Raw genomic sequence first — 57,671 nt, 5'->3', positions numbered from 1 at the left:
TAACATGAACCTGGCCAATTTCGAAACCATGGATCCTGTCATGCTGATGAGCATTGTCAACATGAAACTGCGCGATGATTTCTCCGGCGATCTGGACCAACTGGTGGCGTATTTTGATATCGATCGCGCGGCGCTGGAAGCTCGTCTGGCAAGCGCCGGCTTTGATTACCTGCCTGAAGCGGGCCAGTTCCGTTAACAACAGCGCTTTATCAACCACCCGACACTCACAATCAGCGGCCGGCCACGGCCGCTTTTTTATGCTCGTTAACCAAATATGTCGCAAAAACCAACCGACCGTAAACGCAAAACCGTAGCAAACCGCCTGCTCATACGGCGGTTTGGGTTTCACAATGACAATAAAAAAGCGCAGACCGAAGTCTGCGCTTTTCATCAATCCGTCAGGCGTTTGCCTGCACAGACAGGGATTAACCCAGGTTCTTACGCGCGTTCTGGAACATACGCATCCAGGCGCCGTTTTCACCCCAGCTGTCCGGGTGCCATGAGTTCGCTACGGTACGGAATACACGTTCCGGGTGCGGCATCATGATGGTCACACGGCCGTCTGCTGTTGTCAGGCCGGTAATCGCGTTTGGCGAGCCGTTCGGGTTGTTCGGGTACTGCTGCGTCGGGTTACCGAAGTTGTCCACGAAGCGCACCGCTACCGTACCAGACTGTTCAAGCGCATTCAGGTGTGCTTCATCGCGCACTTCAACACGACCTTCACCGTGTGATACTGCGATAGGCATACGAGATCCCGCCATGCCATCGAAGAATACAGAATCCGACTTCTGTACTTCAACCAGGCTGAAGCGAGCTTCAAAACGCTCAGATTCGTTACGCACGAAACGTGGCCACAGGTCAGCGCCCGGGATCAGCTCTTTCAGGTTAGACAGCATCTGACAGCCGTTACACACACCCAGAGAGAAAGTGTCCTGACGGTTGAAGAACTGCTGGAACTGTTCACGTGCCTGAGCATTAAACAACACTGACTTGGCCCAACCTTCACCGGCACCCAGTACGTCACCGTATGAGAAGCCGCCACAAGCAACCAGACCCTGGTACTCGTCCAGTGCCGCCTGACCAGTCAGGATGTCGCTCATGTGAACATCGACCGCATCGAAACCGGCACGGTCAAACGCCGCGGCCATTTCAACGTGTGAGTTTACGCCCTGCTCGCGCAGAATTGCCATCTTAGGCTTAGCCCCTTTCGCAATGTAAGGCGCTGCCACATCCTGGTTGACATCGAAGCTCAGTGCCACGTTCAGACCCGGGTCAGTGTTGTCTTGCTTAGCAACAAATTCCTGATCAGCACATGCCGGGTTATCGCGCATCGCCTGCATCTTATGCGTGGTTTCTGCCCAGATAGTACGCAGTTCGGTACGCGAGCGATCCAGCAGTACGTCTGCACCAGAAGCCACCACAAAGCGGTCTGACGCTTGTACCGAACCGATAACGTGTGAACACTGTGCCAGACCATTGTCTGCCAGCGTTGCCAGTACAGCGTCCAGTTCAGCGTTCTTAACCTGAACCACAGCACCCAGTTCTTCGTTAAACAGCGCCGCCAGAGCGTCGTCGCCCAGTGCTGAGATATCGGCCTGCACACCACAATGGCCGGCAAACGCCATTTCCGCCAGAGTCACCAGCAGACCACCGTCACCTTTATCGTGGTAAGCCACCAGCTTGTCTGCGCGAACCAGAGTCTGCATCGCATCAAAGAAGCCTTTCAGCTGCTCTGCGTTGTCAACGTCAGCAGGCTTGTCGCCCAGCTGCTTGTAAACCTGAGTCAGTGCGGTTGCACCCAGACGGTTCTGACCGTTACCCAGGTCAACCAGTACCAGAGACGTATCGCCCTGGTCAGTGCGCAGTTGAGGTGTCACTGTCTTGCGTACATCTTCAACACGGCCAAATGCAGTGATAACCAGTGACAGTGGCGAAGTCACTTCTTTGCTTTCGCCGTTCTCTTCCCACTTGGTCTTCATCGACATTGAGTCTTTACCCACCGGAATGGTCAGGCCCAGCGCAGGACACAGCTCTTCGCCGACAGCTTTCACTGCTTCGTACAGACCCGCATCTTCACCCGGGTGACCGGCCGGAGACATCCAGTTTGCTGACAGTTTAATGTGTTTGATATCGCCGATATCGGTCGCCGCGATGTTAGTCAGAGACTCACCGACTGCCAGACGCGCTGACGCGCCGAAGTCAAGCAGAGCAACCGGAGTACGCTCACCCATCGACATCGCTTCGCCGTGGTAAGTATCGTAGCTCGCTGCTGTTACCGCACAGTTCGCCACTGGCACCTGCCAAGGACCAACCATCTGGTCACGCGCAACCAGACCCGTTACGGTACGGTCACCAATGGTGATCAGGAAGGTTTTTTCAGCGACAGCCGGCAGACGCAGTACGCGCTCTAGCGCATCATTCAGTTCGATGCCGTTGCGATCCAGCGCCGGGCTGTTGACTTTCAGTGTCGTCGCTTCGCGGTGCATCTTCGGCGCCTTACCAAGCAGGATATCCATTGGCATATCGATTGGCGTGTTATCGAAGTGGCTGTCTTCCAGCGTCAGGTGACGCTCTTCAGTCGCTTCGCCCACAACGGCGTAAGGCGCACGTTCACGCTTACAAATCGCGTCGAACTGGGCCATGTTTTCTGCCGCTACCGCCAGTACATAACGCTCTTGCGATTCGTTACACCAGATTTCCAGCGGGCTCATGCCCGGTTCATCGTTTGGTACGTCACGCAGCTGGAATTTACCGCCGCGGTTACCATCATCCACCAGCTCAGGCAATGCGTTCGAGATACCGCCCGCGCCCACATCGTGGATAAACGCGATTGGGTTGGCATCGCCCAACTGCCAGCAGCGGTCGATCACTTCCTGACAACGGCGTTCCATCTCCGGGTTTTCACGCTGTACCGAAGCGAAATCCAGATCTTCAGCCGACTGACCAGACGCCATAGAAGAAGCGGCACCGCCACCCAGGCCGATGTTCATCGCCGGGCCACCCAGTACAATCAGCTTAGCGCCGACCGGGATCTCTTTCTTCTGCACGTGCTCGTCACGGATGTTACCCATACCGCCGGCAATCATAATTGGCTTGTGGTAACCACGAATTTCTTCACCCGCGTGAGAAGTGACTTTTTCTTCGTAAGTACGGAAGTAACCCAGCAGGTTCGGACGACCGAATTCGTTGTTGAATGCCGCGCCACCCAGAGGGCCTTCCAGCATGATGTCCAGCGCGCTGACGATACGGCCAGGTTTGCCGAAATCGCTTTCCCATGGCTGAACAAATTCAGGAATACGCAGGTTAGAGACGGTAAAACCAACCAGACCCGCTTTTGGCTTACCACCGATACCGGTTGCGCCTTCGTCACGGATTTCGCCACCGCTGCCGGTTGACGCGCCTGGCCAAGGTGAAATCGCGGTTGGGTGGTTGTGAGTTTCCACCTTCATCAGGATGTGCGCATCTTCGTGATGGTAGCCATACTGACGAGAATCCGGGTTCGGGAAGAAACGACCGACTTTAGACCCTGTCATTACCGCCGCGTTGTCTTTATAAGCAGACAGCACGTGATCCGGCGTGGTTTCAAAGGTGTTTTTGATCATCTTGAACAGAGATTTATCCTGCGCAACACCATCGATGGTCCAGTCTGCGTTGAAAATCTTGTGACGACAGTGCTCTGAGTTCGCCTGAGCAAACATCATCAGTTCGATGTCGTTTGGATTGCGACCCAGTTTGGTGAAGTTTTCCACCAGGTAATCAATTTCATCTTCTGCCAGAGCCAGACCCAGAGCAACGTTCGCCTCTTCCAGAGCTTTACGGCCACCCGCCAGAATATCCACTTCAGTGTGAGGAGCGGGTTCTGCCACGGTAAACAGCGCCTGTGCCGCTTCCAGTTCGCTGAACGTCACTTCCATCATGCGGTCATGCAGCAGCGCTTTCAGCGCCGCAACCTGCTCTTCGCTCAGAGCCTGTTCGCTTTCGATGTAGTAAGCCGTGCCACGCTCAAGACGCTTCACCTGAGACAGACCACAGTTTTGCGCGATGTCGGTCGCCTTTGAAGACCAAGGCGAAATCGTACCCGGACGAGGGGTGACTAACAGCAGTAATCCCTGCGGTTCATGTTCTTGAATGGTTGGACCGTAAGTCAGCAGCTTCTCTAACTTTTCGAGTTCCGCACCATCGAGATCGGCTTTGAGATCAGCAAAGTGCATAAACTCAGCATAGATGCCGGTCACTGGCAGGTTTTGTTCACGACAAGTTTCCAGTAGTTTGTTAACTCGAAACTCGGAAAGCGCTGGGGAGCCACGCAAAATTCTCATGTGCTTAGGTCTCTTATATGCAAGTGATTAAGATGTAATTGGAATGAATTCATATAAATAACAGCAGATTAGGCCATTTTTCACTGAACTCATACCGATTTCATCTTTCGTTTGCGTGCGCATTATAGAGGATTTTTTTTTGTGACGTAACATCAAAAGCAACCGTTTGCGTCATTTTTTTTCTTAAATTTGAATTTCCACTCATTTGCTCAAATGTTAGACGCAAATTCCAGCCATCACCTGCAAAACTTTGCCAAGTGGATGGGGTTTGGTATAAAGGCAACACTAGACGTAAGAGATTTCGAATTCATGACCAAGCTTTCCTTCGCCTCACTGAGTCGCATCGTATTGCTGGCCGCCTTTACTTTACTGGCCTCCGGCTGCCAGATAGACTCCGAACCTAAAAGTGAACTCGACCATATTCTGGAACGCGGCGTATTGCGTGTCGGGACCCTCAACAATCAGCTCTCCTACTATATCGGTCCCGATGGTCCGGCTGGTCTGGATTACGAACTGGCGCGTGAGTTTGCCCGCGAACTGGGCGTGAAGCTGGAAATGAAACCGGCTTACCGCCTGGCGAGCCTGTTTCCGGCCCTGAAAAATGGTGAGATAGACATCATCGCCGCCGGTTTGAGTCAGTCCGAGCAACGGCTGAAAAATTACCGGGCCGGCCCTGCTTATTACTACGTTTCGCAACAGATCGTGTATAAGAAAGGCGAATGGCGGCCACGTAATATTGAGCAGTTGCTGGCAAAACAGAACGAACTGTACGAAAACAACGGCGAACAGCCCATTCTGAGTGTGGTGGATGATTCACACTTCGAAAGCACCCTCAACAGCCTCAGAGCGACCTATCCGGAATTTCACTATCACGTCGATAATAACGCCGACGTGAATGATCTGCTCAAGCAGGTTTCTGTGGGGGATCTGCCATTTACCATGGCCGATTCGGTCGAGATTTCACTGTCCCAACGTATCTATCCCGATATTGCGACGGCATTTGAGCTGACCGAAGATCAACCAATTTCCTGGTTTATGCGCCGCTCGGATGACGAAAGCCTGTACGCCATGATGATTGAGTTCTTCGGTAACCTGAAACAGTCCGGTAGTCTGGCCTCTCTGGAAGAGAAATACATCGGTCATATCGGCAGCTTTGACTATGTCGATACCCGTGCCTTTATCCGTGCTCTGGATAGCCGCTTGCCGAAATGGATGCCGCTGTTCCAGAAATATTCGGAAGAGTTCGACTGGCGTCTGATTGCCGCGCTGGCCTATCAGGAATCACACTGGAACCCGAATGCCAAATCACCGACCGGGGTACGCGGCATGATGATGCTGACCCTGCCGACCGCGCGTAGTGTCGACGTCACCAACCGCCTCAATCCGGAACAGTCGGTACGTGGCGGGGTGGAATACCTGCGCCGGATGATAGAGCGGGTGCCGGATTCAATTCCCGATCATGAGAAAATCTGGTTTGCCCTTGCCTCGTACAACGTTGGCTACGGCCACATGATGGACGCGCGTCGCCTGACCAAACTGCAGGGCGGTTCACCGGATTCCTGGGCGGATGTGAAAGATCGCCTGCCGCAACTGCGTCAGAAACGTTACTTTACCCAGACTCGTTATGGTTATGCGCGCGGGGACGAAGCACTGAGTTATGTGGAGAACATCCGCCGTTACTACCAGAGCATCATCGGCCACGTCGAGCAGAAACAGCTTGAGAACGATGACTCAGGTACCGACGACCTGGCAGTCATCAGCGTTGAAGAGCCTGACGATACCGAAGATGACATGCTGGAAGAGAGTGAGGACGAGCTGGCACCGATCCAGAGCGCAGCCACGCCTGCGCAGCCAACCAGCGCCGCGCCAACAGCCGGTTCGCAATAATTACTTGATTTTTGTCCTTAAAAACCATACATAGGAAGGGGTCAGCACACGCAATGCCGTTGGCTGACCCTTGGTGTGATCCCGGATGATAACGCCGCTGCAAACGCGGGGTAGCATGACATGGCGGTGTCACACCAACACATTAAGCTGTTATTTTTGGGTTTCCTGCTCACCTCTCCCCTTGTTCTCAGCCCCCAGCGGTGTTAAGCCGCGGACTTTGCTGCGCGGATGAGAGTGGCAGGGTTTCTTGTTTATAGTCAGTTGTAGGAGGGTGTTTTATGCTGCGACGTAAACGTCACACAAAACTCCTGAATAAAGCCAGTTCGGCCAGCCGCCGACGCCGTATGATGGCCAACAGCAAACGCAAAGTGCTGGCCCGTCATCGCGCGTATGTTCAGTTATCAGGATAGTGCTCAGTTTCCGGACAAGGTCACGTTCTGCAGATAAGATAACCTTGTCCGGATGAGCTCCGGAATGCAAACATCTGCTGCCAGTGGATGTTTGCCAATAGCCCGTCCTCTGCCATTGAACCCAAGCTTCCGGTCATTAAACCCATTCTGCCAGCTCGCAAACCAGTTCTTGGTGTGACACCACTTATTCATTACCCGCTTGCTGCTGCGCTTGTTTCTCCGCCTCTTTGCGAGCTTTAATTTCCTTACGACGACGTTGAAAAAATGCCTGCAACTGAGCCCGGCACTCCTGCTCCAGTAAGCCTTTTTCGACTGTGGCGTAATGATAGGCCGCCTGACTGCTGAACAGATCCAGTACGGTACCGGCGGCGCCCGCTTTGAGATCCGGCGCGCCAAACACAATCCGTTTTACCCGGCTGTGCAGCAAAGCGCCGGCGCACATCGGACAGGGCTCGAGCGTGACATACAAGGTGGTATCAAGCAGACGATAGTTGCCCAACACCGCTCCCGCTTTGCGCAGCACCTGAATTTCCGCATGCGCGGTCGCATCACAGGCAGTGATCGAACGGTTCCAGCCTTCAGCGATCACCGCGCCGTCTTTAACCAGTACCGCACCGACCGGCACTTCACCTTGCGCTTCCGCCGCCGCGGCCAGTTCCATCGCGCGGCGCATAAAGAGTTCATCCTGGGGAGTAAAAGAGAATGTGCTGTCTGTCATGAGGGCCTCAATAGTCAGTGAAGCGCGATTATAGCAAGCTCACAGGCCGGATATTCAAATTAAATTTGCTGTGCCGCTTGATTCACTGTACCGGCGACGTCGCTGCGTGGTGAAATTCCCGACGGCTTCAGCCCGGCAAATGCTGGGCGAGATAATCCACCAGCAAACGTACTTTAGGCGACAAATGACGGTTTTGTGGATACAGCGCCCATACCCCTTCGCGGTCATCCCGATAGCTTGGCAGTACTTCAACCAGACGCCCGGATTCCAGATGCTCGGAGACGTAATAATCTGGCAACTGCGCCAGACCCATACTTTTCAACACCGCATCGAGTAACACCACTCCGCTGCTGCAACTGATGCGTCCTTTGACCCGGATCGAGCGCGACTGATGATTTTCTTTAAAACGCCAGTGATCATACGTCCCAATCAGACAATAGTGCTGGTTGAGCTCCGACAAGGTATGTGGCGTGCCATACTGAGCGAGATATTCCGGCGTGGCACACACGTACAGATGGCGGTTACTCAGACGACGGGCAATAAAACTCGAATCATCAAGCTGGCCGAGCCGCACCGCAACGTCAACACCCTGTTCAATCAAGTCCAGCTTCTGGTTGCTGAGCACCAGATCCAACTCCAGCTGCGGGTAGAGCTGCAAAAAATCGTGCAGCAGCGGCGCGATTTTCTGCTCGCCGTAAGTGACCGGTGCGGTCACTTTGACCTTACCTTTCGGTGTCTGCTGCATCTGGGTCACGGCCAGCTCGGCCTGTTCCAGCCCCTCAAGCAATGCGCGGCACTGCAGGTAATACACCTGCCCGGCTTCGGTCAGTGACACTTTACGCGTGGTGCGCAGCAGCAGCTTGACGCCCAGACGCTCTTCCAGCACCGCCACCCGGCGGCTGACGTTGGCAACCGAGGTCGTCATACGCAGCGCGGCCTGAGTAAAACTGCCGGTTTCGGCCACCGCAACAAATTCATTGACCCCTTCCCAGCTTGCCATAGCCCCTCACTTAGCCTGATGATCTCGATAAGCTTATCGTAATTACAATTACTTACCGTTTGATTATTACAAATTCGTAAAAGTCATTCTCACTTTACCCCGATTATAACAAGCTGAGAAGCGTCTATACTGATTATCTTAGTTCGCGCTCCGGCGTCGCTTTCCCGAGCGATAACGCTCTGACCCGGATGCAGACAATTGAATCAGCTTGATGGTGTCACGCACTCCGTCTTTCACCTTTAATGTTATGAAAAGGAATCACTCCATGTCACAAGACAAATTTATCAAATCTCGTGCAGCGGTAGCCTGGGGACCAAAAGAGCCACTGAAAATCGAAGAAGTGGACGTAATGCTGCCGCGTAAAGGCGAAGTACTCGTGCGTATCGTGGCAACCGGTGTTTGTCACACTGACGCATTCACTCTGTCTGGTGACGATCCGGAAGGCGTGTTCCCGTCAATCCTGGGTCACGAAGGTGGCGGTATTGTGGAAATGGTCGGCGAAGGCGTAACCAGCGTAGAAGTCGGCGATCACGTTATCCCGCTTTACACTGCAGAGTGTGGCGAGTGTAAATTCTGTAAATCTGGCAAAACCAACCTGTGTAGCGCGGTGCGTGAAACCCAGGGTAAAGGTCTAATGCCAGACGGCACTACCCGTTTCTACAAAGACGGTCAGCCAATCTACCACTACATGGGTTGCTCCACTTTCTCTGAATACACTGTACTGCCAGAAATTTCACTGGCGAAAGTGAACAAAGAAGCACCACTGGAAGAAGTGTGTCTGCTGGGCTGTGGGGTAACCACAGGTATGGGCGCCGTAATGAACACTGCGAAAGTGAAAGAAGGCGACACTGTGGCTATCTTCGGCCTGGGCGGTATCGGTCTGTCTGCGATCATCGGCGCACGTATGGCTGGCGCCAGCCGCATCATCGGTATCGATATCAACGAGCGTAAATTCGACCTGGCCAAGCAACTAGGTGCGACCGACTGCATCAACCCGCAAAACTTCGACAAGCCTATCCAGGAAGTGATCGTTGAGATGACCGACGGCGGTGTAGACTTCTCGTTCGAATGTATCGGTAACGTGAACGTGATGCGTCAGGCACTGGAATGCTGTCACAAAGGTTGGGGTGAGTCTGTCATCATCGGTGTTGCCGGTGCAGGTCAGGAAATCTCAACGCGTCCGTTCCAGCTGGTAACCGGTCGTGTATGGCGTGGTAGCGCATTCGGTGGCGTAAAAGGCCGTTCACAACTGCCTGGCATCGTAGACCAGTACCTGGCGGGCGAATTCGGCCTGCAAGAGTTCATCACTCACACCATGTCACTGGACAAGATCAACGAAGCGTTTGACCTGATGCACTCAGGTGAAAGCATCCGCTCTGTGATTCACTACGACAAATAATCGCGTAATCACTTACGTCGATTGCAAATAATCCCGACTTAGGATTATCCCGCACATTAATCAGGTTGCAGCACTGCCAACGGCGCTGCAACCTTGTGCTATCGGAATACTCTGTCCAAGGAGCAAGAATGAGTCTCACCAATCTCAGTCAGGCTAAGGTGTTTGAAGGCTGGCATAAACAATATCAACACCGCTCAGACGTACTGAGCTGCGACATGCGTTTCGCGATTTACCTGCCACCGGAAGCGTCTTCGACCAATCCGGTTCCGGTTCTTTACTGGCTGTCAGGCCTGACCTGCACTGACGAAAACTTCATGCAAAAAGCCGCGGCGTTCCAGAAAGCCGCTGAGCTGGGTATCGCGATCGTTGCCCCGGACACCAGTCCGCGCGGCGAAGGCGTACCGGATGATGCTGAAGGCGCCTATGACTTTGGCCTCGGCGCGGGTTTTTACCTCAACGCGACGCAAGAACCTTGGAAGCAGCACTACCAGATGTACAGCTACATTGTCGATGAGCTGCCACAACTGATTGAAGCCCACTTCCCGGTCAACAAACAGAAAGCGATTTCCGGCCACAGTATGGGCGGTCACGGTGCCCTGACCATCGGGATGAAAAACCAGGATCAGTACACCTCTATTTCAGCCTTCAGCCCTATTTGCCATCCGATGACAGTGCCATGGGGCCAGAAAGCGTTCCGTCACTACCTGGGGGAAGATAAATCGACCTGGGAACAGTACGACGCGGTCGAGCTGATGAAAGCGCTGCCGGTCAAAACGCCGATTCTGGTCGACCAGGGTGAAGCCGACAACTTCCTCAACGACCAGCTGAAACCGGAAACCCTGCAAGCCGTAGCAGAGGCCAAGCAGCTAGACGTGCAGATTCGTCTGCATCCGGGTTACGACCACAGCTACTTCTTTATCCAGAGCTTTATTTCAGAACATCTGGCGTTCCACGCCCAGTTCCTGAAAGCGTAAGGCGAGTCAGCATTTCACCATCGCCCTGCGTTACCCCGGATACCCCCTAAGCCCGCAGCTGCGGGCTTTTTGTGACTCACAACAACATGATCCCCGCGGCAATCCATCGGTTTCGCCACAAGCGGTTTCGCCACTTATCATTCATCATCAGCCTGATATTGCGCATAGCGTGACAGCAGGGTACTTAGCTCTATGCTGCGTTCGACACCGAGTCGATCGCGCCAGATCACTTCGATCCGAATCGATTTCAGTACCGGGCTGAGTAGAGCCACACTCCAGACCAAGCGATAATCCGAACCCGCAACCTCTTCGCCGCTGACCACATCGCGCGCAAAATCCGCGACCGTCAGCTCAGACAACGAAGATTGCGCGCCCCGGGTATAAAACCAGGTCAGCTTTTGCTCTGCCAGAGCAAGCGCCTGCCCGCTGCGCTGTGCATAATCGCTGCGCTGCTCAATAAACAGTTGCCAGCTCATCAGCCCCAGCAATCCAACACTGACCAGGATAAAGGCGATCATGACTTCTATCAGGCTGAATCCGTTCGCCCCGGCAGCTATACGCCGCCTAACGCGGCTCGCTGCCATTATCTCTTTCTCCGTCTGATAGCTGCTCTTACCATCGTAATATCCATCTCAGCGTGCGCTCCAAGATCCCGGCTGCCAGACGATGCTCTGCTGTTGATCCGGCTCGCTTTCTGCCTCTTCACTGCTAGCAGTATCGGCCTCGACGACATAGGCCAGAGTCCGTTGTATACGCCGATAGCCGTAACTGGCCCCGACCGTCACTAATCCCGGCTGACCGGATTCGCTCGGTTGTACCATCTGGTAATCAAACCGCACTAAACCATGCTGATTACACAGCGCAATACTGGCCTTGTCCGGCAGTCGCCCCGATTGATGAGTGATACTGAACAGGCACTCCAGGCCGCCTTCCGCTATCCAGAACTGCTGGCGTGAAATCAGCTCATTGTGGGCCCGCTTGATTTGATAAAACAGAGCCTGATGCAGCCCTAGCGTCATCACTAACGCCAGTATCAACAGCAGTGACACCACCAGCAGGGTGACCATGCCCTTGGCGTTCGTGCTCATTTTCCGTTACGGGTTAAAAGCTGAAAGGAAAGGCTGTGACTGAACTGTGGCTGCCTGGTCAGCCGCGCGCTGAGCCTGACCTCGGTGAGCAGAGCGGTAGCCTGCCCGCCAGCCACACGCCAAGTCGTGACCCGAAACTCTGAAACCCGGATTTGGCGCGGTTCAAACAGCGAATAACAATTCCCGCCCCAGCCGGAGTCCGACGCCTGAAGAAAAGTGAGCGGTGCAGGCTGGGCTTTCTCGCAAAGACGCAGTACTCCCTCTTCACGGTCAAAGCGATACACTACGTTGCGATAAGCCTGCTCACCATTTTCGGCAACTCGGTACACATAGCCCAGTGATGCCGCATCCGGCCCCGACTGGATGACATGACCGCCATCCAGCAGAGTCACGGATCCGCCGCGGTCAAATCCGGCCTGATAGAGATCCTCTTTCAGCACCTGCATAACACTGCTCATAGTCTGCACCAGCAGCAGTTGCTGGCTGCGCTCTGCGACATAAGCCTGGCCTTTAATCATGACCTGGCTGGTCACGGACAATGCCATCAGCCCGAGTAAAGAGGCCACCATCATTTCGATCAGCGTTACACCACGTTGACGTTGCAGGCCGCGATGAAACGGATTAATCACATTTTGGATAGCCATAGCTCTCTCCCTCCGGCGCACAGACCATCACCCGGCTGGCACCAAATGACGTGGTAAGACGCAGCTCCGGAGCCCCTGCACCATCGGGATGAAAATAGAAACTGCCGTTACTGACTTTGCCGCGCACACCATCAAACTGAATCCGGTCGCGCGCGAAGGTCGCTCTCAGCTTGAGCGCGTGGAACTCGCGGCCATCGAGTACCATTAATCGTTCTCCGCTACCGGGTTCGCTGCTGTCACTCAAAATCAGACGCCAGTGACTGTCGTTGTCAGCCTCCCAGACAATATGCCCCCATAAATCGCGGTTACGCAGTACAGCCTCGGATTTGGCGTGCTGGATGAAGCCCTGTAACTGCCCCGCCAGAGAACGTATTGTTTCCCGGCCGGTCACCTGGCTGAAATCGGGTATCGCTGCCGCCAGTAAAATGCTCAGCATCACTACCGTTATCAGCAGTTCTAGCAAACTAAATCCGCGAACCATTTCCAAGAACCTCATGCAATCAGAGAGAGAACCTATAACCCGTCTTGCTATCAGGCTAACAAGTTTCACAATGGGCTGAATACAGACAGGAAAAGCGATGGAAATGATTCGAATAAATAACTGCAACAGAGGACAAAGCAACATTCAGGGTATGACGCTGATCGAATTGATCCTGGCGATGGCACTGCTGCTGATCCTCTCAGCCCTGACCTATCCGCTCTATGCTGACCATATGCAGCGCGCGCACCGCGGCCTGGCTCTGAGTGACATGACCCGGATTCAGTTGCAGCTTGAGACCAGTTACCGCAACGGCTATCACCGCCAGGAGATATTTAACGCCGGCCACTGCCTGCTGTGCGAATCAGACCCAAACCGGTATCAGATAGGACTGGAGCTGTCTGAAGGTGGTTATCTGATTTATGCCACACCGCAAACAAAAACTGAGCAGAACAGCGACAGGTGCGACGGACAGCTCTATACCCGGCTGACACTCAGCAGCCAGGGCGAACGTGAGCCCGTTGCCTGCTGGCGCTGATCACCAGGCACAAAAAAGGCCTGCAATGCAGGCCTTGTTAATTCTCGCTTTAAGCTAATCACTATCATTTTACTTAATCACGATCGGTTTAACAGGTTACCGGATTAACTTAACGAATAATGTGTTCAGCTTAGCTGGTCAGATCGTCGAAGAATTTCTTCACACCGTTGAAGAAGCCTTCCGATTTTGGCTTATGCTTATTAGCCGCTTCGCCACCGCAAGACTCTTCCAGCTCACGCAGCAGCTCTTTCTGACGCGCGCTCAGTTTCACCGGAGTTTCGACAACCAGCTTGACGATCAGGTCACCAACCGCACCACCGCGCACACTCTTCACGCCTTTACCGCGCATGCGGAACATACGACCGGTCTGAGTCTCTTCCGGCACTTTCAGGTTCACACGGCCATCCAGTGTTGGCACTTCGACTTCACCGCCCAAGGCTGCCATCGCAAAGCTGACCGGTACTTCACAGTACAGGTTATTGCCTTCACGTTCGAAAATATTGTGCTCTTTAACGTGCACCTGTACGTACAGATCGCCCGCCGGAGCACCCATTTCCCCGGCTTCACCTTCACCGGCCAGACGGATACGGTCACCGGTATCCACACCTGCCGGGATCTTCACATTCAGCGTCTTGGTCTGCTGCTTACGGCCCTGGCCATGGCAAGAATCACAAGGATCTTTGATGATTTTGCCTTTACCGTGACAGGTCGGACAGGTTTGCTGCACAGCAAAGAAGCCCTGACGCATCTGTACCTGGCCGTGGCCATGACAGGTGCCACAGGTCTGAGCCGAGGTGCCTTTCTTCGCACCAGAACCGTCACAGCTGTCACAGTGCACCAGAGTCGGAACCTGGATCTCTTTCGAAACGCCACGCACGGCCTCTTCCAGAGTCAGCTCCATGTTGTAACGCAGGTCAGCGCCACGCTGCGGACGCGGAGAACCGCCGCCGCGACGGCCACCGCCGAAAATATCACCGAAGACGTCACCGAAAATGTCGCCAAAGTCAGCAGAACCACCGCCGCCGAAACCGCCGCCGCCAAAGCCGCCACCGCCCTGTTCAAAGGCAGCATGACCATACTGGTCGTACGCCGCTTTCTTCTGTGGATCAGTCAGAATCTCATACGCTTCTTTTACTTCTTTAAACTTATCCGCAGAGCTGGCCTCACCCTGGTTACGGTCCGGGTGGTATTTCATCGCCAGGCGTTTGTACGCCTTCTTAATATCGCGCTCAGAGGCATCACGGCTAACGCCTAATACTTCGTAAAAATCACGTTTTGACATGTTCTAGGTCACCAATCTGTTACTGCAAACGACGTGGTTACGCCGCTTGGTGTTTGTATCGACATAGTTAAAGAATCTAGGCCCTAGGATCCTTAACTAAGTCGACAAATTTACGGGCGTAAGAGTTTCCCCCAACGCCCGCATCGAACTTCGTGTTTCCCGTGAGGGAAGAGTCGAAGATGAAGGGCCTGAATTGTACAAATTCAAGCCCCTTCAGACAAAGAATTATTTCTTGTCGTCTTTCACTTCTTCAAACTCGGCGTCAACCACGTCGTCATCTTGCGATGCTGACTGCTGACCAGCATCAGCGCCTTGCTGTGCCTGAGCTTTCTGCTGAGCAATTTCCATCAGTTTCTGAGAAGCCGTCATCAGCGCTTGAACTTTCGCGTCGATTTCTGCTTTATCTTCACCGCGCTTCGCTGTTTCCAGCTCGTTCAGTGCAGCTTCGATTTTCTCTTTCTCGTCTGCTGGCAGAGCGTCACCCGCTTCTTCGATTTGCTTACGAGTACCGTGGATCAGTTGGTCAGCCTGGTTGCGTGCAGTGGCCAGCTCTTCGAACTTTTTGTCCGCTTCTTTGTTAGCTTCTGCTTCCTGAACCATTTTCTCGATGTCTTCATCGCTCAGACCACCAGATGCCTGGATAGTGATGTTCTGCTCTTTACCCGTTTGCTTATCTTTCGCTGATACGTGCAGGATACCGTCCGCATCCAGGTCGAAGGTTACTTCGATCTGTGGCATACCACGTGGTGCAGCTTGGATGCCTTCCAGGTTGAACTGACCCAGAGACTTGTTGTAAGTCGCCTGTTTGCGCTCACCTTGCAGTACGTGGATAGTTACTGCGTTCTGGTTATCTTCTGCCGTTGAGAACACCTGGTTCGCTTTAGTAGGAATCGTGGTGTTTTTCTCAATCAGCTTAGTCATTACACCACCCATCGTCTCGATACCCAGAGACAGTGGCGTTACGTCCAGCAGCAGCACGTCTTTCACGTCACCCGCCAGTACGCCACCTTGAACTGCAGCACCAACCGCTACGGCTTCATCAGGGTTCACGTCACGACGTGCTTCTTTACCAAAGAAGTCAGCCACTTTCTTCTGAACCATAGGCATACGAGTCTGACCACCCACCAGGATAACGTCAGTGATGTCTTTCACAGACAGGTCAGCATCCGCCAGTGCCACTTTCAGTGGTTCCAGAGAACGTTGTACCAGGTCTTCAACCAGAGATTCCAGTTTCGCACGCGTCACTTTAACATTCATGTGCTTAGGACCCGTCGCGTCTGCAGTGATGTACGGCAGGTTCACGTCGGTTTGCTGCGCAGAAGACAGTTCGATCTTCGCTTTCTCTGCCGCTTCTTTCAGACGCTGCATCGCTAGCGGATCGTTTTTCAGGTTGATGCCTTGTTCTTTGTTGAACTCTTCAACCAGGTAGTTGATCATGCGGTTGTCGAAGTCTTCACCACCCAGGTGAGTGTCACCGTTGGTTGCCAGAACTTCGAACGTTTTCTCGCCTTCAACTTCATCGATCTCGATGATTGAAATATCAAATGTACCACCACCCAGGTCGTATACCGCTATAGTGCGGTCGCCGCCTTGTTTGTCCAGACCGTAAGCCAGAGCGGCTGCAGTCGGTTCGTTGATGATACGTTTTACTTCAAGACCTGCGATACGGCCAGCATCTTTGGTTGCCTGACGCTGTGCATCGTTGAAGTAAGCTGGGACTGTGATAACCGCGCCGGTTACTTTCTCGCCCAGGTAATCTTCAGCCGTTTTCTTCATTTTCTTCAGAACTTCAGCTGAAACCTGTGGCGCTGCCATTTTCTGGCCTTTCGCTTCGACCCAAGCGTCACCGTTGTCTGCCTTAACGATTTTGTAAGGCATGATAGAGATGTCACGTTGTACTTCTTCGTCTTCATAACGACGACCAATCAGACGTTTGATTGCGAACAGCGTGTTTTCTGGGTTGGTTACAGCTTGACGTTTCGCTGGTTGACCAACTAGCGTTTCACCATCTGTGTACGCAATAATAGAAGGTGTTGTACGCTCACCCTCAGCATTTTCAATTACGCGAGGTTTGTCGCCGTCAAGCACAGCAACACATGAGTTAGTAGTACCTAAGTCAATACCAATGATCTTACCCATCAGGCTATCTCCGAATAAATTCTATGTTCGTTTTGCTATACCCCTTATGTGGGGGTAGAGAATCGGGTTTCAACCCTGCTCACCAACAAAAACGTTGATGTTTGTTTCTCGTATGCCCCATAGATAAGGGCGGCAAGAGCCTTTTCAAGGGCCAAAATAAAAAAAGTTTTAATTTTTCTCGCTCTGACGTGGCAAATCGCCGTTCCTGGGCAATAAAAAAGCGAAGCCGCTAGGCTTCGCTCTGAAATATAAACAGATTATATCGCTCTGCAGCGCGCTGTTTTAGCGTGATTCTGTTGCCAGTTCGCCGTCCGCTGGTTGTGCAGCCAGCGCGCCTTCACTTTTGGCCACGATGGTGTTAACCGCCGTATCACCCACCACGTTAGATGAGGTACAGAACATATCGTTGATCCGGTCGACCGCAGCGATGATCGCCAGACCTTCTGGTGGCAGGCCCAGTTGGTGCAGCAATACACCGACCATCACCACACCGCCGCCCGGAACACCGCCGGCACCAATCGACAGCAGCAAAATCGTCAGACCCAGAGTAAAGATATCGGCCAAGTTGATCGGCTGGCCAAACGCGTTGGCAACAAAAATGGTCGCCAGCGCAATATAAATAGACACACCGGACATGTTCATGGTCGCGCCAAGCGGCACACCGAAACCGGCTACCGATTTTGACACTTGCAGCTTTTCAGTCAGGGTACGCATCGTCACCGGGATGGTGGCATTTGAGCTGGCGGTCGAAAGCGAGAACAGTACCTGCTCACGGGTCGCGCGCAAAAATTGCTTCGGTGAAACGCTGGTTGTCATGCCGACGACCACCGGATAGAAGACGAAAATCCAAAACACCAGCATCACTACCACCAGGGCCACATAACCGGCGACCGAGAACAAGGTATGCGCATCCAGCGTCGCACCCAGTTGAGTCATCAGGGCAAATACACCGTATGGTGCCAGGCTCATCACCAGACCGACCAGCTTCATCATGATTTCATTGGCCATTTTAAAAGTACGGATCGCAGGGCCACCACGAGAGTCCAGGGCCTGAATGGCCAGACCGGTCAGAATCGCCATAAAAATAATTTGCAGCATGTCACCGTTAGCAAACGCCTGTACCGGGTTACTCGGTACAATGTTTACCACCAGCGAGAAAATGTCCGGCGTTTCTGTTGTGGTCAGCTTAACAGCCTGCGCAACCGTCCCGGCCAGATTCGCATCCGCCCCCGGCTGGAAAATCATGCCAACGGTCAGTGCCGCCGTAATCGCAATAATGGTGTTAACCAGGTAAAGCGCGAAAGTTTTGGTTCCCAGACGTCCAAAAGCCGAGATGTCTTTCAGGTCAACAATACCGCATATGATCGATACGTAAACCAGTGGCACCACCAGCAATTTGATCAGAGAAACAAACATCCCGCCTGCGCCTTCTGCAGCGCCAAGCAGATATACATCAAACAGGGCAACGCCCGAAAAAAGATACTGAATACCGGTGCCAAGCACCAAACCAGCAAATAAACCTAAAAAGATTTTTGTTGAGAGCGATTTATCCATCGTTCCACTCCAGATTGTTGTGTTGAGTATTTCTAGTTATACAGCCGTTTATGTCACACATTGTGCAAAACGTGCGCGCATCATACACAGCAAACCAACAATCCAAAGCATTTGTTTACAAAAATGTTACATTGAGCAAGTTAGAATAATGACCATTTTTTAGCCATCAATCCCGTATTAAACTCTAATCGGTTGTTTTTAGTGTTATTTCTATTATTAATTAGCAATTAATAATAGAAAGCCATACGCAACAGTGAGTTACTGCACTGTTAGGCATAAAAAAAGAGAGACATTCGTCTCTCTTTTTTTACTTGATTGTCATAGCCGTTATGGCAGATGATGCTTATTTAGCAACCATTACCATCGCCGGACGTACAACACGACCATTCAGCTCATAACCTTTTTGCATTACAAACATCACTGTATTTGATGCATGGTCAGGGCTTTCCTGAATCGACATCGCCTGGTGCAGCTCCGGATTGAACACTTCACCTTCCGGGTTGATCTCTTTCAGACCAAATTTAGCAATCGTGTCGACGAACGTTTTATGAGTAAGCTGAACGCCTTCCAGAATCGGTTTAATCGCTTCTACTTCACTATCAGCCGACTGAATTGCGCGCTCCAGGTTATCAATCACCGGCAGCAGCTCTTCAGCAAAACGGCTCAGCGCGAATTTACGTGCTTTGTCGATTTCCTGCTCGCTGCGGCGGCGCATGTTTTCCACTTCAGCACGGGCACGCAGCACGGCATCCTGCTGCTCTTTAACACGCTCTTCGCTGGTCAGCAAAGCGGCTTCCAGTTGAGCGATCTTTGCTTCTTTCTCATCAAGTTCGTCTGCAGAGTCAGCGCCTTGATTCCAATCGATATCAGCATCAGTGCCTACGGCTTCCGCTTCAGTTTGTACCGCGTCTTGCTGCAGCTCTTCGTCTTTCATCTTGTTTTCTTCGTTGCTCATGATATCTCCAGAACTCTTATCACTTATGTGCTAAGGAGTTGAAATGCTTATGAGATTATTACTGTTTTCCTCAGTAAGTCGCTGATAATGACGACCTGGTCTAATATTTGACCGGAAAACCGCAATAAGCCCTCGTTTCCTGACACAAAAATTCGCATAAAAGCGTAACTTGCCTTTATTATGGGGATGAAGAATTCTGATTCAAGCCTAATTCGGTTGGAAAACTTATGAAAAACCCATTTGAAGTGATCGCCATCATTGGTAAACCCCGGGATCAACAAGCAATTCAGACACATAAAGATCTCTACCATTGGTTAACTTCTTTAGGTAAGTCCGTGTTTATCGATGATCGGTTGCGTGACATCCTGACCGATATCCCCGGAGACCACTTTGCCAGTCTGATTGAACTGGGCAAGCATGCTGACCTCGGCATCGTTGTCGGTGGTGACGGCAACATGCTCGGTGCCGCACGTGTCCTTTCGCGCTTCGATATTTCGGTTATCGGCGTCAACCGCGGTAACCTTGGCTTTTTAACCGACCTCAATCCGGAAGATTTTCAGGATCGTCTGATTGATGTCCTCGCCGGCAACTATCTGGAAGAAGAACGTTTTCTGCTAGAAGCAGAAATTCACCGCCACGGCCAGGTGAAAAGCCAGAATGCAGCCCTCAACGAAGCGGTGCTGCACCCGGGCAAAATCGCTCATATGATTGAATTTGAAGTCTACATCGACAACAATTTTGCGTTTTCCCAGCGCTCAGACGGCCTGATCATTTCGACTCCGACCGGATCTACCGCCTATTCACTCTCCGGCGGAGGCCCGATTTTGTCGCCGAGCCTGAATGCCATCACTCTGGTCCCTATGTTCCCGCATACCCTCTCATCCCGCCCATTGGTCGTTGACGGCAAGCGCCATATCAAGCTGATTGTCTCGCCAGATAATCGGGGCACGCAGGAAATCAGCTGTGACGGCCAGGTATCCCTACCAGTGTCACCTGGAGATGAAATCCATATTTATCAGAGCCCTAACGTGCTGAAACTGATTCATCCGCAAGACTACAGCTATTACCATGTATTGCGAAATAAGCTCGGCTGGTCGAGTAAATTGTTCTAAAACCAAGATACGCGACCCAGATCACACTTTCTCTCTGGTTAAGCAAAAGATTTCACCTGACCAACTTTACTGTATAAAGAAACAGTATATACTGTTTTCTTATACAGTATTGTTCAATTATACAGGTGCACAAAATGCTGGCTCATCTAAGTGTAAATAATTTTGCGATTGTTAAAGCTCTGCAACTGGAGCTGTCAAAGGGAATGACCACCATCACCGGTGAAACCGGTGCCGGTAAATCGATTGCCATTGATGCGCTTAGCCTCTGTTTAGGCGGCCGCGCGGAAGCCAGCATGGTGCGACAAGGTGAAGAAAAAACCGAAGTCAGCGCCGCTTTTGTCCTCGACAATAATATTCACGCCACCCGATGGCTGGAAGATAACGAACTGCTGGATGGCAAAGACTGCATTCTGCGTCGCACCATCAGCAAAGATGGCCGTTCACGCGCCTTTATTAACGGCAGTCCGGTACCACTTTCTCAGCTAAAATCCCTGGGTCAATTGCTGATCAACATCCATGGTCAGCATGCTCACCAGCAACTGATGAAGCCGGAACAACAGCTGGCGATGCTGGATCAATACGCCGGCCACGGTGAACTGATGAAAAAGACCCGTCTTGCCTACCAAAACTGGCGTCAGGCCAACAATCAGTTAAAACAGCTGCAAGAAAACAGCCAGCAGAATCTGGCTCAGCTGCAACTGCTCGAATACCAAATCAAAGAACTGAATGAACTGGCGATCGGCGAAGACGAATACGCTGAGCTGGAGCAGGAGCACAAACGTCTGTCCAACAGCGGTGAACTGGCGATGAACTGCCAGCAAGCAATTGAACTGCTCTACGAAGGTGAAGATGTCAACGCGCTTGGCATGCTGCAAAGCGTCAGCCATACCCTGATTGAACTGGCTGAAATGGACACAAAACTGGCCGCATTGCCAAATATGATCAGTGAAGCCATGATTCAGCTCGAAGAAGCCAACAATGAACTGCGTTCCTATCTGGATAATATCGATGTCGATCCGGAGCGCATGGCGTATGTCGAAGAGCGCTACTCACGCATTATGTCCTTGTCACGCAAGCACCATGTCCTGCCGGAAGACCTGTATCAGCATCATCAGGATCTGCTGCAGCAAATCGAACAACTCGACTGCTCGGAAGAAAAAATGTCGGAGCTGGAAGAAGAAGTCGGCAACAAATACCAGTTACTGGTCAACGTGGCAGAGAAACTGCACAAATCACGCAGCCGCTATGCCAAAGAGCTGGATAAGCTCATCAGCCAGAGCATGCATGAACTGAGCATGGAAAAAGCCGAATTCAAAATTGATGTGTGTAATCAGGGCGGCCACCCATCGCCGCTTGGTTTTGACTCAGTGACCTTTCTGGTTTCCACCAACCCGGGCCAACCGTTGCAGCCAATCGCCAAAGTTGCGTCCGGCGGTGAACTGTCGCGGATTTCGCTCGCCATCCAGGTGATTACCGCGCAGAAAGTCGATACTCCGAGCCTGATTTTCGATGAAGTGGATGTGGGTATCTCAGGCCCGACGGCAGCCGTAGTAGGCAAAATGCTGCGTACCCTGGGCGAGTCCACCCAGGTCATGTGTGTCACCCACTTACCTCAGGTTGCCGGCTGCGGTCATAACCAGCTGTTTGTCGCTAAACACACCAAAGGCGGCACTACGGAAACCCAGATGGTTAAGCTTGATAATGAACAACGAGTAGCAGAGCTGGCTCGCCTGCTGGGTGGTAGCCAGATCACAGAATCGACGCTGGCCAATGCCAAAGAGCTGCTCATCGCGGCTTAATCGACAAAATTTGCTAATTTTTGTTCACGCTTTGCAACCTAATTCAAAATTCGCAGTCATAAAAAGCTCAGGGAGAGTGTGAAGTTTTTACTTCTGCCCTGAGCTTGTTTATTATCACCCCAGTTTTGAGTTTGATCAGCAGTAGAATTGAATATGCAGTTAACCAAGTGGCTTGTTGCCCTACCCCTTGCCGTGACCATGTTGTCAGGCTGTTCTGTCGTTGAGCGTCTGGTTTATCGTATCGATATCAACCAAGGTAACTACGTTGAGCAACAGTCGGTTGATCAACTGAAGTTTGGTATGTCTAAAGATCAGGTACGCTACGTATTAGGCTCGCCAATGCTGGTAGAAAACGGCTATCCGGATACCTGGTATTACATCTACCATCACACACCAGGACACGGCGACACCGAGCAGAAAAATCTGGTCGTCAATTTTAATAATGACGGCAACCTGATGGATATCGCCGGTGATTTTAAAACCAGTGATGACTTCTTTGAAAGCCTGAACTAAATCGTGAGTCGGCGCTTTCAAGCTATCTTGGATAGGTAAAAATCACAGATAGTCAAAGCATCACAGAAGATGAAACAACACCAAATAGCGGATAGCAAAAGAGCTCGCCTAAGCGAGCTCTTTTTATTGCGCCGTGTTAACTCGGGTTGTTTAAAATTAACACATCATCAGGCTTCTTCTGCTTTGCGCTGCGCACTCGGCTTGCCACCGGTGGCCGGGGCTGCTTTAGCAGCCGCTTTAGCTTGTTCAGCGCGCTTGCGGCGGATTTCTTTCGGATCAGCCAGCAGCGGACGGTAGATCTCAATCCGGTCACGATCACGCACGGTCGCATTCAGCTTCACGTTACGGCTGAACACACCGACTTTGTTTTTGCTCAGATCAATCTCCGGATACATCTTCAGTACGCCCGAAGTCTGAATGATCTCTTCCACCGTCATGTCTTTATTGACGACCAGAGTCAGCACACGCTGCTCATGCGGCAAAGCATACACCACTTCAACATGGATCATGTCTGATTCAATACTCATTGCGCGTTAACTCTCTTCGCTTAAACCGTGTATACACAAGCCTGCTAATCACAAGCCGGTTATACATAAACCTGTTTGGCACGCGCGGTAAACGCATTCACCATATTACTGGTCAGCTCGTTAAACACCTTACCAAACGCCAGCTCAATCATTTTACTTGAGAACTCAAATTCTAGTTTCAGCTCAACTTTACACGCCGATTCATCCAGTGGAGTGAAAAACCAGCCGCCACGGAGAGTACGGAACGGGCCATCCACCAAGTTCATAATGATCGACTGCCCATGGCTCAGCTCATTAGAGGTCGTGAAGGTTTTGCTGATGCCGGCCTTGGACACATCCACAGACGCCACCATCTTATCTGAGGTTGTCTCCAGCACGCGGCTGCCCGAACATCCGGGTAAAAATTCCGGATAGCTCGCCACATCATTGACTAAATGAAACATCTGATCCGCACTGAACGAGACCAACGCGGAACGACTAACTTGCTTCATCTTTTCTCCTCACCTTCGCGTGAACTGCACCAAAAATTCGTGCCTACATAACTATTTATACCTATATTCCGCTCAGTTGAGTTCAGTTCGGAATATCGCACCCACTCTGATTGTACTTTTATCCCTTAGCGAGCTCAAGTTACTGCATAATGCCTCTTGAGCTATGATTCGGTTAACCTTATGCTACACAAAGAAAACCATTCCCTAACTTTCCACCAATCCGTATAATGCGCCCACTATGGTAAAGAAAAATTCAAAGACAAAAGCGGGTAGCAACACTATCGCGCTGAACAAAAAAGCCCGCCACGAGTATTTCATTGAAGATGAAATCGAAGCTGGTCTGGAGCTACAGGGCTGGGAAGTCAAATCACTTCGCCAGGGTAAAGCCAACATCGCAGAAAGTTATGTATACTTGCGTGACGGAGAAGCGTTTATCTCCGGCATGACCATCACGCCACTGCAGCAAGCCTCCACTCACGTGGTCGCGAACCCGATCCGCGTGCGCAAGCTGCTGTTATCGCGTCGTGAACTGGATAACCTGTTCGGTCGTATAAACCGTGAAGGGATGACGTTAACCGCGCTATCGCTGTACTGGTCACGTTCTTGGGTCAAGCTGAAAATCGGCGTCTCGAAAGGTAAAAAACTGCACGATAAACGTGATGACCTGAAAGACAAAGACTGGCAACGCCAGAAAGCACGCGTCATGAAGAGCAACAACCTGCGTTAATAGTAACCAGTTAATCGTATACCACTGGACACACAATACTTTTCTGGTAGTATGCGAGTTACAACCTTGGGGCTGATTCAGGATTCGACGGGAATTTTGCAGTCTGAGGTGCATGCCGAGGTGCGGTAGGCCTCGTTAACAAACCGCAAAAAAATAGTCGCAAACGACGAAAACTACGCACTAGCAGCTTAATACCCTGCTGAGAGCTCTCTCGCCCTAGCTTCCGCACGTAAGACGGGGACCAACGAGGGATCAAAACCAAACGCGCTAGCCCGGATTTTCCCACCTGAGAGATGAACGGCGAATTATAATTCAGGTTAGTCATTCATTAGCGTGTCGGTTCGCAGGTGGATGGCGAAATTAAAGATCGACTAAGCATGTAGTACCAAAGATGAATGATTTTCGGACGCGGGTTCAACTCCCGCCAGCTCCACCAATCACTAGTAACGGGACGTCTCAGGACGTCCCGTTTTCTTTTCTAAACCCTTGTCCTATCTAGCTTTAAGTGGTTCAGGGCGTCTCATCAAGATTCACTTAATCTCAGTCATTTAGTAACATTCTGCGTAACACTAGCCAATAACAACACAAATTGGTGTTACATCAGAAAGGAACCATTAAAATGGCTAAGCAAATCAAGCCTTTATCACCAACTCAAGTAACCAAAGCTAAGCCCTTAGAAAAAGAATATTCGCTTGCCGATGGCAACGGCCTGTACTTACGTATAAAACCAAATGGTGCAAAGCTTTGGATTTTCAACTACATCCACCCAGTAACTAAAAAACGCAAGAACATCAGCCTTGGTGCTTTTCCTGACATTACTCTCGCATCTGCGAGAGAGAAAACAAGAGAAATGCGCCAACATGTCGCTGAAGGTATTGATCCGAAAACTCACAGAGATAACCAACTCATTACCGCACAGATAGCTCAGTCATCAACTCTGAAATCAGTTGCCGAAGAATGGTTTGAAGTAAAAAAGCATGACGTTTCCGAAGACTATGCCAACGATATCTGGCGATCTCTAGAGCTACATATCTTTCCCAACCTCGGTAACATGCCGATAAGTGAGCTAACTGCCCCAATTGTGATTCAAGTCTTACGACCTGTAGAAGCAAAGGGCGCATTAGAGACAGTTAAGCGAGTATGTCAGCGAATAAATGAAGTGATGAACTACGCGGCGAATTGCGGAAAGATTCAGTCCAACCCATTGATCGGGATAAAGCAAATATTTAAGAAGCCAAAAACTGATCATATGAGCACTATCAGACCAAATGAACTTAGTGATCTAATGCAAGCGATGTCGTTAGCCAATATCAAGCTTGCTACCCGCTGCGCTTTTGAATTCCAACTCCACACTCTGACCCGTCCCGTTGAGTGTGCAGCCGCTGAATGGAGTGAAATTGATTTCGAAAACAAACTTTGGGTCATTAGCAAAGATAAAATGAAAATGAAACGCGATCACAAAATCCCTCTTTCAGACGCTTCGATTCAACTTTTAAACTTTATGAAGCCCATCTCATACGGACAACGCTATGTATTCCCCAGTTCAAAGTCAGTAGACCAGCACATGAACAGTCAGAGCGTCAACGCAGCTCTAAAACGTGCAGGAATGAAAGGAAAGCTAGTAAGTCACGGTATGCGTTCCATTGGCAGTACAGCGCTCAACGAACAGGGCTTCAACAAAGATGCTATTGAGCTGTGTCTAGCACACGTAGACAAGAACACGATTCGTGACATCTACAACAATGCTGAGTACCTTCAGGAGCGTCGTAAGATAATGGAATGGTGGAGCAACTTCATACTTGATGCTTCTACAAACGCCAATACCATTGCTAAGAAAAAGGGATAAAGCAATGAGTCAAGTATATGATGACCTCTCGTATAAAGATTCTGCACTCTACAAATTTGTACATAAACACAGGGAACGAATTCTTAAAGACAGGACAAAAACTCCTGAAAATACAGCTCTCTTTCTTCTCTATCTTGGATTTAGCCTAATCGAATCTGCGCCTAGTGAAAGAGTTTATACAGAATTGCAGTATTTAATCGATGACACATTTGCAGCTGCCCTAGATATTTTATGTTCAGAAAACGCCGAAGAAATTAACCAAATAATGCGAGACTACTCAGATCAGTTAGGCTTAACAAAGAGCAAAAAGCCTAAAAAGATTGATGATGAGGATATTTATCGGATGGTTTTGCTAGGTAAAGAAATTTTTCCTGAAAAATCTTTAGAAAAGATCTATGAAAAAATCGCAAATGTGACAAAGATCACTAAGCTTTCTAAAAGCCAAGTCAAGAAAAAATACTACTCTTTTATCCAACTGAACAAAGAACAAACAGAGCTAACTCTTTACAAAGCGCGAAACAAATCAAAAAGGGAGGTCCATCAAAACATGATAAGAATTTTCGAGTTTGACATTACATTTTTATCATCTTACAAGGAATTTTTCCTTGACATGGTTTCGTGCTTTGATGAAGTAGTTGAACATTCCCATCTTCATTACTCAGGTTTCCCATCAAAAGAAACACCAAGTTCGATACAATCTTTAATGAATTTTGATAACCATCTGAAATTATACAAAAAATCCGATTACCCATGGATAGATAGATTATCAGATATCGTTTCTTTTGAAAGAGATAATGAGTTTAAACGTTACAGAGATAACCTACGGAAGTACTACTCATCTCAGTCCATAAACAAACTGCCTAGTTTGTCATATTCTGATGATCTTGAAGCGGAAGCCGTATTTTCCAACTTCTTTTCATCAGCAAAACCTTTAAAATCAAATAGATAAGTAGAAACACTCTCTAAATCAACAACTGGTCAAAAACCCCCCTCTGTTTTTGACCAGCAACTTGTCATAACTTCAATTTCGTCGCTGGCCAGCGGTCTTTAACACAAACGAAAAATTAAAAAATAACAAAGGTGTTAGTTATGACTGAACAACAAATCAAAATCGTACGTAAATCTGACGTTCTACAACGCGTACCCTTCTCAAGAGCGACTCTCCACCGCAAAATTAACGATGGAACATTCCCACCTTCAATTCCCCTTGGTGCAAACTCTGTTGGTTTCTTGTCTCATGAGGTCGATGCAATTATCGCAGCCATGGCACTAGGCAAAGATCTACAGCAAACTGTTTCTCATCTTGTTGAGCAAAGACAGTCTCTTTTCGACAACAGTCTCTATGCATTAGCCGCATAACTAAAAACTCTCACTAAGCACAAATAAATCAATTGTTTACTGCATGCTTTAGCATGCTGGTAAAAGTGCAGAGTTCTTTAGTTATATATATTACTTAGAAACTTTGCACTTTTACGTTCTACTAGGAATAAGAATAAATGAACGTTATCGCGCAATCTCAAGCCTCAGAACATACACTGGTTCGTTCAACAGAGTCCTGCTCAGTCGCCATTCTTAACGGCGAGTCTCTAAGCTTCGATCATGACAAGTACAGGGTCGTTGCTGTTCGCAACGACAAAAACAACCTGGCTGAAGTTATCCGCTATTACCGTGATGCTGGCTTCAATAACATCAAGTTAATCATTGATTCAAAAAAGCTCCCTGCTCAAGCTGTAGATTTCATGATGATTAATTATCGCGACGCTAGGTGTGATCTTTATGATTTAGCATCAAAGCGACTCTACAGTCTGAAAGACTACAACGATACAATCCAGTATTTATCTCTTTGCTATCAGTTGACGAATTGCGGCATGCGGGGTGACGAAATCATTGACTGGCTAGCTAAAAAACTAGTCCGTACAATTCCTCTGATCTGTTCCGATGCTAAATCATGCTTGAGAACTTACCGTTTCTATCTTCACAAAGACAATAATTTCCTTAGTAAAGTTTTAGATTGCCTTGAACTACAGCTACACCACTATCATTCATCAGTTCAAGATTTTATGAAGCTTAGAACGCCGACGAAAACAATCCGTACTTCAACTCTCGACTGTCCAGAAGTGTGTGAAGCGCTAGCCAATGAGCGAACCCTTGCGATTAAATCTGCAACAGGGACTGGTAAAACGAAACACGTCTTTGGCCCTATTACTCAGCTAGCTGAGCAAAACAATAAATCCGTGGTATATCTTTCTCACCTGATGGCTTTAGTAGAACAATACTGCATTCAAAATCATGCGGTCAGCTATACCACTCAAAACTTAACTCAGCTTGAACAGTCGAAAGCGATGGGATTAGTCGTCAATAGTGTGTGGAAAGCACATATCCAAGCATATTGCCACAATGCTGATACCTTGATTATTGATGAGTTTGAGAAAGTAATTTCAACTGTCGTGTGTTCGGAGCATTCACTACAAATGCCTAAACAACGCGTCTTTCATTGCTTGTCTGAGATTATTCGCTCCATTCCACAAGTCATTGTGGGCGATGCTGATCTTTCCGATATTAGTTTAGGCTTCTTGAAGGATTTACGAGGTGACGTGACTTTAATCCAGTGCGACAAAAACCCATATCTGGGAATTGAAGCAGTTATCACAGATAAAAATCAGTATCTTTATAGTCAGGATGAACTCAAGTCTAAATTGTTGGAGGACAAGGTGTTTCTCTTTGACTCGCTAGTGACACTTCGAGGAGTAGTTAAACAACTTGGTTATGAGGACAAACAAGGTTTAGATAGTGAGACTGCGGCTCTAAACGACGGTGTGCTAGTCATTCACGGGGAGAATAAAGGAATGGACGCACAACGTGCTTTTCTGGCTAACCCGAATGAAGAAATCTCCAAATACAAAGCGATTATCGCTTCTCCCTGTCTAGGGTCAGGCTTCTCAATCGTCAAAAACTTTGCCAATAGAGTTGTCGTATTCTGTGACAAAACACTAAATCCATTTGAACTAGTTAACTTCGCACGTCGATTCCGTAAAGCAAAGGAGATTTGTTTCACCGTAGATGCCCATCAAGACTTCTTCTGCCGCCCGACAAGGGCAAGAGTCTACAATGCGAATATTCACTCAGCGCCAACAGACCACCTAGAGATTGCATTCGGTAACGTGAAATCACAGTTCACCGCACCTCTGGGGCTACATCTATGGCTAACATTGAAGGAACTCGGCTTTCATGTTGATCCGCTACCATCCTCAGTGTACTCACAGAGCTGTGGGTCTAAAACGAACAAGCAATATTTAAAAGCTTACAGAGAGGCGTTGGTCAACGCCATTATGCAATCTGTCGATTTAACCCAGCATGACGTGAAGCGGCTTATGATGGCTGATAAGCGCACAGCCAGTGACAACGCAGCCATCTCGAAGCATACAATTAAAAGCTACTATCATTTGACTGAAGTCACAAAAGAAGATGTCGAATTTCATTTCCTGTTTTCTAAGAACAGAAAGCTCTTCGACAAGCTATTTTCTGTTCCAGCGCCAAACGAAGATAACAGCAAGTACTCAACATATCGCCGCTTGGCGAATTTAATCAATGAGGGTCTGTTCAACGGACACCAGCTTAATTCTCAATCACCTTCTATCATGATCCATAGGGAGCAGATTTTGGGGTTTGTTAATCTGATGATCGAAAATCGGGAATTAGTCAATTGGACACTGCACAAAGATACTCACATCCCACTATCACTCAACGAAAACAGCACGACAAATAAAAAGATGCTGTATTTTGGGCAACTCATGAAGTCTCTGGGTTTTGAAATCGGTAGATTTAGCGGAACAACAAATAAAGCGAAAATCTCTCTGACTCAAAGGGCGCGTAGCTACACTAGATTAAGTACCGAGTCTCTAGATATCGTTGCTTAACTGACTTCCCGTTATGCTATTGCATAACGGGATAACTATTTCCACGAATAGCATCTGGTATTTCATGCATACCGTTACCCACTTCACTGATAAGTCAGTATCTTTTCTGCTTTTATGCATCCTTTGGTATAGTCATGAAATGCATTTGTACTGAGCTGGCTAATCGCATGGAATCGACAATCAATAAATCAAAGCTATCTGAAACCGACATCATCACGAAATTCATTCTTCCCGCTATCAAAGATGCAGGATGGGATGATATGTCTCAAATCCGTCAAGAGGTTAAACTGCGTGACGGTAAGGTCATTGTTCGTGGTCAGGCAGCTGCGAGGAAAAAGGTTAAGTCTGCGGATATCGTTCTTTACCATAAACCGAGCATGCCTCTAGCAGTTGTCGAAGCTAAAACGAATAAGCATGAAGTCGGCAAAGGTATGCAACAAGGACTAGACTACGCCAACTTACTTGAAGTCCCTTTTGTCTTTGCCTCAAATGGCGACGGTTTTATCTTCCACGACAAAACCAACCCAGCTCAACTCGAAACTGAAATTCGACTTGAAGACTTCCCAACACCTCAGCAACTATGGGACAAATACTGCGTTTGGAAAGGCTACAAAACCGAGCACCTTCCAGTCATTACTCAAGATTACCATGATGATGGTAGCGGTAAGTCCCCGCGCTACTATCAGCTACAAGCGATAAACAAAACCGTGGAAGCGGTCGCAACAGGACAAAACCGTGTACTCTTGGTTATGGCAACGGGTACGGGCAAAACTTACACTGCTTTCCAGATTATTTGGCGACTATGGAAGTCCCGAGCCAAAAAACGCATCCTGTTTTTGGCAGACAGAAACGTTCTGGTCGATCAAACTAAGAGGAACGATTTCCAGCCGTTTGGCCCCGCTATGACCAAAGTCACTGGTCGAACAGTCGATCCCGCTTACGAAATCCACCTAGCTCTGTATCAAGCTCTGACTGGCCCAGAAGATTATCAAAAAGCATACAAACAGGTCGATCCTGATTTCTTTGATCTTATTATCGTTGACGAGTGCCATCGTGGCAGTGCCGCTGAGGACAGCGCATGGCGCGAGATTCTTGAGTATTTCGGTTCAGCGACTCAAATAGGGCTAACCGCAACACCAAAAGAAACCGATATCGTGTCTAACACCGAGTACTTTGGCGACGCCATTTATACCTACTCTCTAAAGCAAGGTATTGAAGACGGTTTCTTAGCCCCTTATAAAGTTGTGCGTGTGGATATCGATGTAGATTTACAAGGTTGGCGACCAACCAAAGGACAAGTCGATAAACATGGTGAAGTTATCGAAGACAGGATCTATAACCAGAAAGACTTCGACAGAACCATGGTCATTGATGAGCGAACAGAACTGGTTGCACAGACCATCACCAGCTACCTCAAGCGCACCGATCCGATGGCGAAGACCATTGTGTTCTGTAATGACATTGACCACGCAGAACGTATGCGACGAGCACTAATCAACTGCAACCCTGAGCAAGTTGCTAAAAATGAAAAATATGTAATGAAAATTACTGGTGATGATGAAATCGGCAAAGCTCAGCTTGATAACTTCATCAGCCCCAAAAAGGCTTACCCTGTTATCGCAACCACCTCAGAACTCATGACAACAGGTGTCGATGCAAAAACTTGCAAACTGGTTGTTCTTGACCAGGGCATTCAGTCGATGACCAAGTTTAAGCAGATCATCGGTCGCGGTACTCGTATCGATGATCGTTACGGAAAGCTATGGTTTACCATTCTCGACTTCAAAAAGGCGACTGAACTTTTCGCTGATGAGCGCTTTGATGGTGTACCAGAACGAGTTAAAGAGACAAAACCAGAAGACTTCGATACCGATGAAGGACTCGATGAGATCATCGATGGTGAGGATGAGCTTGAACAAGACGATCCATTTGAAGGGGAAGATATCGACCCTGAAAGCATCCAAGAACCTGAAGCTCCATACGACTCTGGTTCATCGCCTTCAGATGGTAGCAATGCCGATGATGATTGGCAGGATGAAAACCGAGTTAGAAAGTTCCATGTCAACGGTGTAACGGTGAAAGCCATTGCCGAACGTGTTCAATACTACGATTCCGACGGCAAACTCGTAACCGAATCGTTCAAAGACTATACCCGCAAGACGATGGCAAAACAGTTCACCTCAATGGATGACTTTGTTAAGCGCTGGCAAGATGCCGATAAAAAGCAAGCAATCATTGATGAACTGGCAGAGAAAGGCATTATCTGGGAAGCGTTAGAGCTGGAAGTAGGCAAAGATCTCGATCCATTCGACATGATTTGTCATGTCGTATATGACCAACCAGCACTCACCAGAAAAGAACGCGCTGACAACGTCAAAAAGCGCAACTACTTCACTAAGTACGGTGAAACGGCTCAGCAGGTGTTGAACAACTTACTAGACAAGTACGCAGACGAAGGCGTTCAAGAGATTGAGAATATTCATGTACTCAAAGTTAAGCCTTTTGACGAGATGGGACGCCCTGCTGAAATCGTCAAAAAGTGCTTTGGCGGAAAAGAGCAATACTTAGAAGCGATTTCTGAATTGGAAGCTGAGATTTATCAATCAGCCTAATTCCCACAACCCCACATTGCTACTCGGCTACCTTCAGGTAGCCGTTAACTGTATTAGCCTTTTAAGTTCCAAAATCCATACGCTGGCGAATATACTCATGGGCAGACGGAGAAATATCGTTCCCTTTAAACCGACGATTCAAGTTTTTAGCTGCAACCAAAGTCGAGCCAGAGCCAAAAAACGGATCAACAACTAGCTCCCCTTCTCTGCTACTTTGAGCGACCAGAACTTCCAAGAGACTTACTGGCTTTTCAGTTGGATACCCTCTATAGACTCGTTTATGGGTCAGTATGTCAGGTATGCTCAAATCATTGAGCTTCCTCTTACCCTTTTCAAAAAACAGTATGTATTCGTGTCGAGCACGGTAGTGGTAGCCCATACCAATGCTCACTTTGTCCCATACAATAGGTTTCCAGAATTTGAAGCCGATTTTTTCTGCTATCGGCTTAATAACAAACATCGTTTCTTGGTCACAGAAAAGGTAAAAGTGCGAGTGGTTCTTAAGCACACGATAGACCTCACTGAGTAACGCTTCGAATCTATCGTTAGGAAAAATATCAAACCATTGATTACTTGACGCCTTGCTAACCTTAAGCCGAGTTGTTGTGCCAATTTTTCGGTGTTTTTCTAAAGACTCATAGGGAGGGTCGGTGATTAATAGATCAACGCTCGCAGCATCGAGCGTTGACAGCCATGTAACAGCATCATCTTGAAATAAGTTCATCAGAGTTCTATTCAACAAGACTACTGCATGCTTTCCCATTCATATAGGCTTGAGATTGCACTCCTTTATCCAGGCGACGACAATCTATACAGTAGCTTTGATATCCTTCAGGGTTTCGAGCGGTCACTCTAGCAGGTGTTTTACCAAAGGACGATGGATATGGATGAAAAACGTGCTCTCCTCCATTTGCATCAGAACAATGAGGACAAGACTTAAATTTTTGGCCTGTATGGGGATCTCTTTTGTGTATCATCCCTACGTTCAAACGTTTGTTACAACAACGGCATGCCATGCAAAGCTCCTCTTTAGCATCATAGACAACTTATGATACTCACTGCTTATAAATCAAACAGTGAGGAAAGCAACAAAGTTCATCTTAGCTTGTCACCTTCTAATCCTTACAAATGAGCATTCTTTTGGTTTCCTCGATAGAGATGAGACCCCAATCTAAATTCTCATTCATTACGATTAGTCGTGTATCAGGCAAAACGCTCATTGCTTCATCTATAGCCAACTTTAATGAGTCGAAGTCGAGACTCATTGCTCGGAGATCTGTCCTCTCTTTCCCGACAACATCATACCAATGCCCCTTGTACATCCTGCGCCCCTCTTAATAACGATAATTTATTAGTAAAAGTCAGAAAGAATAATTCTACGTCAAACGCATCCGTCTTTAACGGCTCTTATCTTCATCCAGCCAACTGGATATCTCTGCTAACCCTGCAAGCGAATCCTCATTCAAGCATCTATGGTTAACGTATTTTGGAACCACGACATCCAACCCCAATGCAACAAAATCTGGGTGCTCCGAAATGACTTTTACGTACTGTTCAAGCCGACTCTCTGGTGTAGACTCCCTTTGCAAATGCTTCTTAAGAGCTTCACTGAACTTACGAATTTCGTCAGGGGAAGCATCTTCTATGTCCTCATATTCAGAACACTGAAGTTCTTCGTAAAGAACATCGGCCAGTTGCTTATGGCTCCAGCCTAACGCATCCAACATAGTTCGAATTTGCTTTTGTTTTTGGGCTGTCCCCATTTGTCCCTACCCTACTAGTTACTATGCAATGGTCTCAGCGGAGACAATCATTCATAAACGAAAAGGAAAATATTATGTCTAAAAACAAAACACCAATGACCACTGAAGCCGCTGCTCGTATTCAATCGCATGAAGCGAAGAATAATGGCGGAAAAGTAGAAAAAGGCTCCTTTGTAGGCCGTGCTCAACGTGCAGCTGCTAATAACCAAAAACAAGGTAAGTAAGGAGATAAACATGAGCAAAGAAAATCCAAACTACCCAAGCAAAACTGGCGAGCCTTCTGGTAAAGGTCGTGGTAATACACCTAAACGCAAGTAACAACCTGAGGCAGCATTCGCTGCCTCATTTTCTATCTATGAACACCCTTTCGCGTTCAACTTAAACTGACTTAAAAACATCTGTTGATCCGATTTATAGTCTGAATACCGTACAGACTTTTCCGTTTCTGCAAGAGCACATAAACACGTTTCTCGCTTACTCTCATACCAACTCACCGACACCATATTTTTGGCCGAGTTTATGCAGGTATCAACGATGGCATACTCCACTTCGAGTGGGTAACGGTCTTCATCTAAAGCAGAGTTAACCTTGTATCCGCCGATAGCCCCGACTAGCAAAGCTGTACTCGCGGACACAAGTTTACGTTTGCTGAACTTGAAACCTTTAAAGTTCTTCTTACACTCTTTACACGCAATGTTTTCGGCAAATTCGATATCATTATCGGTCTGACAATGGGGGCATTCTATTTTCATGAAACCTAGACAACCTACAGATCAATTTATTAATTTAATATTCACTTGATTATTGTTTATTGAGCCATAAATGACCACCCTTTTGCATATGCACTAATTCACGTTTTTCATGTCAATTCTGCTATAATCTGCCCCAATTTTTTCAGTCAGTTAGTAGTAGAACTTTATGTCAATCAGTTCAGTGATCAAGTCTATTCAAGACATCATGCGTAAAGATGCAGGTGTGGATGGTGACGCGCAGCGTTTAGGCCAAATGTCGTGGCTTTTATTCCTAAAAGTGTTTGATGCTCAAGAAGAAGAGTTAGAGTTCGAGCAGGATGATTACCGCGAACCCATCACAGCGAAATACTTGTGGCGAAACTGGGCGGCAGATAACCAAGGTATTACAGGTGATGAACTGCTGGAATTCGTCAATGATGACCTATTCCCTGGTTTAAAAAACCTAACTGCACCGAAAGACACCAATCCTCGTGGTTTTGTGGTGAAAGAAGCCTTTAGTGATGCTTTCAACTACATGAAAAATGGCACACTGCTGCGCCAAGTGATTAACAAGCTCAACGAGATCGACTTTACTGACTCTAAAGAACGCCACCTGTTCGGTGACATCTACGAGCAAATCCTCCGTGACCTACAAAGCGCAGGTAATGCGGGTGAGTTCTACACCCCTCGCGCGGTGACTCGTTTTATCGTCAACAGACTGGATCCAAAGCTAGGCGAACAAATTATGGATCCCGCCTGCGGTACGGGCGGTTTCTTGGCTTGCGCGTTCGATCACGTCAAAGAGAACTACGTGACAAGCACGGCCGACCACCAAACGCTGCAAAAACAAATCCATGGTGTAGAGAAGAAACAACTGCCACATTTGCTGTGTATCACCAATATGATGCTTCACGGCATCGAAGTCCCTGTGCAGATTAAGCACGGCAACACGCTCAATAAACCGCTTTCAAGTTGGGATAGCAATATCAACGTGATTGCGACTAACCCACCGTTTGGCGGCACCGAAGAGGACGGGATTGAAAAGAACTTCCCTGCCGAAATGCAAACTCGTGAAACCGCCGATCTGTTCTTGCAGCTTATTGTCGAAGTATTGGATAAAGATGGTCGCGCTGGTGTGGTGTTGCCTGATGGCACCTTGTTTGGTGAAGGCGTAAAAACCAAAATCAAAAAGATGCTGACGGAAGAGTGTAACCTGCACACGATTGTTCGCTTACCTAATGGCGTGTTCAACCCATACACGGGTATTAAGACCAACATTCTGTTCTTTACCAAAGGCCAACCGACCAAAGAAGTGTGGTTCTATGAGCACCCTTACCCAGAAGGCGTGAAGAACTACAGCAAAACCAAGCCGATGAAGTTTGAGGAGTTCCAGCAAGAGATCGATTGGTGGGGGAACGAGGCTGACGGGTTTGCTAACCGCATCGAGACCAAGCAAGCTTGGAAAGTGTCGATAGAAGATATTATCGAGCGTAACTTTAATCTTGATATTAAAAACCCGTATCAGGACGAAGTAGTCAGCCATGATCCCGAAAAGTTACTGGCAAACTATCAGCAGCAACAGCAAGACATTAAAGCACTGCGTGACCAACTGAAAGACATTCTCGGTGATGCTCTTAGCTCTACCATTCAAGGTAAAAAGCAAGGTGGAGAACAATAATGGCTGTAGAAAACCTGATCACCGAGCATATTGATATTTGGACTTCGGCAGTGAAGACCAAATCAACCTCTGGTCGCGGCAGCAGCAAGAAATTAGAGCTTTACGGTGTTAAGAAACTGCGTGATCTGATCTTAGAGTTAGCGGTGCGAGGAAAGCTTGTTCCTCAAGATTCGAATGATGAGCCTGCTTCTGTTTTGCTAGAGCGAATTGCGCGAGACAAAGCGCAGCTTATTAAAGATAAAAAAATAAAGAAAAACCGTAAACAGCCTGAGATTACTCAAGATGAAATCTATTTCTCTGTACCTGAAAATTGGAGTTATGCTCGCTTAGAAGACATATATGATGTTCGTGATGGTACTCATGATAGCCCCAAGCCAACTAGTAAAGGATATCCATTAGTAACGAGTAAAAACTTATCATCAGGTAAGCTAGATCTTTCAACAGCAACATTAATTTCGAAAGAAGATCACTTGAAGGTCATAGAACGTTCTCGCGTTGATAGGGGTGATATCTTATTTGCTATGATTGGCAGTATTGGTAACCCTGTAATAGTGGATACAGATATTGAATTTAGCATTAAAAACGTGGGGCTTTTCAAGTATTACAATCCTAAAGATTCTTCTCCAAACTTCTTAAATTACTTCTTGAAATATGCTGCTGAGATAATGAAGAAGCAATCGACAGGCGGTGTTCAACCATTTGTATCGTTAGGTAAGCTTAGAGGTTTTGTAATGCCCATTCCTCCAATATCCGAACAACACCGCATCGTCGCCAAAGTCGATGAGTTAATGGCACTCTGCGATCAGCTTGAGCAGCGAACCGAAGCCAGTATCGAAGCGCATCAAGTGCTGGTAACAACTCTGTTGGACACACTCACCAACTCTGCCAATGCTGACGAGTTGATGCAAAACTGGGCGCGAATCAGCGAGCATTTCGATACCTTATTCACTACTGAAGAAAGCATCGACCAGCTTAAACAAACCATCCTACAACTGGCAGTGATGGGCAAGTTGGTTCCGCAAGATCCAAGCGATGAACCTGCTGCTAAGTTACTGAAAAGAATAGCGGAAGAAAAAGCGCAGTTAGTCAAAGAGAAGAAAATCAAAAAGCAAAAAGCACTACCGCCGATTGCTGAAGATGAAAAGCCGTTTGAACTGCCGAATGGATGGGAGTGGTGTCGATTAGGGGACTTGGAACTAAGCTCGGAAGCGGGATGGAGTCCGAAATGTTTGGACACACCCAGATCTGAAGATAACTGGGGGGTTCTTAAAGTTAGCGCAGTAACTTGGAACCAGTATAATCCTATGGAAAACAAAGAACTACCAAACTCTCTTGCACCACGAGAACACCTTGAGGTTCAAGATGGCGATTTCCTTATTTCACGAGCAAACACCGCTGATTTAGTAGCAAAAGCAGTTATTGTACCTAACGATTCGCCTACGCACCTAATGATGAGTGATAAAATAATTCGCTTTCGGTTTTCAGATAAAGTTAGCAGCCATTACATTAATTTATTCAACAACTCCCAATTTGCTCGAAATTACTATTCACAAGTAGCTGGCGGCACCAGTAGCTCAATGAAAAATGTATCAAGAGAGCAAATTAAGAACTTATTGATTTGCCTTCCTCCAGTTGCAACTCAAACAGCAATTATTGATATCGTGGGTTGTTTTTTCGATATATGCGAGCAATTAAAGCAAAAGGTTCAAGAAAACCAAATCACTCAATTTCAACTTACCGATGCAATTGTTGAACAAGCAGTATAACCATGAGCCTATACAATATCGCCAATAAAAACCTCACCGCACTGACACCGACCACCTTTGCAGCCGAAGGGCTGCAAGAAAGGCACGATTTACAAGAAGCGCTGAAAGGCTGTATTGATGCCATCGCACCTGATTGTTTGGTGATATCAGAAGAGTTTTCAGACTGGGAAGACAGTCGTCGCCGTATAGACCTGTTAGCCATCGACAAAAATGCCAACTTAGTCGTCATTGAGCTTAAACGGGATGAAATCGGTGCGCATATGGAACTTCAAGCGCTACGCTATGCCGCGATGATCTCTACTATGACGTTCGATAAAGCGTGTGACTACTATGCCCAGTACCTGAAGAAAGAAGGCCAAGAGATTGATGCCCGCGAAGCCATTCTGGAGTTTGTCGATCTCGATGAAAACAGCTTGGATGACTTTGGTAATGATGTTCGAATTGTTCTAGCCTCAGCAGACTTCGGTAAGGAACTCACCACTTCTGTCTTGTGGCTGCGTGATAAAGGCATCGATATCAGTTGTGTGCGCCTCACGCCCTATCGCTACAAAGAAGATGTACTGATTAATGCTGAACAGATCATCCCTGTTCCAGAAGTGGAAGAGTATCAGGTGAAGTTCCGCGAGAAGCGTGCCGAGCAGCGTACAAGCGTTCAAAAAGGCGAAAAAGATTACTCGGAGTACCGCTATAACGGTCATACCTATAAAAAGCGTCACCTCGCGCTAGCGTTAGTCACGGACTGGATCGAGAGGCATCAGCCACAAAGTTTAAATGAGGTACTCAACGCATTTAACGACCCCGTAAGACGACGCATCGCCATCTTAGCGGATGATATCCCTCAAGGTAGAATCCGCCGCTTCCACAGCGATGAGGACGCGTTGATTACGCTGCCTAACGACGAGGTGATAGCCATCACCAACCAGTGGAGCCTAAACAATATCACTCGATTGATTCACTTTGCAGAGCAAAGTGGCATGGTTGTAGAAAAAGCAGACTGATTCAGCTACCCAAAGTCGCAAGTAACAAGCTTTGAGTAGAACATCGTTCTCCTCGAAGCATTTTTTATTTGTTAATCAAATACGCAATCTTTAGGTTTTGATAATTTAAGCGAGAACAATGTTCTCGCAGTATCAATAGCCAGCTCACCAATCCCCTGTTACGCAACTCGTTACTCAGAGAACATTGTTCTAAGTTGATCATCTCACTGCTATAGGATCTATAAAATCAGGGGTTGAACAAAGCCTTGACTCAATACGACTTTGTGCTAAATAAGTTCATAGTATAATCATATTAATTACGAGCAATCCATTTAAAACCCCAAAAGTATAGTTTTTATTATACATAAAAAACTTTTTAGTCAAGTTGAAAAAACTCTTGATTAAGAAAAAACAATCTAATATATTAAATCCCGTAGCAAGAAGCAGAGCTTCTATCTAGAAAGTGGCTTAAATATATATTTAAACTAATATTACTTCATCTTTAACAGTAAAAGTAATTTCTTCCACCTCACTGATGGCTTAAAGAAAAATTAGTTTTAATACAAGTAAATGTATCACTATTTTATCCGCTAATAGATGGTTACTTCCGCGCCAACTGGCGGTTAAGCGTTGGATAAAAAGGTCGAGTCTATCTCGGCCTTTTTATTATTAATTGCAAAACTACTCTTCAGGACTTTTAATTAATCATATTTTTAGAAGGCTAGTTGTTGAGTATTAATTATTAACTCCACAAGCACTACTCTCTGAAAGCCTCTCTTATTAAAAGAAAGGTTCTCTGACTTATCATTCGGAACATTGTTCTTCCACAGTTTTTTATTGACTAATCAAATACCCAATCTTTACTATTTTAAGATTGGGATAAGAACATTGTTCCAAGTAAACATCATCTCACTGTCGAGATAGTTATTCACATAAAATCAAAACAGGTGTTACTTAAAAGCTAGCGTGAGATAAGGCAATACATACGCTTTGAGCTTAGACTCTATCTGTTCCACTGTTTTTAGTTGAGCTGGTAGAACATTGTTCATAGGAGTTTCAACATCTATAACAGTGACCATTCCACTCGCTCGTGGTACCGTTTTTTTCGTTACCACTAATAGTGCTTCGGCTTCACTTTCAACGGTATCGAGTGCACTTAATAAAGCGTCACATTGAGATATTTGCGGTGTGTAACGAATCAGAAATCGTGTAGGGTTTATTGGGCTTACGAATACTTCCCGAGCAAGCTCTGCTGTTTCGTGGTAAAAGTATCGTTCTACTACATCTCCAATTGATACCTTCCAACCTTGTTGAATTGCCGCAGTCGTTGTCGGCATCCAAAATTTAGAAAAATTCTCTCTTTGTGCTCTAGGCGCATTGCGTGTCAGATCGCCAATCACTGGGTGAGCAGGAACAAAGCCCATGTTCATAAAACCATCTCGTAATTCTTTGACAATTGGATTGGAGTCTTCGCATAACAAAGGGTAAATATCACGCCACAAATAATGAGGTTTTTCTATCGGAGATTGATACTTAGGATGGCTCATAACTTGGCATGAAGGCGGCAGTAACTCAGAGCGAATATAAATCACATGATCCACAGGCAATTGCAGATATCGCTCCAATTGTAAAAGGTTGCCACTCTCAACATTACCGATCGTTTCGGCAGCATCGAGTTTATTTTCACAAAGAACAATTGAACCATCACTTAATATCAGACGCATGTCTGGTCGGCATCCTGGATAGATAACTTGTGTTTCGACCTTGCAGATCAATCTGTTATCTTGGTCTCCAAAAATCAACCTAACAAACGCTCGACTGAAACTTTCTGAAGACCCTAACGCCGCAGCGAAGAACTCAGTTAAGTGATCCTCTTTTGCTACCGTTAGTTTTTGAGTATTGATGAATAAGCTCACAAGCATCCCTTTCTATCAGCGTCGTTTCCTAGCAGAAAGGTTATCCGATTTTCCAGTCAGAACAATGTTCTTGTATCAAATATCAGCGTGATATCTTAGTAGCCTTGCTCTAAGCAAGAACAAGGTTCTTGCAATATCGTTAAAACCTCTTAGCTAATAACTACTACTGGTAGATCTTCGCCTCTCGGTATCATAGAACATTGTTCTTCATTGAATACTTTCAGTTAACCGCTTGTTCCAATGCCGCTTGACCGTGGGGACGGAGATGCCTAGAGCATGAGCTGTTTTGGATTGGCTCAGCCCTCTTGCCCTACATTCTTGGACTTTTTGAGTTGTGGTTAGTGCTTCTGGTCTACCAATACGCTTACCTTCAGACTTAGCCCTAGCCTGCCCCTCTAGCGTTCGCTCTCGAATACGGTTTCGCTCAAATTCAGCAAATGCTGAGAACATTTGCAGCATCAATCGTCCCTCCGCCGAGCTTAGATCAGCGGTCGGCAGATCCAGAGAAATTGGCGTAACACCTTTTTCTAACAGCATACTGATCGTATGCTGAACATCGATGTTATCTCTTCCAAGTCGATCTAGCTTTAATACAACTAGTTTGTCCCCAGGCTCTAGTTTATGCTCAATCAACATTTTGAACTCACGTCGTTCAGTTGCAGGCACACTACCAGAAACTGTTTCATGTACAATTCGGTGTTCTTGAACATCGTAGCCAGCATTTCTGATAGCTAAGATCTGATTTGACACAGTTTGCTCACTAGTCGATACACGACAATAAGCGAATGTCCGTCCCATACTCCCCACAATAGCCCCCTTTTTGGCATCACAACTAGTATCATCAATCAGTTGGGTATCATAAAAATCAAAACGCCACTTTATGACACTGAAAACAGCTCACTCCATTCTAGTATCAGAAAACGGATGCTTGTTGATACTACAGATATGTTTACATCTCGCTAAAGTTGACTACTTAAGTCGATAATTTTGACAAAGTAACTTTGCCTTAAGAAAACCTAGAAAATAAATGAATATCCGTGAGTAACAAACATTACTCTAAATTTAATTCATCTATAATAAAAACAAAGTTACTATTAGTTTTCCTTGGCAATAAAATTAACACATAAAAAATAAATTTTATTTTATTAATTTTTCATGTTATAACTATTATAACTGTTATAACTATTATAAAGTTATGACTTACTATAACGCTTGAACTTTAAAAAACGAAGTTCATCGGATAAATTCATCAAAATTTGGGGAAAATTCTTCTGCCACTACTGGCACTTTCAACGCCAGCGTTGGCACATTGATTGCCAATCTTGGCAAATTCACTTGCCACCCGCTTTAATAACGGAATTTTCAAGGCTTTCACCACTTGCCTAACATAACTCAACACGCTTTAACGCTGTGCAAAAAAAGAACAACGTTAGAACACGTTGAATGTCTCATTTCTTCTTGACTTATAACGGTTACAACCATATAAACCAGGCACTCGGCATTCTTTCTCTTCCTTAATAGGTTGTCTTTTTAAACGAACTTGGGGAACATTGTTCTTTTCATCCAAATTAATAGAATTTGCTCTACGCAATGCTTCTTCATCGGAAATGTCGTTATAAACGACTTGAAATCTATTCGACTTAGTTTCACGTTCTTCTTTTGTAGATAGATAACTCATTTCACGATTACGTTTAGAATAAACCAAAACTTGAGACATATCGACAACCCTTTTGATATATATAAATAAATTCAATGACTATTATATTTATCAAGTAATATTATCTTTGTAAAGGACCTTTAATCACTATTTTAAAAATCACATTAACATTTAATTATTAAATAAAAACCGTTTGGTTTTTTAATTATTAAATTAGAAAAATAATAATTAGTTAAACTTCTACCTAAAAATGAAAAAGATCAGATTCTGGGCTATTAGTGATGCGATTTCTCTCCTCAAAGAACCACATATTCATCACCATGAATTCTCGGTTAGGATCCTAACCAAGAATGAACATCGGAGTCTAGCTGTGCGCTTAGTACTGCTATTTTCCTAGCCTAAAAGTAACCATATTCATCCCATAAATTCCGAGTTAGGATCCTAACCGAGAATAGAGAACAAATTCTGACTATTGGTGACGCTATTCCCCCTCCTCAAAGAACCATATTCATCATCATAGATTCCGAGTTAGGATCCTAACTGAGAATGGAGAACAGATTCTTACTACTATTGGTGATGCTATCCCCCTCCTCAAAGAACCATATTCATCATAAATTCCGAGTTAGGATCCTAACTCGGAAAAACCAATCAGGGATCAGGAAGGGTATTAGCGATCACCAGTTGCTATCTTCAACCATAAGTGTACAAAAATATATGTCATACTTACTTTTTATGGCTACTTATGAGCATTGACGTGAAGATTGAGGTTGCATTGGAGCGCCTGCATAAATTTGACGGGCGAGGTATACACGTTTATCGAAAGAGTGATCTCAGGAGATTATTTTTTGATGATTCACTTACAGCATTCCAGCAAAGTTTACCTCGTTTGGTGAAAGCTGGAGTACTAGAGCGGGTGTGCAACGGTGTTTATGTATTCTCATACAGTCGTCATAAGGACGGTTATACCATTGAATACATTGCTAAATGCTTGCGACGAGGCGAGTACAATTACATCTCTCTAGAATCGGCGCTTTCAGAATACAGTGTCATTTCTCAAGTGATGATTGATCGAATCACTATCATGACAACAGGGCGTAAAGGGGAGTTTAGAACTCCCTACGGAATCATCGAGTTCACACATACAAAACGTGATGATATTGACATTATCAGCAATACCATAACTTCAGGCCGTCCCTTGCGGATTGCGAAGAAAGAAGCTGCAATTCGAGATTTGAAAAGGGTTGGCAGAAACACGCACTTAATTGTGACAAATCACGATTAGGTACATGCTGGCACTGCCAAAAACCACACAACTCACTTTTGGACAGAAGTTTGCCAGCGACTTTCCTAAATTAGCGATTCATGAATAACTACAGGTATGGGAAGTCGCTTAATTTGATACCCAATTTTGATGGTCTAGAACACTCCCCAAATTACGTAGTCTCTAAAATTACTAGATTATTCAGACCATAGTTCTTGTAAATCAACATCTTCACTGTCTGGTTGCTTTTCTTTCTCTAATTCATCGACTTGCAACAACATTGGTAAGTCGAAAGCTGTACCCGTTATGACACAACTGCCTCTAGATAAATTAGGAATCATGCTTCTAGACATACTATCAAGAGTGCTAATCGTGTTATCTATCAAAAATAAATCTCTTTCATTCACTAGTCTATGAATAAAGAAATTATGTATTTGAGAAACAATAGTCGGTGAAATATCTGCTGGTCTTTGGCTTGATAAGGTCAAGAACATACCGAACTTTCGACCTTCTTTTATGATTTCTTCAAATGTCTCAAGTCGGTAATCTTTCCAGCTTTCATTCTCACGTGTAGATTGCTGTGATAGTACATTATGCGCTTCGTCAATTATCAGATGTATGGTCTTATCTGGTGGGTTGGCTACATTTGCTTTGTGTGGGTTGTAGTAGTGCTTGGCAATCAGAAGAGGTAAAACCTTTTTGATGTCTTGGTTGCATTTTCTGAGTGAAATGATTGTCACTGCTTTAGTTGCCAAAGGAGCATCTGATACTTTGATTACTTTTGTTAAGTTCGATAATGATGAGTCAATTCTTTTTAACAAAGGTTGAATAAAATCAAACTGTACGTATCCGCTGATAAGGTCTCGTATAAGCTGAATGTGGCACCTTATGCTGAACTGGTCTAAGTCGCTCAAATCGTTTGGGATGGTTAAGGCGTCAACATCGTCTTTGAGTCTGTTTCTATAACCCGCACCGTCAGCATTGAAGTAGGTGCCACCTGTAGTGTAAAAAACTTTATTGGTTCCGTGGAACGATACGGTCCTCAATGTGTTTTTGATTGCTCCATTGTCCAGCGTATTGGTGACGTCTCTTATGAGGTCTAAAAGCTCTGGGTGTGGCGAAGCCGTCGAAAACACCTTTTCATAGGTTGTCTTGATATAGTTGAGGAAATTATCTTCAGTATCAAAGCGTAGTTTCCCATTCACTATTCGATTAATAAATGGCTTCTGGGTGTTCTGCGTTGCCTGGAAGAGAAGACTTAAAGTGTCAGTGTCCCAGAACTCATCTTTGGCTAAAGGGAATTTATCTTCAGCCTGTCTCGTGTTTAGATTATAGATACGCTTGTGTTGGGGTGTAGTTAGCTGTCCGTTGGTGTACTCACCATTAAAATCGACAACAACAAACTGACTTTTTCCATTGATAGATTCAATCTTTTTATCAAACAATGTGGTGTAAAGATTGGTTAGTGTGTTTGATTTACCGCTGCCCGTATTCCCAAATATACCTATGTGCGAGTTAAATAACTTTTGCCACGGTAAAGATACTGGGAACTCTTCCTTCAAGAGTTTGCCAATAACAAAATCACCTCCAGCATTGCCATAAATGTCTGAAAGTCTTTTTTCTTCAAGTAGGAATACTGGGTCTTTAATCAAAGGTAGGTGTTTTATACCCTCATAAAATCTATCACCCTCGAAGTAACCAATAGGTTTTAAGTCTACTCTTCTTACGGGTTGGAGATCATCATCTGTTCGATTTTCATCAAGGTATTCACCCTCGACAATGCAAATAATTTTCTTAAAGCCACGTTCGATTTGTACGTACTCTCGGATTGATATCCCTTTATACTTTGTGCCGTCATAAAACAGTGTATCTTTGTTGGACTCTTCAAAGACTGTGATTGAAACCTTTACGCCTCGAACGGCGATAACCTCACCAACTAGGATTGACATTTAATTCTCCTAGCTTGGAAGTTTGAAAACTTCAGAGTTGAACAGGTAAAAATCAAGGTATGCACCTTCACGAGCTACTAATTTGACGTTGTTGAAGTCACCGAATAGCGTCTTCATTTTTTCAGCTGTAGCGTCATCAAAGCAGCATACGTACATAGTTAGTGATTTATTGCCTAGTGACCTTTTAATAAGGTTTGTGATGTGCTCATCGGCAAATGAGAAACCAAAAACAATGAGAGTAGAATCTTGCTTTTCTAGTTCATAACTCATTAGGCGCAGCATTTGGTAGTAGTGCTCGTCAAACACTGTCTCGTGAAACTTCCATTTAGTAGGGTTCACAATGGGTAGTTTGTTGTAGGTTTCCCAAAATTTCTTTTCAACACTATCAAAATTGCCGCTAAATGAAATTGCGTCAAAGTCATCTCTAGTTGAATCTTTATTGCTCAAGATAGCTTCAATCGAAGCTAGTTCTGCCTTTACATCATCAAAGAAGCCTTTTTCGAATTTTGATTTCTTATCTTGATAGTTTACTGCGATACGTTTGTCGTTAAGACTCCAGTATGCAGACCCATGCAAATGAACAAGATTGGTTTGGGGGAGTTTGTATTCATTTTTTCCAAACATGCTGCATTTGACTTCTGATGTGTCGAAGTTGCGAACTTCCAAAAACTTCCGTCTAAAACCTTTGGTGCCATCGTTGAGACGGAATTCGATGCTAGAGGACTGAAGCAGTAGTTCTTCATATGCGTCAGCAAAGCATGAATCATAGTTTGTGGTGAAAATGTTAGATTTTAACTGTGATTTGTTTTTAGATGCTATGACTCTAAGGGTATTGAGCAGTGTTTTATAGTTTTCGATTACATCTAGTTTGCCTTGGCTATCAACATTTCCAAAGAGTTCAGCCGAAAGTTTTTCAATATCTACATTGAAGGTAATAACTGGCTCGATGCACCCTACGTAGTAGTACATAAAAAGCAAAGATTTGAGCTTACATTTTCCTGAGTCTTCAAAAAACTTACCCAAGGTTTCAATCGATTCTCCATCGATTGCTGTCGCAAGGGTTGGGAAAAGCCCATATGATGCACCAGAGCCAATCAATAGGTTTACGTTGTTCTGCCAGATGTCATTAACATTTATTTCTTCTATAGATTCCATGCTCTTTTTCTTCAATGACTTATAATGCGAGCATTGTACCGTTTGAGTGATAGGAGATCAGTGATTGAAGCTAAAGAATCGGTTTACCTAAGAACATGTTGCGAGATTAGAGATGATTACTTCATATCGATGAGAAAATGTAGGTCAAATATCCGACATTAAAATGTGCTGAATAAATGCCATAGCTTGAAAAGGGGCAGAAACGAGTCTAACCGAAGCATGTCTATAAAATCGGTGGCTATTCAGATATCGTTGTTTCACTTGACTTCTCGATCATGAAAGCGGCGTCGTCTGGTATTGTTGTTTTCCTTGACCTCTAAGATAGATTTTTGAACCTTCCCCAACGATGTTTATGATCGGTCAAAGGTTACGTGATCGAAAAATGTCACATTTTCCATTACTATCAGTGATTTAATGACCATTTGCAGTACTTTGGCATCGTTGTTCTTCTATTCTATCTAACCACTCACGTATCTCGTTCTGCTCGCTCCTGCACCTCGGCTTTTATGGATACGATCGCTCGTAGACCACAGAAAATTGCTTCTTGATATCGCACGTAGACCAAGATCCTTTTTAAGAAATAATAATTTAAATACAATAGGTTATGGTCACATCCATCAGGAGAGGATCACTCCTAGACCATAGAAATTTGCTTTTAGAGATCGCTCGTAGACCTTAGGGGGCTGAATCGAAAGGGGGTCGATGAGAATAGGACATCGTTGTTTTCCTTGACCTCTAAGATAGATTATTGAATCTGACCCAACGATGTTTATGATCGGTCAAAGGTTACGTGATCGAAAAATATCACAATTTCCTTTAATATCAGTAATTTAATGACCATGTGCAGTACTTTGGCATCATTGTTCTTCTATTCTATCTAACCACTCACGTATCTCGTTCTGCTCGCTCCTGCACCTTGGCTTTTATGGTGAGGAACGCTCATAGACCACAGAAAATTGCTTCTTGAGATCGCACGTAGACCAAGAGCCTTTAAAGAAATAATAAATTAAATACAATAGCTTACAGACACACCCATCTAGAAGAGGATCACTCCTAGACCATAGAAATCTGCTTTTAGAGATCGCTCGTAGACCTTAGGTCGCTGAATCGAAAGGGGTTCGATGAGAATAGGACATCGTTGTTTCTCTTGACCTCTCGATCATGAAAGTGGCATTCACTGGTATCGTTGTTTTCCTTGACCTCTAAGATAGATTTTTGAATCTGACCCAACGATGTTTATGATCGGTCAAAGGTTACGTCATCGCAACATATCACAATTCCCATTACTATCAGTCAGTTAATGACCATGTGCAGTACTTTGGCATCGTTGTTCTTCTATTCTATCTAACCACTCACGTATCTCGTTCTGCTCGCTCCTGCACCTTGGCTTTTATGGATACGATCGCTCGTAGACCACAGAAAATTGTTTCTTGAGATCGCACGCACACCAAGAGCCTTTAAAGAAATAATAAATTAAATACAATAACTTACAGATACACCCATCTAGAAGAGGATCACTCCTAGACCATAGAAATCTGCTTTTAGAGATCGCTCGTAGACCTTAGGTCGCTGAATCGAAAGGGGTTCGATAAGAATAGGACATCGTTGTTTCTCTTGACCTCTCGATCATGAAAGTGGCGTCCTCTGGTATCGTTGCTTTCCTTGACCTCTAAGATAGATTTTTGAATCGTTACCCAACGATGTTTATGATCGATCAAAGGTTACGTGATCGCAAAATATTATAATTTCTATTACTATCAGTGAGTTAATTAGCGTTTATAGTACTTTGGTATCGTTGTTCTTCTATTCTATCTAACCACTCACGTATCTCGTTCTACTCGCTCCTGCACCTCGGCTTTTATGGAGAGGCTCACTCATAGACCACAGAAAATTGCTTCTTGAAATCGCACTAGACCAAGAGCCTTTAAAGAAATAATAAATCAAATACAATAACTTAAAGACATACCCATCTAGAAGAGGATCACTCCTAGACTATAGAAATTTGCTTTTAGAGAGCGCTCGTAGACCTTAGGTCGCTGAATCGAAAGGGGGTCGATGTGAATAGGACATCGTTGTTTCTCTTGACCTCTCGATCATGAAAGTGGCGTCCTCTGGTATCGTTGTTTTCCTTGACCTCTAAGATAGATTTTTGAATCGTTACCCAACGATGTTTATGATCGATCAAAGGTTACGTCATCGCAACATATCACAATTCCCATTACTATCAGTCAGTTAATGACAATTTGCAGTACTTTGGCATCGTTGTTCTTCTATTCCATCTAACCACTCACGTATCTCGTTCTGCTCGCTCCTGCACCTTGGCTTTTATGGTGAGGATCGCTCATAGACCACAGAAAATTGCTTCTTGAAATCGCACTAGACCAAGAGCCTTTAAAGAAATAATAAATCAAATACAATAACTTAAAGACATACCCATCTAGAAGAGGATCACTCCTAGACTATAGAAATTTGCTTTGAGATCGCTCGTAGACCTTAGGTCGCTGAATCGAAAGGGGGTCGATGAGAATAGGACATCGTTGTTTCTCTTGACCTCTCGATCATGAAAGTGGCATCCATTCGCATAACGAATATATCTATCCACTTTTTCTTTCAGAACAGCGTCGTATACACTAGGGTTCTATTACTTCGTTCTGAGAAGGATACTCATGAAAGCTCGCATTGGGGTTGCATCGGAAGATCTCATTCGTAGGCACATGATTAATTTGGCCGCAGGCAACATTAATCATAGCAAGCATCTCCCCACATTTTGGTTCACGTCACTCAAAGAAGCTTCAAAGCTACTATGTAATGAGAATATCGAACTAATGCTTCTGATCAGTAGAGAAAAGCCTGAAAGCCTAGCTGAGCTTGCGGAGATTAGCGGTCATCATATCCGCGAACTCTCACGAACACTCGACGACTTATCATCAAAAGGATTCATCCAGTTCGAGGAAAAAGGCAACGCTTGCCGCCCTATTGCTGTATTTACTGACTTTGAGATTATTCTCGGCAAAGAATTAGAGATTACACTGCAAGAAGGCCATCTTGCTTGATACCCACCACTCGTTGCTGCGGCGCATGCCGCTTACTTAGCACAGCTTTATGCTGTGCAGCCTCGAAAAGGGGTTGCTCTTAATACTTCCCGTCTAGGCCAACTTGATAGTCATCAATGATCTCTTCCAGTTTTATTTTGAGTGCTTAAGTTACTTCAACTAGCTTATCAGTGTTGGTAGAGATAGCGTGATCAAGCAAGTCAAGAAGTCCATTTAGCGCAACCTCACTATCCTTTGATTCGGCTTGCTCGTTATCACTTTTTTAGCCTTAACCTCGTTCTTCATATCAGCCTCACTCATAAAAATGCCTGTAGTAAGGACGGTTGTAGCACAATTACACTCTCGCCAGCCTCTGAGAAGTTGCCTCAGCAAAAAACCTTAATAATTTTCAATAAAAATTATTAATTTCAAATGGTTATAAACCACTAAGATTTAGACACTAAAAGTTAGTGTCTAAATCTTAGTGCCGATAAATCAAACAAAGCGTCCAGTCATTACCCTGCATAGAAGCTCCACTTGAAGCTACTGGTGTTAAAATACTTAGCGTATATGCTCACTTCTCTAATCCAACTAACCAATGTACCATGGAGTCAATCAATCTTAAGGCCATGATAGTTTGAAGTTTTACGTTGTTTCTGACCTACACTTGGATATTCACGGAATACGCCGCGATTTTTGGCATGACTTCGATAAAGAAGCCACGTTGGTCGTTGCTGGTGACACGGCAAACGGTCTATCAGGCATAGCATACGTAAAGAATGTACTTTGCCGCCACTTTAAGGCGGTCATCATGATTGCAGGAAACCATGAATGGTATAGCAATACGAGTAAATCCTACCGATATACAAGTGAGTACGAATCTAGTACTAACTCAGGTTCTCTCAACGTTTCTAAGAGTTCAGTATTAGCAAAGCTTAAGGCTCATAGCGATACCACTGAAAACCTGTTCTTTTTGAATAATGAGTCGATTGAGTTGGACGGATACACTATCTTCGGTGGAACCCTTTGGTTTCCCATTCACACCTATTCGGTCGAGCTTGTAAATGCATATTCTGAGTTGATGAACGACACTAAGTTTATTGGCAGCTCTATGATTGAAGAGCAGCACAAAGCATTCATTAACAACTTTCCAGAGAAAGTTGATCTAGCAATATCTCACCACCTTCCCTCTAAAGAAGCTTTTGCTTTCGAGCAAAATGCCAGCAGCGATTATGCTCCGTATTATCATGCAGGATTGAGTAATGAGTTGATCTCAAGAGCTAGGTATTGGGTTGCAGGGCATCAACATGATGCTGTAGAGAAAGTGATCGCTGACGGTAGTACCACATTCATTTCTAACCCCAAGGGTTCTGTCCGCTTAACCAGTGGATTACTTACTAATAAAGCTTATTACCTATAAGAGCTAGCCAACACTTCGGCATCTGAAAGTCCGCTAGGGCTTTCTCACTTCGCTCATTGCTCACCTTGTGAATAAGACCCTAGGAATTATGTACAGGTTCATCATCTATCTGCACAGCAAACAACACTTTTATGCGCATTAAAAAGTAACGTTCAAACACTTTTACGCGCATTAAAGTGTATTAACTGTATTTTTGTATGTAGCAGCCATTCTTAATCTCCTCATTCACTTTGTTCATTTAAGGCAACTGTTCATTTATTATGGACAACCTGCATAACTGAACAAACAATTAACGCCCCACTCCCTATAGCAGCTTTCATAGCTAAAATAATCCATTCTGCTCATCAACAATTTTGACTTACAAGCCATGCGTAATCATTTACTCATAAAGAGCCTCGCCACACATTAATGAGTAAATTTTTACTCATAACTTGAAAAAAAATGACTTTAAGAGTAAAGTTTTACTCATTGATAAGTAGAGGTGTTGTCGATGGAAGAACTAACCGTACAAGCTTTTATCAGAGGTGAATGGATAGATATTGGTATCATCTCATTCCCTAAAAGTAGCCAACATAATTTCCGAGTGACTGAACTCAACTACCTCAGCGACTATGCGCTAGAACATCACGATAAAGATGACTTTCACGCTGTTTCACTAAACCACCCTGTCTCATTCTTTTTTGATGACATGGGTAAACCTGGATGGTTAAAGTTTCTAGACGATATTATGCCTAGTGGCGCTAGTAGACGATACTGGGTCAAACACCTAGATATTGAAGACCTTAGTTCTGATGAACAAGACTATGTTTTGCTCAAGTTTGGCACAATGTCGCCTATCGGTAACTTAAGAATAAAAGACTCTCTTCCTGAGCGCTACGAAGTAGCAGACAACCTCTACTTCTCTGTTGATGATGTTAAAAATCGAGCAGGTGATTTCCTCGACTATGCACAGCAAAGAGGGGCAGCCGCAGGTGGTGCAACAGGGGCTGGAGGTGAAGCGCCAAAACTGATCCTCCGATGTGGTTTCGATCATGGATCTGGCAGCGAAAAAATATGGATTGACCCATACCAAGATGACAATAGCAACCACGACTTACATTACTTAGTAAAGTACCCTAGAGGCTCAAGAAGCACCATCGACTGTAATATTCTAAGAGCTGAGTTCTACTTCTACCACGAGCTAACTGAAATGGGAGTTGAAACGATCTCCACCGACGGTATGCGCTTGGAGGAAGGATTAAACTACCCTTCCTTGTGGCTTCCTCGATTTGATGTTCAAATTATTGAGCAACAAATAGAGAGATTTGGCATGGAATCTGTGTATTCCATTTTGAACAAAGGCGCTGGGGTCACTCTTGATCACGAAACAACAATCCGAACTCTCATAGAAAAAATTACTGAAAGCAATATGGTTAAACACCAAGGGTATAGGTTTGATACCCAAGCTTTCGTCATTGAATGGGTGAAGAGAGATCTACTCAACATCTTGTTTGGTAATAGTGATAACCATGGCAGAAACACTTCATTCTTAAAAGGTGATGGAGTCATAAAGCTTGCTCCCGTTTACGACTTCGCACCAATGAAAGCTGATCCTGAAGGCATTCCAAGAACAACAAAATGGAAAGCCCCACTAGAGGTTGGCGGAACTTACGACTTCGTAGGAATAGCGGACACCTTATCTGATCTCGTGCCAAAAGAAGTGTTATTACAAGAGCTAGAGGTTACTGCAAGTAAATGCATTGATTTAAAGCAGAGACTAGCATTACGAGGAGTACCAGAACAAATCTTAGAGATGCCAGCCGTTGGACTTAATCATATATCAGAAAAGCTCACTAAATGGGGGCTACTATGAATAAGCCAAGCAATAAAGAGTCCGTACAAGATACCGTTGCTCGTCTAAGAGCAAACCGAAATCAACATCAGCCCAAGACTGGGACGGATGCAACTCATTCGACCAAAGAACGATCGCAACTTAATACTCCGACTAGATCGAAAACCTCAAAAAACGCCAAAGCAGTAAGTGCAGCAGAACGCAAAACAGAGGCAAACAAAATCATCAAACACTTGTTGCTTGGAGAGCTAACACAAGGCCAAGCGTTAAAAAGTTTACGCATTAATATACTGGGACTCAAACAGGATGTGTTCGCAAGACTTGTAGATGTCTCAAGAAAAACACTCTCAGATATAGAGAATGATCGGGGCAGCTACAATACAGAGATTCTCAACAAGGTATTCAAGCCATTTGGCTTAAAAGTCGGAATGCTACCGTCTTCTCCCGATGTGTTAAAATCGCTACTAATAGATGGTGAGGCTGGGTAAAATACTCAGTATCAGCGCTATTGCTTTAGATTAAATTGCTATAACAAGCTAGCATTTTTAAATGATTTAGTAATACATGGACGCGGGTTCAGTTCCTTTTGAAGCAGGAAATTGATGTAACATTTGATGCAACACCAAATTGGTAACATCGTTATAAGTTACTGAATTTATGAAAAGTGAGAAACCATTTCAACTCCCCCCAGCCACTAAACATGCTGAGCTCGCTCCGTTTTTCAGCAGATGTACCTTTGAAGCGTGATTCTACTCCATAGAATTTTGGGATTTTAGCCAAAGCTTTTCGATTAAAGTTTGGCCATTTATTTCGACGTGTGAGCGCTCACCGATTTCCATGATAATTTTGATAGTGAGAGAATATGAAAAACCAGGTCCGTGGGCAATGTTTAGATAAGGTTATACGATTGTGCGCTAAATCCATGGTCAAAAGTGCTAAATTTGTCGTTATTACTCACAGAGTTAAAGCTCACCATTCAGCCAAACCACCTCTTGTTCTAAGGCTACCCCCTGCCTCTTCATTGCTTGTATGAGTGCTTTTAACTCATCTTCCTGTTCGAGCCATTGGCCAGCATTCCGCTCAAAGGACTCAAACTCTCGTGCAGTATCAATCCAGAGTTTATTTTGCCCATAGCGAGTTAATAAGGTGCGCCAATTTGGCATCAGCCAAAAAGTAACTCTATCTTCAAGCTGCTCTTTTAAGCGGCGGTAATTGTTCAGCCCTACGCCATCATAATCAGCAAATAAATAGATTAATGGAGACCGCTGCGGGGTAGCCAACCAATCGATCAACTTATTGTGCAGTTGGCCGCGATACCAAATCACGCTGGTGGGCTCACAAGTGGGCAGCCAGTCAAGCCTATCAAACAACTCTTGGTTCTCCACAAGCCAGATAGGATGTTCGCTGTACAGTTCATGATTTTTGTCGCCGCCGATTTCTAGCGCAGCAACGCCAAATTCTTCGCTCGCTCGTTGTAACTGTTCAGTTGGTCTATCTCTGTCATACCAATTAGGCTGAGCCTGGGTCTTGATTAATACATGAGTGACATCGTGGGTGATTCTTCCCTGTTTACTACTTCGAGTGCTGGCGATATTCGCTGCTCTTGGCGGAATAGCTAATGATAAGTCTTGATGTGGTGACAATTGCTGTAGAGTCACGGTAACGACTGCCAGGTCTTCAATGCGGTAGGCAACGCCTCGGCCGCTAGGTGTCATTCGCACGCTGTGAGTCTTTCGGCAAAATTCGTCGAGTTGTCGCTTCTGCGCAGTCGTCATTGTGCTCGCTGCAATCGCGTCTGGATGTGCGTTCATGAGCCGTTTTAAGGCGGCAATCAATGGCTGGCTCATTGTGGTGCCTCCGCTATTGGCTGAGTCACAATATTATGGCTTTCGATGGGCGACAATAGCTGCCAGCTATTACGGCTAATGACGTTTTTACCATTTACTTGGTGAATCGGCACACAATACCGAGCGGTGGTTAACGGCGCCGGCGAGGCAAAAATTAACGCGAAGCCAAATTGCTCTGCTATCTCGATTAAGTTGGCTTGATTCTTGGTATCCAATGCCAACGCCTCGTCTAAATAACAGACTGCTTTCATTTGGTGGCGTTTGTCTTGCATTAGGTGCAGCATGGCAAGGCCGGTGACTAACTTCGCCATCAATACCGTGCCGTTAGACGCAGCGCTATCAATATCTTCAAAAGATTCTTGCTGCTGCCCCTGTTTTGCCACGACAAATTCAAGCCTGAATAAGTCTGCTACTCTTAATCCTTGGCGAGCATTGCCCTCTTCAATTAACGTATTTTTCGCCCGCTCTAGATCTGCATCATCTAAAATGCTCGCTTGATCGAACAAATCGAAACTCTGCCCCGATTCTGTCTGCTCTGCTTGCTGGATCAACACATTCATCGCTGCCACTAGCTGACTTTCCTCAACCGGTTCAATTTTAAACGTTTTTAAATCCGAGAGTTGTCTATGAGTGATTAACCGATTGAATTCTTTCATTTTACTTTGCAAAGCAAGCAGGCCACTACGTAACTCTCTTAAGCTCGCCGTCACATTAACCACCGCAGAACGCGCTTTTCTCTCTAACGCTTGTTTTTCGTCGTCTAAACAATGGCTAAACTGAATGATGCCTTTTAGCTCTTCGTCTTGAGTGGATGCCATTTGAAACTTAGTGAGCCCTTTCTGGGCCAACTCATTTTTCATTTGTCGTAGCTCTTTAGAAAGGTTATCCAGTTCTCGGCAATCGTTGGTGAACTGTTCAAGACGAATGGGAAGATACTCCAGGCTCCACTCTTCAGTGGCTATCCATGGGGTATGAGGCTGTTCCGACAGCGCCGTAAACAGGGGTTGGTCATCCATTCTTTGCTCTTTAAGCAGTTCAACACGTTTATTATCTGAAGTTAACTTATTGAGCTTTTCCGCAGTCTTGTTGATTTGTTCTATCAGCGTTTGATAGCGGCCCTTAGCACTTGCTAAAGCACTATTAATTGATGCGATCTCCTGCTCGATATTGGCTTTTTCTTCTATACGTTGGGGCTGATTAGCGGTGAGTTGCTCGAGTTGCTGATAATCGATGAGCGCCTTTTCACACTCTTTCACGGCTCGGTGTAACTCGTTCTTTTTCTTTTCAGCCGCTTCTCTTTGCTGACTGATCTCTAGCAATTCTGTAAGGCTATTTATCTGCTGATTGACACTATCTAGCTCCTCCACCAGCTCTTGTTCGGTCTTTTGAACATGTTGAGGAATGAGCTCATCAAGGGATAACGTTAAACCAGAAAGAGTGAGCGACGAAGCAGCTTCATCACTCAGCACTTCTCGAAGCTGATTGATATCGAGTGAATAGTGTGAAGGTGAACGCTGCATCACTTGCTGACTCAGCACTTTGTTCAGTTTTTCTAGCTCGTGCACTTTGAGCCATTTGGAGAGATGAAGAAACAAATTGTCGTCTAGGGTTTGCCGTTGAGTTTCCAACCTTTGGCGCTTTTCTGTCCGTTCTTTTAACTGTCTGGCTAAATCTGATGAAGACGAGCGTTGCGATTGAATACATAACGCTGCCTGTTCTTCATATCTTTGTTTTGCTAGGTTGAGCTGGCTCTCTAAAT

The 57,671-nt window shown here is 45.9% G+C and carries 48 protein-coding genes and 1 other RNA gene (2 of these 49 running past the window's edge); 26 read left to right on the top strand and 23 right to left on the bottom strand.

The window, feature by feature from the left end:
• Positions 1-3, top strand: partial view of a YaeP family protein gene (locus tag E6C74_RS04830; protein ID WP_136483549.1) — the final stretch only. 201 nt of this gene lie to the left of the window's left edge; 3 of the gene's 204 nt are visible here — the last part of the coding sequence; its start codon lies off the left edge, out of view; the stop codon is at positions 1-3.
• 1 nt (position 4) lies between these two features.
• Positions 5-196, top strand: coding sequence for a DUF4250 domain-containing protein (locus E6C74_RS04825; protein WP_136483548.1), 192 nt, complete (start codon positions 5-7; stop codon positions 194-196).
• Between the two features lie 229 nt (positions 197-425).
• Here E6C74_RS04825 and purL read toward each other — a convergent pair whose 3' ends face one another.
• A complete protein-coding gene (purL, locus tag E6C74_RS04820; RefSeq protein WP_136483547.1) occupies positions 426-4,319 on the bottom strand; it encodes a phosphoribosylformylglycinamidine synthase in 3,894 nt (1,297 codons plus the stop codon).
• Between the two features lie 309 nt (positions 4,320-4,628).
• Here purL and mltF point away from each other — a divergent pair, with 309 nt between their 5' ends.
• Both mltF and E6C74_RS21190 read left to right on the top strand, forming a co-directional pair.
• Positions 4,629-6,206 carry a membrane-bound lytic murein transglycosylase MltF gene (gene mltF / locus E6C74_RS04810; RefSeq protein ID WP_136483545.1) on the top strand — a complete coding sequence of 526 codons (1,578 nt, stop codon included), beginning with the start codon at positions 4,629-4,631 and terminating at the stop codon, positions 6,204-6,206.
• A gap of 278 nt (positions 6,207-6,484) precedes the next feature.
• On the top strand, positions 6,485-6,616 hold the full coding sequence (locus E6C74_RS21190) for a hypothetical protein (RefSeq protein ID WP_256612022.1): 132 nt from the start codon (positions 6,485-6,487) through the stop codon (positions 6,614-6,616).
• Between the two features lie 184 nt (positions 6,617-6,800).
• On the opposite strand, the gene tadA is transcribed toward E6C74_RS21190, so the two are convergent.
• Together tadA and E6C74_RS04800 are read right to left on the bottom strand one after the other, a co-directional pair.
• Complete coding sequence (gene tadA, locus E6C74_RS04805; protein WP_136483544.1) at positions 6,801-7,334, bottom strand: tRNA adenosine(34) deaminase TadA; 534 nt, start codon at positions 7,332-7,334, stop codon at positions 6,801-6,803.
• Between the two features lie 127 nt (positions 7,335-7,461).
• The gene (locus E6C74_RS04800) at positions 7,462-8,334 is read right to left on the bottom strand and encodes a LysR family transcriptional regulator (RefSeq protein WP_136483543.1); all 873 of its coding nucleotides are present in this window, start codon (positions 8,332-8,334) and stop codon (positions 7,462-7,464) included.
• A gap of 265 nt (positions 8,335-8,599) precedes the next feature.
• Between E6C74_RS04800 and E6C74_RS04795 the strand changes: the two genes are divergently transcribed.
• Both E6C74_RS04795 and fghA read left to right on the top strand, forming a co-directional pair.
• The gene (locus tag E6C74_RS04795) at positions 8,600-9,733 is read left to right on the top strand and encodes an S-(hydroxymethyl)glutathione dehydrogenase/class III alcohol dehydrogenase (RefSeq protein WP_136483542.1); all 1,134 of its coding nucleotides are present in this window, start codon (positions 8,600-8,602) and stop codon (positions 9,731-9,733) included.
• A 128-nt stretch (positions 9,734-9,861) separates the two neighbouring features.
• A complete protein-coding gene (gene fghA / locus E6C74_RS04790; protein ID WP_136483541.1) occupies positions 9,862-10,707 on the top strand; it encodes an S-formylglutathione hydrolase in 846 nt (281 codons plus the stop codon).
• Between the two features lie 137 nt (positions 10,708-10,844).
• Here the strand turns inward: fghA and E6C74_RS04785 are convergent, their stop codons facing one another.
• From E6C74_RS04785 to E6C74_RS04770, 4 genes are read right to left on the bottom strand one after another with little or no spacing between them, the layout of a single operon-like run.
• Positions 10,845-11,291: a prepilin-type N-terminal cleavage/methylation domain-containing protein gene (locus E6C74_RS04785; protein ID WP_136483540.1), complete on the bottom strand. Its 447-nt coding sequence runs from the start codon at positions 11,289-11,291 to the stop codon at positions 10,845-10,847.
• A 48-nt stretch (positions 11,292-11,339) separates the two neighbouring features.
• Entirely contained in the window at positions 11,340-11,795 is a 456-nt protein-coding gene (locus tag E6C74_RS04780; RefSeq protein WP_136483539.1) for a hypothetical protein, read from the bottom strand.
• Complete coding sequence (locus tag E6C74_RS04775) at positions 11,792-12,439, bottom strand: prepilin-type N-terminal cleavage/methylation domain-containing protein (protein ID WP_136483538.1); 648 nt, start codon at positions 12,437-12,439, stop codon at positions 11,792-11,794. The genes E6C74_RS04780 and E6C74_RS04775 overlap by 4 nt, the downstream gene beginning before the upstream one ends.
• Positions 12,417-12,920 (bottom strand): GspH/FimT family pseudopilin, encoded by a 504-nt coding sequence (locus E6C74_RS04770; protein WP_136483537.1) that lies wholly within the window; start codon positions 12,918-12,920, stop codon positions 12,417-12,419. The genes E6C74_RS04775 and E6C74_RS04770 overlap by 23 nt, the downstream gene beginning before the upstream one ends.
• Positions 12,921-13,017: 97 nt before the next feature.
• Here E6C74_RS04770 and E6C74_RS04765 point away from each other — a divergent pair, with 97 nt between their 5' ends.
• Positions 13,018-13,455, top strand: coding sequence for a type IV pilin protein (locus tag E6C74_RS04765; RefSeq protein WP_136483536.1), 438 nt, complete (start codon positions 13,018-13,020; stop codon positions 13,453-13,455).
• Between the two features lie 130 nt (positions 13,456-13,585).
• Here E6C74_RS04765 and dnaJ read toward each other — a convergent pair whose 3' ends face one another.
• From dnaJ to grpE, 4 genes are all read right to left on the bottom strand, one after another.
• Positions 13,586-14,737 (bottom strand): molecular chaperone DnaJ, encoded by a 1,152-nt coding sequence (gene dnaJ / locus E6C74_RS04760; protein WP_136483535.1) that lies wholly within the window; start codon positions 14,735-14,737, stop codon positions 13,586-13,588.
• A gap of 225 nt (positions 14,738-14,962) precedes the next feature.
• Positions 14,963-16,876, bottom strand: coding sequence for a molecular chaperone DnaK (dnaK, locus tag E6C74_RS04755; RefSeq protein WP_136483534.1), 1,914 nt, complete (start codon positions 16,874-16,876; stop codon positions 14,963-14,965).
• A gap of 282 nt (positions 16,877-17,158) precedes the next feature.
• Positions 17,159-18,430 carry a dicarboxylate/amino acid:cation symporter gene (locus E6C74_RS04750; protein ID WP_136483533.1) on the bottom strand — a complete coding sequence of 424 codons (1,272 nt, stop codon included), beginning with the start codon at positions 18,428-18,430 and terminating at the stop codon, positions 17,159-17,161.
• A 343-nt stretch (positions 18,431-18,773) separates the two neighbouring features.
• Positions 18,774-19,385: a nucleotide exchange factor GrpE gene (gene grpE, locus E6C74_RS04745; RefSeq protein ID WP_136483532.1), complete on the bottom strand. Its 612-nt coding sequence runs from the start codon at positions 19,383-19,385 to the stop codon at positions 18,774-18,776.
• Positions 19,386-19,612: 227 nt separating this feature from the next.
• Here grpE and nadK point away from each other — a divergent pair, with 227 nt between their 5' ends.
• The 3 genes from nadK (at position 19,613) to bamE (ending at position 22,809) form a co-directional block, all read left to right on the top strand.
• Complete coding sequence (nadK, locus tag E6C74_RS04740; protein ID WP_136483531.1) at positions 19,613-20,497, top strand: NAD(+) kinase; 885 nt, start codon at positions 19,613-19,615, stop codon at positions 20,495-20,497.
• A 134-nt stretch (positions 20,498-20,631) separates the two neighbouring features.
• Entirely contained in the window at positions 20,632-22,296 is a 1,665-nt protein-coding gene (recN, locus tag E6C74_RS04735) for a DNA repair protein RecN (protein WP_136483530.1), read from the top strand.
• Between the two features lie 153 nt (positions 22,297-22,449).
• Complete coding sequence (bamE, locus tag E6C74_RS04730) at positions 22,450-22,809, top strand: outer membrane protein assembly factor BamE (RefSeq protein ID WP_136483529.1); 360 nt, start codon at positions 22,450-22,452, stop codon at positions 22,807-22,809.
• 167 nt (positions 22,810-22,976) lie between these two features.
• Here the strand turns inward: bamE and E6C74_RS04725 are convergent, their stop codons facing one another.
• On the bottom strand, positions 22,977-23,336 hold the full coding sequence (locus E6C74_RS04725) for an RnfH family protein (protein ID WP_136483528.1): 360 nt from the start codon (positions 23,334-23,336) through the stop codon (positions 22,977-22,979).
• Between the two features lie 59 nt (positions 23,337-23,395).
• Positions 23,396-23,827, bottom strand: coding sequence for an SRPBCC family protein (locus tag E6C74_RS04720; protein WP_136483527.1), 432 nt, complete (start codon positions 23,825-23,827; stop codon positions 23,396-23,398).
• Positions 23,828-24,065: 238 nt separating this feature from the next.
• Here E6C74_RS04720 and smpB point away from each other — a divergent pair, with 238 nt between their 5' ends.
• The 7 genes from smpB (at position 24,066) to E6C74_RS04685 (ending at position 32,929) form a co-directional block, all read left to right on the top strand.
• Positions 24,066-24,554, top strand: a complete 489-nt coding sequence (gene smpB, locus E6C74_RS04715; protein WP_136483526.1) for an SsrA-binding protein SmpB — start codon at positions 24,066-24,068, stop codon at positions 24,552-24,554.
• 68 nt (positions 24,555-24,622) lie between these two features.
• Positions 24,623-24,990: a transfer-messenger RNA gene (ssrA, locus tag E6C74_RS04710) on the top strand.
• Positions 24,991-25,173: 183 nt separating this feature from the next.
• Positions 25,174-26,400: an integrase domain-containing protein gene (locus E6C74_RS04705; protein WP_136483525.1), complete on the top strand. Its 1,227-nt coding sequence runs from the start codon at positions 25,174-25,176 to the stop codon at positions 26,398-26,400.
• A gap of 4 nt (positions 26,401-26,404) precedes the next feature.
• Complete coding sequence (locus tag E6C74_RS04700) at positions 26,405-27,349, top strand: hypothetical protein (protein ID WP_123016592.1); 945 nt, start codon at positions 26,405-26,407, stop codon at positions 27,347-27,349.
• A 140-nt stretch (positions 27,350-27,489) separates the two neighbouring features.
• Positions 27,490-27,759 (top strand): AlpA family phage regulatory protein, encoded by a 270-nt coding sequence (locus tag E6C74_RS04695; RefSeq protein ID WP_020431431.1) that lies wholly within the window; start codon positions 27,490-27,492, stop codon positions 27,757-27,759.
• Positions 27,760-27,896: 137 nt separating this feature from the next.
• On the top strand, positions 27,897-30,317 hold the full coding sequence (locus E6C74_RS04690; protein ID WP_123016593.1) for a DEAD/DEAH box helicase: 2,421 nt from the start codon (positions 27,897-27,899) through the stop codon (positions 30,315-30,317).
• A 167-nt stretch (positions 30,318-30,484) separates the two neighbouring features.
• Positions 30,485-32,929: a DEAD/DEAH box helicase family protein gene (locus tag E6C74_RS04685; protein ID WP_136483524.1), complete on the top strand. Its 2,445-nt coding sequence runs from the start codon at positions 30,485-30,487 to the stop codon at positions 32,927-32,929.
• Positions 32,930-32,990: 61 nt separating this feature from the next.
• On the opposite strand, the gene E6C74_RS04680 is transcribed toward E6C74_RS04685, so the two are convergent.
• Complete coding sequence (locus E6C74_RS04680; protein WP_168796954.1) at positions 32,991-33,653, bottom strand: site-specific DNA-methyltransferase; 663 nt, start codon at positions 33,651-33,653, stop codon at positions 32,991-32,993.
• A gap of 673 nt (positions 33,654-34,326) precedes the next feature.
• Positions 34,327-34,692, bottom strand: a complete 366-nt coding sequence (locus E6C74_RS04670) for an elongation factor Ts (RefSeq protein WP_136483523.1) — start codon at positions 34,690-34,692, stop codon at positions 34,327-34,329.
• 74 nt (positions 34,693-34,766) lie between these two features.
• On the opposite strand from E6C74_RS04670, the gene E6C74_RS04665 reads away from it, so the two are divergent.
• Positions 34,767-34,916 carry a hypothetical protein gene (locus E6C74_RS04665; protein WP_113599862.1) on the top strand — a complete coding sequence of 50 codons (150 nt, stop codon included), beginning with the start codon at positions 34,767-34,769 and terminating at the stop codon, positions 34,914-34,916.
• A 129-nt stretch (positions 34,917-35,045) separates the two neighbouring features.
• On the opposite strand, the gene E6C74_RS21255 is transcribed toward E6C74_RS04665, so the two are convergent.
• Positions 35,046-35,444: a hypothetical protein gene (locus E6C74_RS21255; RefSeq protein ID WP_136483522.1), complete on the bottom strand. Its 399-nt coding sequence runs from the start codon at positions 35,442-35,444 to the stop codon at positions 35,046-35,048.
• 166 nt (positions 35,445-35,610) lie between these two features.
• On the opposite strand from E6C74_RS21255, the gene E6C74_RS04655 reads away from it, so the two are divergent.
• From E6C74_RS04655 to E6C74_RS04645, 3 genes are read left to right on the top strand one after another with little or no spacing between them, the layout of a single operon-like run.
• On the top strand, positions 35,611-37,101 hold the full coding sequence (locus E6C74_RS04655) for a type I restriction-modification system subunit M (protein WP_136483521.1): 1,491 nt from the start codon (positions 35,611-35,613) through the stop codon (positions 37,099-37,101).
• A complete protein-coding gene (locus tag E6C74_RS04650; RefSeq protein ID WP_136483520.1) occupies positions 37,101-38,867 on the top strand; it encodes a restriction endonuclease subunit S in 1,767 nt (588 codons plus the stop codon). Before E6C74_RS04655 ends, E6C74_RS04650 begins: the two co-directional genes overlap by 1 nt.
• A 2-nt stretch (positions 38,868-38,869) precedes the next feature.
• On the top strand, positions 38,870-39,865 hold the full coding sequence (locus E6C74_RS04645; RefSeq protein ID WP_136483519.1) for a hypothetical protein: 996 nt from the start codon (positions 38,870-38,872) through the stop codon (positions 39,863-39,865).
• A gap of 929 nt (positions 39,866-40,794) precedes the next feature.
• Here E6C74_RS04645 and E6C74_RS04640 read toward each other — a convergent pair.
• The 3 genes from E6C74_RS04640 to E6C74_RS04630 form a co-directional block, all read right to left on the bottom strand.
• On the bottom strand, positions 40,795-41,766 hold the full coding sequence (locus E6C74_RS04640; protein WP_136483518.1) for a hypothetical protein: 972 nt from the start codon (positions 41,764-41,766) through the stop codon (positions 40,795-40,797).
• 201 nt (positions 41,767-41,967) lie between these two features.
• Entirely contained in the window at positions 41,968-42,558 is a 591-nt protein-coding gene (locus tag E6C74_RS04635; RefSeq protein ID WP_123016600.1) for a recombinase family protein, read from the bottom strand.
• 631 nt (positions 42,559-43,189) lie between these two features.
• The gene (locus tag E6C74_RS04630) at positions 43,190-43,477 is read right to left on the bottom strand and encodes a hypothetical protein (protein ID WP_043854181.1); all 288 of its coding nucleotides are present in this window, start codon (positions 43,475-43,477) and stop codon (positions 43,190-43,192) included.
• Between the two features lie 682 nt (positions 43,478-44,159).
• Here E6C74_RS04630 and E6C74_RS04625 point away from each other — a divergent pair.
• On the top strand, positions 44,160-44,699 hold the full coding sequence (locus tag E6C74_RS04625; RefSeq protein WP_031428775.1) for a hypothetical protein: 540 nt from the start codon (positions 44,160-44,162) through the stop codon (positions 44,697-44,699).
• A gap of 176 nt (positions 44,700-44,875) precedes the next feature.
• Here E6C74_RS04625 and E6C74_RS04620 read toward each other — a convergent pair whose 3' ends face one another.
• Positions 44,876-46,627: an ATP-binding protein gene (locus E6C74_RS04620; protein WP_076008405.1), complete on the bottom strand. Its 1,752-nt coding sequence runs from the start codon at positions 46,625-46,627 to the stop codon at positions 44,876-44,878.
• A gap of 9 nt (positions 46,628-46,636) precedes the next feature.
• Positions 46,637-47,782, bottom strand: a complete 1,146-nt coding sequence (locus tag E6C74_RS04615) for an SIR2 family protein (protein WP_136483517.1) — start codon at positions 47,780-47,782, stop codon at positions 46,637-46,639.
• Positions 47,783-50,448: 2,666 nt separating this feature from the next.
• Between E6C74_RS04615 and E6C74_RS04610 the strand changes: the two genes are divergently transcribed.
• The 4 genes from E6C74_RS04610 (at position 50,449) to E6C74_RS04590 (ending at position 54,553) form a co-directional block, all read left to right on the top strand.
• On the top strand, positions 50,449-50,835 hold the full coding sequence (locus tag E6C74_RS04610) for a transcriptional regulator (protein WP_025542011.1): 387 nt from the start codon (positions 50,449-50,451) through the stop codon (positions 50,833-50,835).
• 616 nt (positions 50,836-51,451) lie between these two features.
• Positions 51,452-52,234: a metallophosphoesterase gene (locus tag E6C74_RS04600; RefSeq protein WP_031428771.1), complete on the top strand. Its 783-nt coding sequence runs from the start codon at positions 51,452-51,454 to the stop codon at positions 52,232-52,234.
• A gap of 490 nt (positions 52,235-52,724) precedes the next feature.
• Positions 52,725-54,086, top strand: a complete 1,362-nt coding sequence (locus E6C74_RS04595; protein WP_062851242.1) for a type II toxin-antitoxin system HipA family toxin — start codon at positions 52,725-52,727, stop codon at positions 54,084-54,086.
• Positions 54,071-54,553, top strand: coding sequence for a helix-turn-helix transcriptional regulator (locus E6C74_RS04590; RefSeq protein ID WP_029786578.1), 483 nt, complete (start codon positions 54,071-54,073; stop codon positions 54,551-54,553). The genes E6C74_RS04595 and E6C74_RS04590 overlap by 16 nt, the downstream gene beginning before the upstream one ends.
• 474 nt (positions 54,554-55,027) lie before the next feature.
• Here the strand turns inward: E6C74_RS04590 and E6C74_RS04585 are convergent, their stop codons facing one another.
• Positions 55,028-55,912 (bottom strand): DUF2220 family protein, encoded by an 885-nt coding sequence (locus E6C74_RS04585; protein WP_136483516.1) that lies wholly within the window; start codon positions 55,910-55,912, stop codon positions 55,028-55,030.
• Positions 55,909-57,671, bottom strand: the 3' portion of a protein-coding gene (locus tag E6C74_RS04580) for a hypothetical protein (RefSeq protein ID WP_136483515.1). The gene runs 1,033 nt beyond the window's last position; only the last 1,763 of its 2,796 coding nucleotides appear in the window; its start codon lies off the right edge, out of view; it ends in the stop codon at positions 55,909-55,911. Before E6C74_RS04580 ends, E6C74_RS04585 begins: the two co-directional genes overlap by 4 nt.

Source organism: Vibrio sp. H11 (assembly GCF_004804295.1).
In the GTDB taxonomy this organism is placed as follows: Bacteria; Pseudomonadota; Gammaproteobacteria; order Enterobacterales; family Vibrionaceae; genus Vibrio; species Vibrio ostreae.
The sequence above is the reverse complement of the archived record's forward strand: the minus strand, read 5'-3'. Positions and strand labels throughout refer to the sequence as shown.

Excerpts from the sequence above, each read along its gene's own strand:
- E6C74_RS04705 (WP_136483525.1), top strand. The coding sequence starts at position 25,174 with ATGGCTAAGCAAATCAAGCCTTTATCACCAACTCAAGTAACCAAAGCT.
- E6C74_RS04750 (WP_136483533.1), bottom strand. The coding sequence starts at position 18,430 with ATGGATAAATCGCTCTCAACAAAAATCTTTTTAGGTTTATTTGCTGGT.
- E6C74_RS04630 (WP_043854181.1), bottom strand. The coding sequence starts at position 43,477 with ATGTCTCAAGTTTTGGTTTATTCTAAACGTAATCGTGAAATGAGTTAT.
- E6C74_RS04785 (WP_136483540.1), bottom strand. The coding sequence starts at position 11,291 with ATGGCAGCGAGCCGCGTTAGGCGGCGTATAGCTGCCGGGGCGAACGGA.
- E6C74_RS21255 (WP_136483522.1), bottom strand. The coding sequence starts at position 35,444 with ATGAAAATAGAATGCCCCCATTGTCAGACCGATAATGATATCGAATTT.
- E6C74_RS04635 (WP_123016600.1), bottom strand. The coding sequence starts at position 42,558 with ATGGGACGGACATTCGCTTATTGTCGTGTATCGACTAGTGAGCAAACT.
- E6C74_RS04590 (WP_029786578.1), top strand. The coding sequence starts at position 54,071 with ATGGGGGCTACTATGAATAAGCCAAGCAATAAAGAGTCCGTACAAGAT.
- E6C74_RS04680 (WP_168796954.1), bottom strand. The coding sequence starts at position 33,653 with ATGAACTTATTTCAAGATGATGCTGTTACATGGCTGTCAACGCTCGAT.
- mltF (WP_136483545.1), top strand. The coding sequence starts at position 4,629 with ATGACCAAGCTTTCCTTCGCCTCACTGAGTCGCATCGTATTGCTGGCC.
- E6C74_RS04725 (WP_136483528.1), bottom strand. The coding sequence starts at position 23,336 with ATGAGTATTGAATCAGACATGATCCATGTTGAAGTGGTGTATGCTTTG.
- E6C74_RS21190 (WP_256612022.1), top strand. The coding sequence starts at position 6,485 with ATGCTGCGACGTAAACGTCACACAAAACTCCTGAATAAAGCCAGTTCG.
- E6C74_RS04640 (WP_136483518.1), bottom strand. The coding sequence starts at position 41,766 with ATGCTTGTGAGCTTATTCATCAATACTCAAAAACTAACGGTAGCAAAA.
- E6C74_RS04700 (WP_123016592.1), top strand. The coding sequence starts at position 26,405 with ATGAGTCAAGTATATGATGACCTCTCGTATAAAGATTCTGCACTCTAC.
- E6C74_RS04650 (WP_136483520.1), top strand. The coding sequence starts at position 37,101 with ATGGCTGTAGAAAACCTGATCACCGAGCATATTGATATTTGGACTTCG.
- E6C74_RS04670 (WP_136483523.1), bottom strand. The coding sequence starts at position 34,692 with ATGGGGACAGCCCAAAAACAAAAGCAAATTCGAACTATGTTGGATGCG.
- E6C74_RS04615 (WP_136483517.1), bottom strand. The coding sequence starts at position 47,782 with ATGGAATCTATAGAAGAAATAAATGTTAATGACATCTGGCAGAACAAC.
- E6C74_RS04645 (WP_136483519.1), top strand. The coding sequence starts at position 38,870 with ATGAGCCTATACAATATCGCCAATAAAAACCTCACCGCACTGACACCG.
- grpE (WP_136483532.1), bottom strand. The coding sequence starts at position 19,385 with ATGAGCAACGAAGAAAACAAGATGAAAGACGAAGAGCTGCAGCAAGAC.
- fghA (WP_136483541.1), top strand. The coding sequence starts at position 9,862 with ATGAGTCTCACCAATCTCAGTCAGGCTAAGGTGTTTGAAGGCTGGCAT.
- E6C74_RS04770 (WP_136483537.1), bottom strand. The coding sequence starts at position 12,920 with ATGGTTCGCGGATTTAGTTTGCTAGAACTGCTGATAACGGTAGTGATG.
- E6C74_RS04825 (WP_136483548.1), top strand. The coding sequence starts at position 5 with ATGAACCTGGCCAATTTCGAAACCATGGATCCTGTCATGCTGATGAGC.
- E6C74_RS04800 (WP_136483543.1), bottom strand. The coding sequence starts at position 8,334 with ATGGCAAGCTGGGAAGGGGTCAATGAATTTGTTGCGGTGGCCGAAACC.
- purL (WP_136483547.1), bottom strand. The coding sequence starts at position 4,319 with ATGAGAATTTTGCGTGGCTCCCCAGCGCTTTCCGAGTTTCGAGTTAAC.
- bamE (WP_136483529.1), top strand. The coding sequence starts at position 22,450 with ATGCAGTTAACCAAGTGGCTTGTTGCCCTACCCCTTGCCGTGACCATG.
- E6C74_RS04690 (WP_123016593.1), top strand. The coding sequence starts at position 27,897 with ATGAACGTTATCGCGCAATCTCAAGCCTCAGAACATACACTGGTTCGT.
- E6C74_RS04795 (WP_136483542.1), top strand. The coding sequence starts at position 8,600 with ATGTCACAAGACAAATTTATCAAATCTCGTGCAGCGGTAGCCTGGGGA.
- dnaK (WP_136483534.1), bottom strand. The coding sequence starts at position 16,876 with ATGGGTAAGATCATTGGTATTGACTTAGGTACTACTAACTCATGTGTT.
- tadA (WP_136483544.1), bottom strand. The coding sequence starts at position 7,334 with ATGACAGACAGCACATTCTCTTTTACTCCCCAGGATGAACTCTTTATG.
- dnaJ (WP_136483535.1), bottom strand. The coding sequence starts at position 14,737 with ATGTCAAAACGTGATTTTTACGAAGTATTAGGCGTTAGCCGTGATGCC.
- E6C74_RS04775 (WP_136483538.1), bottom strand. The coding sequence starts at position 12,439 with ATGGCTATCCAAAATGTGATTAATCCGTTTCATCGCGGCCTGCAACGT.
- E6C74_RS04665 (WP_113599862.1), top strand. The coding sequence starts at position 34,767 with ATGTCTAAAAACAAAACACCAATGACCACTGAAGCCGCTGCTCGTATT.
- E6C74_RS04695 (WP_020431431.1), top strand. The coding sequence starts at position 27,490 with ATGACTGAACAACAAATCAAAATCGTACGTAAATCTGACGTTCTACAA.
- E6C74_RS04655 (WP_136483521.1), top strand. The coding sequence starts at position 35,611 with ATGTCAATCAGTTCAGTGATCAAGTCTATTCAAGACATCATGCGTAAA.
- E6C74_RS04625 (WP_031428775.1), top strand. The coding sequence starts at position 44,160 with ATGAGCATTGACGTGAAGATTGAGGTTGCATTGGAGCGCCTGCATAAA.
- E6C74_RS04620 (WP_076008405.1), bottom strand. The coding sequence starts at position 46,627 with ATGTCAATCCTAGTTGGTGAGGTTATCGCCGTTCGAGGCGTAAAGGTT.
- E6C74_RS04585 (WP_136483516.1), bottom strand. The coding sequence starts at position 55,912 with ATGAGCCAGCCATTGATTGCCGCCTTAAAACGGCTCATGAACGCACAT.
- E6C74_RS04765 (WP_136483536.1), top strand. The coding sequence starts at position 13,018 with ATGGAAATGATTCGAATAAATAACTGCAACAGAGGACAAAGCAACATT.
- E6C74_RS04780 (WP_136483539.1), bottom strand. The coding sequence starts at position 11,795 with ATGAGCACGAACGCCAAGGGCATGGTCACCCTGCTGGTGGTGTCACTG.
- E6C74_RS04720 (WP_136483527.1), bottom strand. The coding sequence starts at position 23,827 with ATGAAGCAAGTTAGTCGTTCCGCGTTGGTCTCGTTCAGTGCGGATCAG.
- recN (WP_136483530.1), top strand. The coding sequence starts at position 20,632 with ATGCTGGCTCATCTAAGTGTAAATAATTTTGCGATTGTTAAAGCTCTG.
- E6C74_RS04610 (WP_025542011.1), top strand. The coding sequence starts at position 50,449 with ATGAAAGCTCGCATTGGGGTTGCATCGGAAGATCTCATTCGTAGGCAC.
- E6C74_RS04685 (WP_136483524.1), top strand. The coding sequence starts at position 30,485 with ATGGAATCGACAATCAATAAATCAAAGCTATCTGAAACCGACATCATC.
- nadK (WP_136483531.1), top strand. The coding sequence starts at position 19,613 with ATGAAAAACCCATTTGAAGTGATCGCCATCATTGGTAAACCCCGGGAT.
- E6C74_RS04595 (WP_062851242.1), top strand. The coding sequence starts at position 52,725 with ATGGAAGAACTAACCGTACAAGCTTTTATCAGAGGTGAATGGATAGAT.
- smpB (WP_136483526.1), top strand. The coding sequence starts at position 24,066 with ATGGTAAAGAAAAATTCAAAGACAAAAGCGGGTAGCAACACTATCGCG.